The sequence below is a fragment of the Atopobium sp. ICM42b genome (genome assembly GCA_000564995.1).
In the GTDB taxonomy this organism is placed as follows: Bacteria; Actinomycetota; Coriobacteriia; order Coriobacteriales; family Atopobiaceae; genus Lancefieldella.
Map to the genome: position 1 here is coordinate 1 of JDFH01000023.1, position 57,671 is coordinate 57,671.

40 protein-coding genes and 2 pseudogenes (1 of these 42 running past the window's edge) are annotated in these 57,671 nt (G+C 48.5%); 24 read left to right on the forward strand and 18 right to left on the reverse strand.

Features of this window, described 5'->3' with window-relative positions; translation table 11 throughout:
- The first annotated feature begins 108 nt into the window (after window positions 1-108).
- The 8 genes and pseudogenes from HMPREF1493_RS05865 to HMPREF1493_RS05895 all read left to right on the forward strand — a co-directional run.
- Complete coding sequence (locus HMPREF1493_RS05865) at window positions 109-1,107, forward strand: IS30 family transposase (protein ID WP_035428600.1); 999 nt, start codon at window positions 109-111, stop codon at window positions 1,105-1,107.
- Between the two features lie 26 nt (window positions 1,108-1,133).
- Complete coding sequence (locus tag HMPREF1493_RS05870) at window positions 1,134-1,634, forward strand: hypothetical protein (protein ID WP_035428601.1); 501 nt, start codon at window positions 1,134-1,136, stop codon at window positions 1,632-1,634.
- A gap of 19 nt (window positions 1,635-1,653) precedes the next feature.
- On the forward strand, window positions 1,654-1,872 hold the full coding sequence (locus HMPREF1493_RS06980) for a helix-turn-helix domain-containing protein (protein ID WP_232215524.1): 219 nt from the start codon (window positions 1,654-1,656) through the stop codon (window positions 1,870-1,872).
- Between the two features lie 317 nt (window positions 1,873-2,189).
- Window positions 2,190-2,771, forward strand: a complete 582-nt coding sequence (locus HMPREF1493_RS05875; RefSeq protein WP_035428602.1) for a type IV toxin-antitoxin system AbiEi family antitoxin domain-containing protein — start codon at window positions 2,190-2,192, stop codon at window positions 2,769-2,771.
- Between the two features lie 147 nt (window positions 2,772-2,918).
- Window positions 2,919-3,173 (forward strand): DUF4160 domain-containing protein, encoded by a 255-nt coding sequence (locus HMPREF1493_RS05880; RefSeq protein ID WP_035428604.1) that lies wholly within the window; start codon window positions 2,919-2,921, stop codon window positions 3,171-3,173.
- 12 nt (window positions 3,174-3,185) lie between these two features.
- Complete coding sequence (locus HMPREF1493_RS05885) at window positions 3,186-3,620, forward strand: DUF2442 domain-containing protein (protein ID WP_035428606.1); 435 nt, start codon at window positions 3,186-3,188, stop codon at window positions 3,618-3,620.
- 418 nt (window positions 3,621-4,038) lie between these two features.
- Window positions 4,039-4,938 carry a Fic family protein gene (locus HMPREF1493_RS05890; protein WP_035428607.1) on the forward strand — a complete coding sequence of 300 codons (900 nt, stop codon included), beginning with the start codon at window positions 4,039-4,041 and terminating at the stop codon, window positions 4,936-4,938.
- 37 nt (window positions 4,939-4,975) lie between these two features.
- Window positions 4,976-5,257 (forward strand): annotated as a pseudogene (locus HMPREF1493_RS05895) (GMP synthase (glutamine-hydrolyzing)); the annotation flags it as partial.
- 205 nt (window positions 5,258-5,462) lie between these two features.
- On the opposite strand, the gene abc-f reads toward HMPREF1493_RS05895, so the two are convergent.
- Both abc-f and HMPREF1493_RS05905 read right to left on the reverse strand, forming a co-directional pair.
- Entirely contained in the window at window positions 5,463-6,932 is a 1,470-nt protein-coding gene (abc-f, locus tag HMPREF1493_RS05900) for a ribosomal protection-like ABC-F family protein (protein ID WP_005987409.1), read from the reverse strand.
- A 261-nt stretch (window positions 6,933-7,193) separates the two neighbouring features.
- Window positions 7,194-8,480: an MFS transporter gene (locus HMPREF1493_RS05905; RefSeq protein ID WP_005987410.1), complete on the reverse strand. Its 1,287-nt coding sequence runs from the start codon at window positions 8,478-8,480 to the stop codon at window positions 7,194-7,196.
- An 837-nt stretch (window positions 8,481-9,317) separates the two neighbouring features.
- Here HMPREF1493_RS05905 and HMPREF1493_RS07050 point away from each other — a divergent pair.
- Window positions 9,318-9,485: a hypothetical protein gene (locus HMPREF1493_RS07050; protein WP_157966984.1), complete on the forward strand. Its 168-nt coding sequence runs from the start codon at window positions 9,318-9,320 to the stop codon at window positions 9,483-9,485.
- Between the two features lie 1,038 nt (window positions 9,486-10,523).
- Here the strand turns inward: HMPREF1493_RS07050 and HMPREF1493_RS07175 are convergent.
- Window positions 10,524-10,850 (reverse strand): annotated as a pseudogene (locus HMPREF1493_RS07175) (transposase); the annotation flags it as partial.
- A gap of 126 nt (window positions 10,851-10,976) precedes the next feature.
- Between HMPREF1493_RS07175 and HMPREF1493_RS05915 the strand changes: the two are divergent.
- Entirely contained in the window at window positions 10,977-12,746 is a 1,770-nt protein-coding gene (locus HMPREF1493_RS05915; protein WP_035428611.1) for a GmrSD restriction endonuclease domain-containing protein, read from the forward strand.
- Between the two features lie 129 nt (window positions 12,747-12,875).
- On the opposite strand, the gene HMPREF1493_RS05920 is transcribed toward HMPREF1493_RS05915, so the two are convergent.
- From HMPREF1493_RS05920 to HMPREF1493_RS05950, 7 genes are all read right to left on the reverse strand, one after another.
- Complete coding sequence (locus HMPREF1493_RS05920) at window positions 12,876-14,207, reverse strand: FAD-dependent oxidoreductase (protein WP_035428612.1); 1,332 nt, start codon at window positions 14,205-14,207, stop codon at window positions 12,876-12,878.
- A gap of 421 nt (window positions 14,208-14,628) precedes the next feature.
- Window positions 14,629-16,380 (reverse strand): ABC transporter ATP-binding protein, encoded by a 1,752-nt coding sequence (locus HMPREF1493_RS05925; RefSeq protein WP_035428613.1) that lies wholly within the window; start codon window positions 16,378-16,380, stop codon window positions 14,629-14,631.
- A 4-nt stretch (window positions 16,381-16,384) separates the two neighbouring features.
- Window positions 16,385-18,145, reverse strand: a complete 1,761-nt coding sequence (locus HMPREF1493_RS05930; RefSeq protein WP_035428615.1) for an ABC transporter ATP-binding protein — start codon at window positions 18,143-18,145, stop codon at window positions 16,385-16,387.
- A 103-nt stretch (window positions 18,146-18,248) separates the two neighbouring features.
- Window positions 18,249-19,223 (reverse strand): helix-turn-helix transcriptional regulator, encoded by a 975-nt coding sequence (locus HMPREF1493_RS05935; RefSeq protein WP_035428617.1) that lies wholly within the window; start codon window positions 19,221-19,223, stop codon window positions 18,249-18,251.
- Window positions 19,210-20,715: an ABC transporter ATP-binding protein gene (locus tag HMPREF1493_RS05940; RefSeq protein WP_035428619.1), complete on the reverse strand. Its 1,506-nt coding sequence runs from the start codon at window positions 20,713-20,715 to the stop codon at window positions 19,210-19,212. Before HMPREF1493_RS05940 ends, HMPREF1493_RS05935 begins: the two co-directional genes overlap by 14 nt.
- 7 nt (window positions 20,716-20,722) lie before the next feature.
- A complete protein-coding gene (locus HMPREF1493_RS05945; protein ID WP_198013765.1) occupies window positions 20,723-21,412 on the reverse strand; it encodes an energy-coupling factor transporter transmembrane component T in 690 nt (229 codons plus the stop codon).
- A 44-nt stretch (window positions 21,413-21,456) separates the two neighbouring features.
- Window positions 21,457-22,059, reverse strand: a complete 603-nt coding sequence (locus tag HMPREF1493_RS05950; RefSeq protein WP_035428622.1) for an MptD family putative ECF transporter S component — start codon at window positions 22,057-22,059, stop codon at window positions 21,457-21,459.
- A 250-nt stretch (window positions 22,060-22,309) separates the two neighbouring features.
- Here HMPREF1493_RS05950 and glmS point away from each other — a divergent pair, with 250 nt between their 5' ends.
- From glmS to HMPREF1493_RS05975, 5 genes are all read left to right on the forward strand, one after another.
- Complete coding sequence (gene glmS, locus HMPREF1493_RS05955; RefSeq protein WP_035428624.1) at window positions 22,310-24,139, forward strand: glutamine--fructose-6-phosphate transaminase (isomerizing); 1,830 nt, start codon at window positions 22,310-22,312, stop codon at window positions 24,137-24,139.
- A 344-nt stretch (window positions 24,140-24,483) separates the two neighbouring features.
- The gene (locus HMPREF1493_RS05960) at window positions 24,484-25,971 is read left to right on the forward strand and encodes an ATP-binding cassette domain-containing protein (RefSeq protein WP_035428626.1); all 1,488 of its coding nucleotides are present in this window, start codon (window positions 24,484-24,486) and stop codon (window positions 25,969-25,971) included.
- 201 nt (window positions 25,972-26,172) lie between these two features.
- A complete protein-coding gene (locus HMPREF1493_RS05965; RefSeq protein WP_232215526.1) occupies window positions 26,173-27,735 on the forward strand; it encodes an efflux RND transporter periplasmic adaptor subunit in 1,563 nt (520 codons plus the stop codon).
- Between the two features lie 9 nt (window positions 27,736-27,744).
- Window positions 27,745-28,557 (forward strand): ABC transporter ATP-binding protein, encoded by an 813-nt coding sequence (locus tag HMPREF1493_RS05970; RefSeq protein WP_035428628.1) that lies wholly within the window; start codon window positions 27,745-27,747, stop codon window positions 28,555-28,557.
- A complete protein-coding gene (locus tag HMPREF1493_RS05975; protein WP_035428630.1) occupies window positions 28,554-29,762 on the forward strand; it encodes an ABC transporter permease in 1,209 nt (402 codons plus the stop codon). Before HMPREF1493_RS05970 ends, HMPREF1493_RS05975 begins: the two co-directional genes overlap by 4 nt.
- Window positions 29,763-29,912: 150 nt before the next feature.
- On the opposite strand, the gene HMPREF1493_RS05980 is transcribed toward HMPREF1493_RS05975, so the two are convergent.
- The gene (locus tag HMPREF1493_RS05980; RefSeq protein ID WP_035428632.1) at window positions 29,913-30,602 is read right to left on the reverse strand and encodes an SIMPL domain-containing protein; all 690 of its coding nucleotides are present in this window, start codon (window positions 30,600-30,602) and stop codon (window positions 29,913-29,915) included.
- Between the two features lie 287 nt (window positions 30,603-30,889).
- On the opposite strand from HMPREF1493_RS05980, the gene HMPREF1493_RS05985 reads away from it, so the two are divergent.
- Window positions 30,890-31,390, forward strand: coding sequence for a methyltransferase family protein (locus HMPREF1493_RS05985; RefSeq protein WP_035428635.1), 501 nt, complete (start codon window positions 30,890-30,892; stop codon window positions 31,388-31,390).
- Window positions 31,391-31,600: 210 nt separating this feature from the next.
- The gene (locus tag HMPREF1493_RS05990) at window positions 31,601-33,535 is read left to right on the forward strand and encodes a glycoside hydrolase family 2 protein (RefSeq protein ID WP_035428636.1); all 1,935 of its coding nucleotides are present in this window, start codon (window positions 31,601-31,603) and stop codon (window positions 33,533-33,535) included.
- A 506-nt stretch (window positions 33,536-34,041) separates the two neighbouring features.
- Here HMPREF1493_RS05990 and HMPREF1493_RS05995 read toward each other — a convergent pair.
- Genes HMPREF1493_RS05995 through HMPREF1493_RS06005 form a run of 3 tightly spaced genes read right to left on the reverse strand, consistent with a single transcriptional unit; the run spans window position 34,042 to window position 36,868 of the window.
- Window positions 34,042-35,259: an NAD(P)H-dependent oxidoreductase gene (locus HMPREF1493_RS05995; RefSeq protein WP_035428638.1), complete on the reverse strand. Its 1,218-nt coding sequence runs from the start codon at window positions 35,257-35,259 to the stop codon at window positions 34,042-34,044.
- Between the two features lie 20 nt (window positions 35,260-35,279).
- Window positions 35,280-35,888: an NADPH-dependent FMN reductase gene (locus HMPREF1493_RS06000; protein ID WP_035428640.1), complete on the reverse strand. Its 609-nt coding sequence runs from the start codon at window positions 35,886-35,888 to the stop codon at window positions 35,280-35,282.
- Between the two features lie 17 nt (window positions 35,889-35,905).
- Window positions 35,906-36,868: an FAD:protein FMN transferase gene (locus HMPREF1493_RS06005; RefSeq protein ID WP_198013766.1), complete on the reverse strand. Its 963-nt coding sequence runs from the start codon at window positions 36,866-36,868 to the stop codon at window positions 35,906-35,908.
- 604 nt (window positions 36,869-37,472) lie between these two features.
- On the opposite strand from HMPREF1493_RS06005, the gene HMPREF1493_RS06905 reads away from it, so the two are divergent.
- Together HMPREF1493_RS06905 and HMPREF1493_RS06015 are read left to right on the forward strand one after the other, a co-directional pair.
- Window positions 37,473-42,008: a Cna B-type domain-containing protein gene (locus HMPREF1493_RS06905; RefSeq protein WP_051485314.1), complete on the forward strand. Its 4,536-nt coding sequence runs from the start codon at window positions 37,473-37,475 to the stop codon at window positions 42,006-42,008.
- Between the two features lie 577 nt (window positions 42,009-42,585).
- Window positions 42,586-43,362: a hypothetical protein gene (locus HMPREF1493_RS06015; protein ID WP_035428643.1), complete on the forward strand. Its 777-nt coding sequence runs from the start codon at window positions 42,586-42,588 to the stop codon at window positions 43,360-43,362.
- Window positions 43,363-43,443: 81 nt separating this feature from the next.
- On the opposite strand, the gene HMPREF1493_RS06020 is transcribed toward HMPREF1493_RS06015, so the two are convergent.
- The 3 genes from HMPREF1493_RS06020 to HMPREF1493_RS06030 all read right to left on the reverse strand — a co-directional run bounded on the left by HMPREF1493_RS06020 (window position 43,444) and on the right by HMPREF1493_RS06030 (window position 52,829).
- Entirely contained in the window at window positions 43,444-44,193 is a 750-nt protein-coding gene (locus tag HMPREF1493_RS06020; protein WP_051485317.1) for an EcsC family protein, read from the reverse strand.
- Window positions 44,194-44,322: 129 nt separating this feature from the next.
- Window positions 44,323-48,756, reverse strand: coding sequence for a Spy0128 family protein (locus tag HMPREF1493_RS06025; RefSeq protein WP_051485319.1), 4,434 nt, complete (start codon window positions 48,754-48,756; stop codon window positions 44,323-44,325).
- A gap of 44 nt (window positions 48,757-48,800) precedes the next feature.
- Window positions 48,801-52,829 carry a beta strand repeat-containing protein gene (locus tag HMPREF1493_RS06030; RefSeq protein WP_035428645.1) on the reverse strand — a complete coding sequence of 1,343 codons (4,029 nt, stop codon included), beginning with the start codon at window positions 52,827-52,829 and terminating at the stop codon, window positions 48,801-48,803.
- A gap of 535 nt (window positions 52,830-53,364) precedes the next feature.
- Between HMPREF1493_RS06030 and HMPREF1493_RS06035 the strand changes: the two genes are divergently transcribed.
- From HMPREF1493_RS06035 to HMPREF1493_RS06045, 3 genes are all read left to right on the forward strand, one after another.
- Window positions 53,365-54,009 (forward strand): HD domain-containing protein, encoded by a 645-nt coding sequence (locus tag HMPREF1493_RS06035; RefSeq protein ID WP_035428647.1) that lies wholly within the window; start codon window positions 53,365-53,367, stop codon window positions 54,007-54,009.
- A gap of 101 nt (window positions 54,010-54,110) precedes the next feature.
- Window positions 54,111-55,238, forward strand: coding sequence for a 5-methyltetrahydropteroyltriglutamate--homocysteine S-methyltransferase (locus HMPREF1493_RS06040; RefSeq protein WP_035428650.1), 1,128 nt, complete (start codon window positions 54,111-54,113; stop codon window positions 55,236-55,238).
- A 131-nt stretch (window positions 55,239-55,369) separates the two neighbouring features.
- Window positions 55,370-56,365, forward strand: coding sequence for a helix-turn-helix transcriptional regulator (locus HMPREF1493_RS06045; RefSeq protein ID WP_035428652.1), 996 nt, complete (start codon window positions 55,370-55,372; stop codon window positions 56,363-56,365).
- Between the two features lie 69 nt (window positions 56,366-56,434).
- Here HMPREF1493_RS06045 and HMPREF1493_RS06050 read toward each other — a convergent pair whose 3' ends face one another.
- A complete protein-coding gene (locus HMPREF1493_RS06050; RefSeq protein ID WP_035428654.1) occupies window positions 56,435-56,758 on the reverse strand; it encodes an HIRAN domain-containing protein in 324 nt (107 codons plus the stop codon).
- A 118-nt stretch (window positions 56,759-56,876) separates the two neighbouring features.
- Between HMPREF1493_RS06050 and HMPREF1493_RS06055 the strand changes: the two genes are divergently transcribed.
- Window positions 56,877-57,425: a GNAT family N-acetyltransferase gene (locus HMPREF1493_RS06055; RefSeq protein WP_051485321.1), complete on the forward strand. Its 549-nt coding sequence runs from the start codon at window positions 56,877-56,879 to the stop codon at window positions 57,423-57,425.
- 145 nt (window positions 57,426-57,570) lie between these two features.
- On the forward strand, window positions 57,571-57,671 hold the beginning of the coding sequence (locus tag HMPREF1493_RS06060; protein ID WP_198013767.1) for an ABC transporter ATP-binding protein/permease. 1,636 nt of this gene lie beyond the right edge of the window; only the first 101 of its 1,737 coding nucleotides appear in the window; the start codon lies at window positions 57,571-57,573; its stop codon lies beyond the right edge, outside the window.

Sequence of the window (57,671 nt, forward strand, 5' to 3'; positions counted from 1 at the left end):
TTCTTTTTGCGGTCTTGAATTCTCATTGCTAGTGCAACAACAAAAGACAAGGTAGTGACCCATGGGTCTACAATGGCGCTTACGACAACGTTCATTGAAAGGATTTCCATGGGTCACTATAGCCATCTTAGCATTGAAGAGCGCGAAGACATTATGGTCTGCTGGAAAAATCATGAAAGTATAAGCCAGATTGCTCGTAAGCTCGGACGAAACAAATCAAGTATTTCGCGAGAGATTAAAAGAAACGGTTGGACAATCATTGGAGTGGCGCATCTTTGTTACAGAGCCTCGACTGCCCAGAGAAAAACCGATGTTCGACGCCAGGCTTGCAAGAAACGCACCCTACTCGATGATCCAAGCCTTCGTGCACGTATTGTCTTTCTTATCTGTAGTCGCCACTTCTCACCTGAGCAGATTGCAGGCAGACTACACTTAGAACTTTCCTACGCTCCTGTCAGCTGTAGCACTATATATAGAGCCATACACTCAGGGAAACTAGACTGTGAACTTCCAGGTGTACAGTCTGTACGTAGAAGACTTAGACACCGAGGTAAACGACGACATACAAAACACCTCATAGAGCGCAGAGGCAAAATACGAATAACTCATGAACTTGTCGAAAGACCAAAAGAGGTTGCAGATCGCCAACGTATTGGAGACTGGGAAGGAGATACCGTCATCGGTAAAGCTAAAGGGCCACGCCTGGTCACACAAGTTGACCGTATGAGCGGCTACCTTGTTGGTGGAAAAGCTGCATCAGGGTCTAGTGCCGATGTCAATGTAGCTATACAGCAAGCTTTGAGAGGTGAAGTAGTAAAAACTATAACGCTTGATCGTGAATCTGAGTTTGCCCGAGCAGCAGAGCTTCAAGAAGCTATTGGAGTAAGTATCTACTTCTGTCTTCCACATCATCCCTGGCAAAGAGGCACCAATGAAAATACCAACGGTCTCATCAGAGAGTATTTTCCAAAAGGCACAGACCTCTCATCGATTAGTGATAGAGAGATTGAGGCAGTATATAATGAACTCAATTTAAGGCCACGTAAGCGTCTGGGTTGGAAGTGTCCTTGGGAAGTCTACCATCACCAAACGTTGCACTTGCTTTGACAATTCAAGAAATTGGAGTTATGTAGATGACAATATTTAGAAATTTTGAGAACTACAAAAAAGAAATAAAACTAGCGTCCATTCAAAATGCTTGCGTTGAAATGGAATTATATTCTATAGTGGCAAGTTTAATTAGAGAATCAAAAAATAAGTGTAAATTATCAATACGTGATGTAACTAGTAGAAGAAAAACTAAAATTTCGAAAAAATATTATGGAGAATCAGGTTTTCCTGATTTTATTGTACTTGATCAAAAATTTGAAAAATCAGAAATTCTGGGATGTATTGAGATTAAAAGGCCTTATAAAGTAATAGATGAAAATGATAGTCAGATAATAGGACATTTAAAATCATTCAAAAGAGTAATATATACTAATGGAATTGTATGGCTTTTTAGAGGGTTTAACGATGATACTAGTAGGGATATTATTCTTGGGACAAAAACTAAAAATAATGAAATAGAATGGAAAGAACAAAAAAGTTGGGATGATTTACTTCGTAAAATTGACACATTAAAATGGTATTAAGCATAAGACAAATTCCAGTTTGTCCAAATCATTGAATAACTTTAATGTTGAACTATGCACCTGTAGTGTCATATCGTTTTCGGATGCTAGCGAGCTCTGGGGTTTAAGTGAGTCCGCTCTGCGTAAAGCTGTTGCATACGGCAAGATAGTTCCAGGTGTGGATGCCCGCAAGTATGGCAAGCAGTGGATTGTTGACCGTGATGCTATGTTGCGCGAGTACGGCAATCCCGTGTGCTAAAAGCTGCAAATACTCAATTTAAGATACTGTCCATTTCAGTGGACAGTATTTTTATGTCATTACATAGACTGGTATTTCTATAAAGTGTGATGTTTTAGTAGACCTCGTGAGATGGGAGTATCAATGGAAAAACAAAGTTCAGATAACCTTGTATGTCCTAAATGTAACAGTACAAATGTTTCTTTTTGAGACAAGCTGCGACCCTCTCATTAAAGTCCTTTCATGTAAGCCCATGGTTCAATCATGCAGAATTGTACATTCATGCTTAATATGAAATAATATTCAGCATAAATGTACAATTTGGAAAGAGGGCTGCCATGACCTTAATCGAGATTGCGAAAGGCCAGAATGGCTACGTATCTGCATCGCAGATCACTGCCGAGGGCATTCCCAGGAGAAAGCTTGCCGAAGCTGTCGATAAGGGAGAGCTTGTTAAGGTTGAGCGCGGTCTCTACGCTCTTCCGGAGACATGGGAGGACCCATACCTCGCCGCTCAGCACCGGTTTTCGCGCGGCGTATTCTCCGATGACACGGCACTGTTTCTGCACGGCATGACTGACCGCGCACCCTTTTCCCTCACCATGACGTTCCCTAGAGGCTACAATGCCACACCCGTCAGAAAGGCAGGGATAATCTGCCGTACCTGTGCCGATGAGGTGCTTGAGCTTGGACTGGTAGAGCTGACTACTCAGCACAGCAATATTGTTAGGGCATACGATCCAGAGAGAACACTTTGCGACTTGGTCAGGGGTAAGGGCACAGTTGACTCGCAGATTGTTATTCCGGCGACGCGGGCTTATGTTAAAAGTCCAAAGAGAAATGTAGAGAAACTAGTTGAGTACGCGCGTAGACTTGGCGTTGAGAAGAAAATCCGAAATTACCTGGAGGTGCTGCTATGAGGATGAAGAATGCTATGCAGCGCAAGGCACATGTGAATAACATAGCCAAGGAGGCAGGCATCTCTACACAATGCGAAGAGTTTTTAATAATGAATCATGGATGAAATCACGATATCGTGATATACTTGTTAAAAAGGAAGGATACAGATGCCTACACTTGCAAGGTTTTACGGGATAGTTATACGTATGTATTTCTTGGGATCAGAGCACAATCCACCGCACATCCATGCGATTTATGGTGAGGATACTGCAGCTTTTGACATTAATTCGGGTGAGGAGATTGATGGTAGTCTGCCGACTCGCGCTGCTTGTATGGTGCGCGAGTGGATAGAGATTCACCAAACTGAGCTTCTTGATATTTGGGAGACGCAAGAATTTAAGAAAATTGATCCGCTCGTCTAAAGGAAGCAGATTATGAAATTCCATAAGATAAAGGATGTCTCTGCCCTGACAGGCTTAAAGTTGAGTGTTCAGTTTACCAACGGCACCACAAAAATCTACGATGTAGCTCCACTCATGAGGCGTTTTTCTGCTTTTAAGCTTCTGAAAGATGAATCGCTGTTCAGAGACGTAGAGGTTGATCAGGGAGGTTACGGCATTATCTGGAACGATGACCTTGATCTCTCTTGTGACGAGTTGTGGGAGAACGGAATCGAGGTCGTGACGCCCTTTGATGGACTCATATCGTTCTCGGACGCTAGCGAGCTATGGGGTTTAAGTGAGTCTACTTTGCGTAAAGCTGTTGTATACGGCAAAATAGTTCCAGGAGTGGATGCTCGCAAGTATGGTAAGCAGTGGATTATTAACCGTGACGCTATGTTGCGTGAGTACGGCAATCCTGTTTGCTAGGGACTACAAATATACAACCTCAGATACTGTCCATTTCAGTGGACAGTATTTTTTATGTCATTACGTAGACTAGTATTTCCATAAAAGCGTGTCTTTTAGTAGAAATCGTGAGATGGGAGTACTAATGGAAAAGCAGAGTTCAGATAGTCCCGTATGTCCTAAATGTAATAGTACGAATGTCGCAAAATATCTTTGGGGTTTACGACTGCTGGACGATCAATTAGAGCGTGATCTTGAAGAAGGTCGTGTCATTTTAGGAGGCTGCGTTGTATGTGTAGATGCCCCCAAGTTCCATTGCAATGATTGCAAGTATGATTGGAACTAGCTGTATTTATGAATTTTGCCGGTATCGGCAATAAATGGCCTCCTTTGCTATAATAAGCTCACCAGTTTTTTGCCGATAGGGAGGTGAAGCTCGATGGGATTTCTTTCTGCAGTAGAGATTGCTGAGCTCTGGGGCATATCTGAGAGAAGTGTTCGCAATTACTGTTCAACAGGTCGCGTACCAGGCGCTTTTCTCGTGGGAAAAACTTGGAACATTCCAGCCGATGCAGTAAAACCTTCTCGAAAAAATGCCAAAACATCGTCAACAAGTCCGCTGCTTTCGCGCTTGATTGAAGAAAAGACCTCAAAAATAAAAGGTGGCATTTATCATAAGCTCCAGGTTGAGCTTACCTATAACTCTAATCATATTGAGGGCAGCAAGCTCTCCCTTGATCAGACGCGCATGATTTTTGAAACGGCTACTATCGGTGTTGAAGGAGATCCTGTTCGCATTGATGACATTGTAGAAACTCAGAACCACTTCCGCGCTATCGATTACGTGATTGACCATGCAAAAGACCCTCTTACAGAGGTCACCATCAAAGAACTCCATCGCATTCTAAAAACGGGAACTACAGATTCTGTACAGGACTGGTTTGCTGTTGGAGATTACAAACGCCTACCAAATGAGGTTGGTGGGCGAGAAACCACTCTTCCAGAAAATGTTGCTAAAGAGATAAAGTTGCTGTTAAAGGCTTATAACTCAAACAGCTCTCATTCCTTTGAAGACATCGTTGATTATCATGTTCGTTTTGAGCGCATTCACCCATTCCAAGACGGCAACGGGCGTGTCGGCAGGCTGATCATGTTTAAAGAATGCCTTGCTCATGACGTTGTTCCGTTTGTCATTTATGATGATATGAAGTCTTTCTACTATCGTGGGCTCTCTAAGTGGGATAAGGAGAATGGCTATCTTCTTGATACGTGCCTTACGGCTCAGGATAGATTCAAAGCAACGTTGGATTACTTCCGAATTCCGTACGGTGATAAGTAGGTTTAACTGCTTTTCTTGTTTTAACGTTACAGTGCTTAACGAGACAGGCAATCGTAACTCCGAGCACAGTGTTTGGCAGTACTTTGCCGTGCTACCCGACATTAAGTCCGTTGGTGTAATGGGTGATGAGCGCACGTATGCTCGTCCAGTTATCCTGCGCGCTGTTGAGTCCAGCGACGCTATGACCGCTGACTGGGCAAAGCTGCCGTATGAGCTGCTGACTCGCATTTCTTCTCGCATTGTTAGCGAAGTTGCTGGTGTTAACCGCGTAGCCTACGACATCACTCCAAAGCCACCTGCGACCATTGAGTGGGAGTAGGCCGATAGGGTTCTGACCTGCGATTTTGAGTGCCGCACTGTGCCGCTGAGTTTCGTTTCGTACGAGAGTCATGACAAAGCCACCAGCGACGGAGATGAGTAAAAGCGATTAAAGAGCCTCCGTTCCCTGCGTTGGGACGGAGGCTCTTTCTTTGCCGTTTTACTCCCTTGTCTCCGTTCGGGGATTATTTCTTGCTCATTTAGGGCTATTCGCGCTGAAAGATTTTGACTAGCTTGGTGTCCTTTATTTCGTAGACAATGTCTGCGACGTTCTCGACCAGCCTCTTATCGTGGGAGACGAACACTATCGTTCCGGCATAGGCGCTCATCATCTGCTCGAGGGCTTCGGCGCTCTTGATGTCCAGGTAATTTCCAGGCTCGTCCATGAGCAAGATGTTGTATCTGCCCAGCAGCATCTTCGCGAGTAGCAGCTTGATGACTTCGCCTCCCGAGAGAACGCCAACGTCCTTTGTCAGGTCGCGCGGTCCGATTCCCATAGAGGCGAGGATGCCTCGAATTTCGGTCATGCTGTACTCGCAACCATCCTGCATGAACGAGATCGCAGACTGACGGGCGTCGAACTTGTAGCCTGTTTGCTCGAAGTAACCGATCTCTGCCTTGGGAGAGATGTTGATACCGTCGGCGCGTCGAGCGATTGCCTTCAGCAGGCTGGTCTTTCCTGTACCGTTGCCACCGGTGATGGCCACTTTGGCACCGAGCGGTATCTCGAATTTCGCGTGGTCATAGAGCATGCAGTTGCCGAAGCTCAAGCTGAAATCGTCTGCCGAGATGGGAAATTTACTATGCAGTTCCAGGGCCTTGCTCTGGCGGAACCGCACGGCGCGAATGCTATCTGGGGCCTCAATCCCTTCGAGCGCTTCGAGGCGCTTCTCCATGTCCTTAGCCGCCTGGTACATCCTCTTCTGTTTGGTGCCGGTTGCTTTCTGATGCCCCAATCGACCTGCATACTCGTTGCTTTTTTTCGCAGCCTTCCGCTTGGCGTCGACCTGCCGTGCTTTTTTCCGTTGTTTTTCGATGGCGGCTTCGAGGCGATCGCGCTCGCGCATCGCCTCTTCGTATCGAGTCGCCTGAGCTTTGCGCTCTTCTTCTTTCTGTCGCAGATAGTCGGAGTAGTCACCCCAGAATTCGGAAATACCGCCGTCTTTGAGCTCCCAGATCTTGTCTACCACCTGGTCGAGAAAATGACGGTCATGGCTCACGATGAGCAGAGCCCCATCAAATGCCTTGAGTTGTCCGACGAGAAGGCGGATGCCGTCTTGGTCGAGGTGGCTCGTAGGCTCGTCGGCGAAGATCGCGCTTGCATGCTGGGAGAGTGCAGAGGCAATCTTGGCGCGTGTTTCCTCCCCGCCGCTCATCGTCTCCTGCGCCACTCCGGCGACGTTGAGACGGGAGAGCATCTCACCACTGTCCTGAGCCGCATCAAGGTCGAGTTCATCGAGTTGGCCGATGAGGGCAATGCTGCCGAAGCGCCTGACGTCGGCGTCCGCAATGGTAAGATTGCCGCTCAGAATTTTAAGCAGGCTGGTTTTGCCTGCGCCATTGTCTCCCACCAAGCCGATGCGATCGTAGGAGTAGATTTCCAACTCTTCGATATCTAGGATATCGCGGCCGGCATATTCCAAAAAGATGTCTTTAGCTTTGACTATGAGTTCCATAGGTTGAACCGCCTTTTGTGTATTAGCGTTTTACTGGAAGCGCAGCCATGCCAAAAAAGATTGCTCACGTCGATTTTTCGCCTTTGCCCAATTGCCGGCGCGAGCGTTTTGACCTTGCGCAAGCCGGCAAATCCGAAAATGATAGTTGGCGACGAATAAGGAGCGCGATGCGGAATGTCGGTGCAATACCTCGTCGTCGCAAGGGCTTGAAGGCTGACGCTTGAACCGATGGCTGCTGCCTCTTTTTTTCGAATACTTGGGCTATTGAATCTGCCCGGTATCTCTTTTCCCCGCGTTTCGGACGCTCGGAGCAAGCAGCATAGCCATCGCAAGCAGTACCATGGTCGCTCCAGAGCCGACGAACCATAACGGAGCTCCAAGCAGATCCGCAAAAACGGAGGGGGCTGCGAGGCCCATGGGCATGGCCCACGCCATGATGGTTCCGTAGAGGCCGAAAACGCGGCCTAGGTACTCAGGAGGTATCTGCTCCTGCATAAGGGCAGTCTGGGTTCCCGCGTACAACGGGGAGCATGCGCCCATAAGAAAGCTCACCGGCAGGAAAGCAGCGAACAATGACGGGCCGAGCGATCCGGATACGATTGCGGCAATGCCGAAGCCGGCAATCGCGGCGACCATGGTGAACGACCTATTGCGGAACCCTCCCGTGGCCGCCAAAATGCCGGACCCAGCCAGCATGCCTGCAGAAAAAAGGATTTCCACCAAAGCGGCATCCCCCGTGCTACCGCCAAAATGCCCCAAGGTCATTATTGGGAACAATGCCGCGAGCGGAGAGAACGCGAAAGCGAAGACGAACCCGCACCAAAGAAGGGCGAACAGCCCCCTGTACTCCCTAATCAGCTTGTAGCCGTCCGAAATCTCAGAGAAGAGCTCTCGAACCTTATTGGAAAAGGACAAGCTGCGGTCGGCTTCATCGAGGCCCCCTGCGTCTATCTGTGCGGCGAGGACGGCTAAAGAAGCGAAAAGCGCTCCCAGCACGTCGAGGACAATCATAGCGGTAATGCCCGCCACGGGATAAATCACTGCTGCAAGCGCGGCGCCAAGAATGTATCCGCCGGACTGAATCGCCTGAGTCACCCCCGATAGGCGAACGAGATGCTCTGGCGGGGCGAGATGGGGCGTGAGAGATTGGGAGGCTGGCGTGTAGAACGAAGTACCAACTGCACGGAGAAACAGGGCGATGAGAATTAGCCATGCAGGTAAGCTGCCGGCCAACGAGGCAATCGCCAAGGCGGCACCCACCGCGGCAATGAAGAGGTCGGCGCCGATGAGGACACGTTTCAAAGGCAGTCTGTCGACAACGGCGCCCGCAAGGATTCCGAACAAAGCAATCGGCAGAAAGCCTGCCAGCGATGCTAAGGAGAGGAGAGAAGACGACCCTGTCGTGAGGGCGAGATGCCAAATAAGACCCATTTGGAGAATCGAACTCGTCAATGTCGAAACGAGCTCCCCGCCCCATACGAAACAAAGCTTGAATTGCCATGAATGGCACAGCAGAACAGACCTGCCCCGAGAGGTTTCAAATATCATGGTTATGTCCAATCGTGAAATGGCGTGCAGAAAAACAGCGCGACGCCACAACAGCGCCGCTTTCTAGGCGCTCATCCACGTGCGGAAAAGACCAACCACGACACCCCTCCTTTGTTAATTCGGTCTGGCAAACCATGTAATATTAACGAGGCTTGAGTTTGCCTGTCAAGAATCGAGCATCGGTAAGGGCAATCCTCTCTGGCCATTCGATTCCTTTTGTATCTTTGGTTGCATAGGTGACCCGCCAGGGCTATTACGCGTGGAAGAGGCGCCTGCCGAGCTGGCCGATGAGGCGCTGAAGATGGCCCTGGTCAGGCGAAACGATCCCAAGGGATGCGTACATCATTCGGATAGTAAGAATGTTGCCAGCAGGTTTTGCGGCAACCGCAAAGGAGCCGTATCCTGCAGCTGGAATCACGTTGCAGCATCCTGACCCGCATTCCGATTGGCGGACGGCCCGCTTCGGCATCCTGACCAGCACAGCGATCGAGCCTTGTCATTCCTTGGATATGCCGGTTGCTCGGGGCGGTCCCGACGGAGGCCCTCGCCTCCCCGGTCCGTGACCCAAGAAGGGCAAGCATGCTGATCTGCATGGCTGGTTCCTCCTTTATGTAGACGACCATGCAAAGAAGGGACAACCGAGGAGGCAGGTTACTGATGCGGGCTCCCGCACGCCCATGACTACCCGACGGGCTGTTTTTCATCTCCGATGCCCGCATTGCAGCATGAACGAATGTGCCTCGACATCTCTGCTGGCATGGTACGACTGGGATCGCACCTCGACGCATCCTTGCGCATACTGCCTTCCAAGTTTCGAAACCGGGAAGGAAAGTGTATGTGAGCGACGATATCGGCGCCGATTCGACGCTCGAGAGGGAGATTGCGCCGATTCTATCCATCGGGGATGCATTCCCGAAGATTCTCATCACTCGCACGAGGCATGAGCCCCATACCCGGGAGGGCGTGCTCGTGCTGAATTTCGCGAGGTGGCTGCTTGGCGGGTAGGGTTCTGAACGTCGCATTGGGATATCGCGCGACAGGGCACGCAGGGCTGTTTGTGCCCGCACGGGAAACGCCGTCGCCATGCGGGCGGCCTGTCGTGTCCGATTAGCCTTTTGCTAAACAGGCTTACGCCAACTCATGGGCAAGCCACCTGAGACTATTCACTTTGCTTATCGTTGACAAAGACCTGTGGCCTGCGGTTTTGTGAACGGCTCGTAAGCCACCCGCGTCGACTCACTTACTGTTGAAGCTGGTGGTTTGCAGGCTCAAAGGCGGTTGAGTTTCAAAACGGGCGTTTTTCGGCGATATCGAGCCTCCAAAGGCGGCTCTCCGTGCCCCTTGGGACAAAAATAAAAACTCAATACTCTGAGTTTGAAAATGGTTTTTGAAGTTGTCCCAGCTTTTGTCCCCGAAGCCGATGAAACGCGACGTCGCGTCATTCAGCGGCACTCACTTCGAGATGCCGCCGAAAACTGGGTGCAACTGGAGTGACGAGACGGCAAAACTATAACCACCGAGTGGGAGTAGTTGAAATCTAGCGTTTTCGAGTCCCTGACCTGCACCAACGAGTCAGGAGCTTTTCGTTTGGCAACCTCTGGGCAACCCTTACGGCCACATGCCGTGACTCGCATCAGCCCCAATCAAAGCCCGCGATGCCTCTGCTTGCGCTGCCCGAGCGTGGAAATCCGGACGCACGAGCGTGGATTTTCGGACGTCTGATGAATGAGAGTAGATAATCTACCGTTTTGAGGGTAGTGTCGCGAATGTTGATGTAGGGCTCGGTTCTCGAGGGTGGCCGCAGGCTGCCCGAGGAACCGAGAATCACCTGGAATGCCGTCGTTCTAGCGCATGTCACGCCGCCTTCCCGCCGGCAACGGGGTTGTCGGCCACGACGGGCGCGATGATCTTGGCCGCGCGCTCGGCGGCGGTGCCCTCGCAGGCGTGCACGGGCGCGTTCGCCTCGGCGCCCTCCACGGCCCTGCCGATGGAGTCGTTGTTGAACCAGCGGCGCCCCGCCCAATCCTCGTCCGTCTCGGCGAACACGCCGTTGGCCACCATCCCGGACACGGCGGCGACCACGGCGCGGTCGACGCGCGAGCAGCGCTCGATCAGGTCCTCGGGGAAGCAGCTCCCCGCGCACAGCTTCGGGATCCTGGGGTTGATGGTGCCCGCGCTGGTGGTGAGCCTGCGCTCGCGGTATCCGTTCCCCTGGTTGCCGGCCTCGCAGGCCTCGTCGGCCCGGGCGTCCACGATCTCGTTGACCAGGGATTCGGCCATTATCCTCAACAGCTCGGAGAGGTTGACCATGCCGTCGTCGAATCTGGGCATCTCGGCCCCGTCGCTCGCGATCTCGTGTATATTGTCCATATGCGGTTATTGCCTTTCTACGAATCCTGACTTCAGCAATTAGAATTCTAGGCGATAATCGCTTCCTGCTTTCTGCAGCCAGGGAAGCGGTCCCTTACACCAACATTCGGCACGCGATCGGCAGTTATGGCAAATTCTATCTACAAACCAGTCTCATTAGAGGTTGGAAACATACTCAAAGACGTGCAGACAGGCAAGATCGGCTTGCCGGATCTGCAGCGTCCCTTTGTCTGGAAGAACGACAAGGTTCGCCAGCTCCTCGACTCCATGTTCCGAGGATACCCTATCGGCTACATCATGCTCTGGGAGTCCCCGGCTGACTACAGCGAGAAGAAGTCCTCTATCGGCACCAACACCAAGATCTATGAAGCCCCGAAGGAACTCGTCATCGACGGCCAACAGCGCCTCACTGCCCTGCTTAGCTCGCTCTATGGTGTGCGGGTTAAGGACAAGGACTTCAAGGAGCGCAACATTCGAATCGCATTCGATCCGATAACGCACGTTTTCGAGAATGCCGACGCAGCCACCGACAGGAATCCGAGATTCATCTCATCGGTCAGCGAGGTCTTTACCGCAAACAGAGAGAACAAGCTCAGAACCTTCAGGAAGTCCTTTATTCGTCAATTGAATGAAGGTAATGCAAAGAAAGGTGAACCCGAACTGACAGACGAGGAAGAAGATCTTATCGAGCAGGGCATAAACGCCCTCCTTGGATTGGAGCGCTACTTGCTCCCAACCCTTGAAATCACTTCTGATGCTGACGAGGAAATGGTTTCGGACATCTTCGTGCGCGTCAACTCCCAGGGTCAATCTCTCAAACAGGACGACTTCATCATGACCCTGCTCTCCGTCTATGAGCCCGAAATGCGCTCTCGCATCGAGAAGTTCTGCGCGGACAGCCATGTTCCCGCCGATGGCACCTCTTACAACCATCTCATAAAGACATCTGCAACTCACATCATCCGTGCAGCCGTCGGACTCGGGTTCAAGCGCGGGCGCCTTCGCTATGCGTATCAGATTCTTCGTGGCAAGGATCTCAAGACCGGTGAAACTTCCCCCGAGACGCGCGCAGAAAACTTCGAGAAGTTCGGCAAGGCCGTGGATTGCGTTCTTGATTTGAATAATTGGAAGGCATTCCTAAATACATTGGGTGAAGCCGGCTACATAAGTTCAAGTCAGATTACGTCTGAGAACGCGTTGATTTTCAACTATGCTTTCTATCTGATTGGCCGTTACGAATTCAAGATGGAGCCTCTGGCTATTAAGAAGCTCGTTAGACGTTGGTTCTACGCTTCCAACCTTACGGCCTTCTATGTTGGCTCATTCGAGTCCGACTTCGAGAAGCAGCTTAACGAGGTCTCTGAGCTCAAAACTGCTGAAGAGTTCATCGCCTACTTCGACAGAAGTATCGCCGCACTGATGACAGACGACTACTTTTCCCTCACCCTGCCAAACGACCTCAACGCCAACGAAGCTACCGGCCCAAGCTGGCAAGGCTTTGTGGCTGCACAAGTTGTCCTGGGATACAAAGCCCTTTTCAGCACCGTGCCGGTTTCGCAACTCATATCCGATGGAGCCTCTGGCACAAAGAAGGCAGTGGACAAGCACCACCTCTTCCCCGACAACTATTTGAAAGAAGCGGGCTATCTATCTAACCGTAGCAACCGTGCTAACTTCACGTATGCGGACTATGGGAACAACATCTACATTTCCGATGATGCCCCTTCCGTGTATGTCGCAAAATACCGCAACGAACTTGGCGAAGAAGCCTACATAGAAGCATGCAAGCAGCATGCATTACCTACAGGCTTCGAAAACATGGACTATGAGGAGTTCATAGCAGCGCGTAGAGGCTTAATGGCCCAACTAATCAAGAAGGGCTTTGAGAGGCTGTAAGGAGTCGAAATGAAAGTCTCATCGCTTGATGAACAGACATTCTCTATTTAACTTGTACACTTTTTATTCTAGGCCCATACAAAAAAACTGACTTACTCAAGTTATGAGATAAGTCAGTTTTTTTAGTTTTTAGAATTTGAATAAGTCATTAAGAGCTTCAGTCATAGTTGGGTGAGCGTAAATTTGGTCACGCAAGTCTTCAGCCTTTAAGTGGTGCTGCATTGCTAAAGTAATGACATTGATAGTTTCGTAAGCTTCTTCAGCGTAAATAGTAGCACCTAAGATTTCGTGAGTTTCTGGGTCAATCAAAGCCTTGTATGAGCCTCTTGGGTTGCCGATGACTTGGGCCTTTGGCACACCAGCTGCAGGCATTGTTAAGACCTTGTAAGCTTTACCTTGGGCCTTTAACTCGCTTTCAGTTAGTCCAGCTGAAGAAATTGCTGGCTTAATGAAGATTGAGTTAGCAAAAACTGGACGATTCTTCTTAGTTCTAGTCTTGTCACCAAAGAGTTGATTGTCCATAATCCGCCAGTCATCAAGCGAAATGTAGGTAAATTGCAAGCTACCGGCAACATCACCCATAGCGTAGATATTAGGAACACTGGTTTCAAGCTTATCGTTAACGACAATTTCGCCTCTTTGGCCAACTTCAAGACTGGTTTTTTCTAGGTGAAGGGCGGCAGTGGCTGGGTGGCGGCCAACTGACACAAGCATCACGTCTGCTTGCAAGTCCTTAACACCATCTTCGGTTTCAACAGTTAAGTTAAGACCAGCTTCAGTTTCTTCAACCTTGGTCAAAGAAGACTTAAGCATGAAGGTAACGCCATCTGCTTCCATATCAGCCTTAGCTGCCTGAGCAATTTCTGGTTCAAACCGGCCCAAGATACTTGGCATTGGTTCAATTACAGTTACTTTACTGCCAAAGCCAGCGTACATTGAAGCAAATTCAAGTCCGATTGGTCCACCACCTAAAATAACCAGATTCTTAGCAAGTTCTTTTTTAGCAAGCATTTCAGTTGAAGTAAATATCTTATCGTCAATCTTTAGGCCATCAATATTTGGTACATTACTTTCGGCACCAGTATTAATGAAAAGACGGTCGAATGTTAATTCTTCTGTACCTGATTCATCAGTTACCTTGATTGTCTTATCATCAATAAATTCAGCACTTGCATCAAGCACAGTTGCCAAGTCTTGGTCTGCTATCTTGTGGTAGTTCTTGTTGCGTAGTTTTGCTGTCATAGCTTCCTTAGTTTCGAAAGCTTCTTCATACTTAACTCCTCTTTGAGAGTTAATCACCAAGTTCTTAGTTGGCAAACATGCGATGTTGATACACGTTCCGCCGTACATCATTGGATCTTTTTCAATCAAAAGCACTTCTTCGCCATGACTTGTCAGGCTCCCTGCCAAAGTCTTACCAGCTTTGCCAAAGCCAATAATAATATTCTTAAAATGTCTCATACTTAGACTCCTAATCCAAATTATCGCTACTTATTTTTTGTCAGTAACATATTTTTTTACAAAATATCACGATAGATGTCAGCCGTCTACAATTTTGCTTATAAAAAGCTTCTAAAAGATGAATCATTGTTCAGAGATGTTGCGGTTGATCAAAATAGTTCCAAGAGTGAATGCTCGTAAGTATGGTAAGCAGTGGATTGTTAACCGTGACGCTATGTTGCGTGAGTATGGCAATCCTGTGTGCTAGGGGCTACAAATATACATCCTCAAATACTGTCCATCACATTAGACAGTATGATCAATAGACTTCAACCTGTTGAGAGCGTTCTCGAGAAAAACATAGAGTCACCCGCAGAGCAGGTGACTCTAATTGTTCATTCATCTGTGCTTATTTCCCAAAACTTCGCATATAGCATGCCTATTACTTAGAAATCTGCCAGCCTTCAATGCGCGATCGAGCTTCAACAAAGTCATGGTAGGGACCGCTGTGTGAGATAAGCTCCTCATGGGTGCCCTGTTCTGCAACACGTCCATCTCTAAGGAAGAAAATCTGGTCAGCTTCCTCAATTGTTGAGAGACGATGTGCAATTTCAAGCACCGTTTTTCCTTTACAGAGTTGGGCAAGGGCTGCTTGAATTTCTGCTTCGTTTTCTGGGTCAACACTTGCCGTTGCCTCATCAAGAACAACAAGAGGCGCATCTTTCAAAATTGCGCGAGCAATTGAGATTCGCTGTCTCTCGCCTCCAGATAGTCGTGCTCCACCTTCTCCAACTTTTGTCTTATAGCCTTCGGGCAGAGCTTTTATGAACTCATCGCAGCGTGCGGCTTTTGCTGCTTCTACAATCTCTTCAAACTGTGCATCTGGCCTGCTTAGGGCAATATTACGCTCAATCGTGTCATCCATAAGATAGACGTCTTGGAAAACCATGGAGAAGTCCTCAAGAATACTGTTACACGAAAGCTCGCGTACATCGTGGCCTCCTATGCGTACGGAGCCGCCTGTTGCATCATAGAAACGTGCAAACAGCTTGGCAACAGTTGTCTTACCTGAACCACTTCCTCCAACAAGAGCTGCAGTTGTTCCTTCGGGAATGGACAAAGACATTCCGTTGAGCACAAGAGGTCCATCTCCGTAAGCGAATGAGACGTCATGCATCTCAAGGTTGTGATGCTCAAGTTTCACAGCTTTGCAATTGTCATCGATTGCAGGTGCGGATTCGATAGCGTCAAGACGGTCGATAACTTCTCCGATGTGTCCAATTACGTAGGCAGCATCGCCACAAGCCTCAATTGATTGGAACAGCATAAAGGAGAACATCACCAGCGTGCAGAAGTTAAGAAGAGATATCGTGCCGTTCAGGAAAGAGATACATACAATAACAATGACGCCAACCGAAGCACCGCGTGTCACAAATAGAAGCAAGGCGTTGAGGGGTTGGAAAGCAAGCTCGGTTTTGAGATTTACATTTCTAGAACGTGCGTATGCGGAGCGTACTGCAGACACAGCAGCATCTACCTGCCGGTAACTCTTAACAACAGGCATACCGTGGATGTATTCCAACGTTGCCTGAGACATATCCTCGCGTGCGTCATTTTGTGCGGGCGACAAACGCGCGGAATTTTTGAACATCAGCTCCAGTACCACCGTTGCTACCGCAATCGCAGCCAATGCGAGGATGCAGGCCCGCAGATCCATGAAGGCGAGAAACGCCACCATTGCGGCTGCGGTTATGTATCCGTTGCCAAGCATATCTACCATGCGCATACCGTGGATTTCCACGAATGATAGCTCGGTTGTGAGTGCCGAGAGAATTTCTCCTGATGGGTGATTGTCAAAGTAACCAAGAGGGACGCGTTTCAACGCTTCTCCGATACGTACACGCACCTCGTTGGAACGTTCTGCAGCTACGGTTTCCTCGGCTCGTGCCCTCAACCACATAAGTGCTGCGCGTAGCGCAATCGAAGCAATAATGGCCAGTCCAGCCGTAAGTGCAATTTTAAGATCGGGTTTCTCGCCATTTGATAAACCGAGAAACCCGCACATGGCCCAAGCGGCAATAGCAATGGGTGCTGCAGAAACAAGTGAGATAAGAAAAGAGTATGCAAAGCCACAGAGAATTCGCGTTTTCTTATTGCCCGTCCAACGCACCACTTTCATAAGCGCACTAAACATTACGCTACCCCTTTCTCACTTCATGAGTTCCATTGGAGATATGTGCTTCCCACATGCGGTGATAGAGGTCACTTGAGCCGAGGAGGTCCGTATGTGTTCCCTCAGCGACGATGTTTCCGGAATCCATGACTACTATCTTGTCAAAATTACGTACCGTTGAGATTCTGTGTGCGATTACAATCAGCGTCTTTCCACGTGCAAGTTCTGAAAGCGCCTGTTGAATGAGCTCCTCACTCTCGGGGTCTATGAACGCAGTTGCCTCATCAAGCACAAGAATCGGCGCGTCTTTTAGATAGGCGCGCGCGATAGAGATGCGCTGGCGTTCTCCACCCGAAAGAGCTCCTCCGGCTTCTCCGGAAAGGGTTTCAAATCCATTTGCAAGCTTATCTGCCAACTCTTCACAGTGCGCAGCGGCAAGTGCGCGCTCTACCTCGGCGTCAGTTGCACCCTCACGTCCGAGCCTTACGTTCTCAAAGATTGTTCGATTAAAGAGGAAATTGTCTTGAGTCACAAAGCTTACAAGACCAGCTAGCTGATCAAGTGGTATATCGCGAACGTCAGTTTCCCCGATACGGATTGTTCCTGATCCTGCATCCCAGAATCGAGCAATGAGTTTGGCCATTGTTGACTTTCCAGAACCACTTGGTCCCACCAGAGCACACGAGGTACCTTCAGGCACTTCAAGAGAGATTCCGTGGAGCACTTCTTCGTTGGAATATGAGAATCGGACGTTCTTGAATGAGACATCGTGGGACGTGATGAGTGCGGGAGAGGAGACTTCGGGTAGGGGTTTCATCTCTAACAGCTTACTAACGCTGTCCATTACCTTCTCGATTTCCTTGAACATATTGGTGTACTGCGTAATTTTAGTGAGAGGACCAATGACGCCGATTGACAACATACATGCAAGAGCCATCTGAGCTACGTCGATACTGCCCGAAGCTACAAGAATGCATCCAACTGGTACAACACCCAGAAGAAGCGTTGGCAGTATTGCAAACATGGCGTTCATAGGGACACGAGCAGACCTATACCAGGCAAGTGTTAGTTTCTCAAATTCGGAGATGTCGTTACGAAAGCGAGCATACGAGGAGTCGGCTTGGTTGAAAGTCTTGATGACTTCGATTCCATCGATGTATTCGACGAGTGTTGAGTTAACGCGCTCACTTGCTGTCCAGTATGCTGCATAGTCTCGTTCAAAGTTTTTAAAAAGGAGCGAAAGAGGCACAATTGACAAGGCTGGCGCGATGAGCATAGAGAGAGCGAGCCGGATATCAATTGAGCACACGATTGCAAAACACAAGACGAGAAGAAGCACATTGCTGGTAAATTCCGGGATAACGTGGGCAATGGGCAGCTCCATTTGCTCAATATCGTCAATGATTATTTTCTTAAGTGCTCCAGAGGGCGCTGATTGAACATCGCCGAGGGAGCATGCAGCAAGCTGTTTGCAAGCGGCGTTTCGCAAGTTTTCAAGCGTATGGTAGGCAACGCTGTGTGATGTCGATGTTGAGGCTAGATAGCCTATTGTCTGAACTGCCACTCCGAGAAGGGCAATGAGCGTCCAGTGTCCAACTTCACTGATGGCAAGGGTGCCTGATAATGAGAGCGCAATCAACTTGTAGGCAGCAAAAAAGGGAACAATGCCTCCAACAACACCTACCACAGCACATAACAGCGAGGCTCCAAGTTTTAGACGCTGTCCGCGTGTAAATGAAGCAAGCTGCTGTATCCAACTGCTCTTTTTCTTTTTGCTAGGGTCCATGGGTCCTCCCAAACGACGAGTATGAGCAAATTGTATTCATGTCTCGTTGAATGAGAAAAGCCCGATTGTCGCGGCTAGCTCCAAGTGTATCTATGCGGGTGGATTATCTTTCTTGTCCAGCGCTTTCACGGTAATCGCCAGGTGCCATGCCAACGACATTGCGGAATGTGGAAGCAAATTTTGAGGCATTGGTATATCCGACTTCAAATGCCACCTCACCAATTGGCTTGGAGGTTGTCCGGAGGAGGGTTGCAGCTTGTGCCATGCGATAGCGTGTGAGGTATGCATGCACACTAGCGCCATAAACCTCTTTGAACCATCGCTGCATGCTGGCATAGGGAAACTCGAACTCTTGTGAGAGCTCTTTGAGTGTCTTGTGGGAAGAAAGATCAGAGGTTATAGCTCGTTCTATTTCCTTTACCTTATCAACCTGTGCGCGCGTGAGACCGTACTGTCCAATACGTCCGCCTTCAGGAATATTACTGCCGAGAAACAAGAGAAGCTCCATAATCTTGAGTTTTAGGTAAGCATCTCTAAAGCGGTCATGAGCGTTATATATCTCGCAGAAAATATGCTCGACCGACGGTCCGCTACGGAGCACACTTGGTTCATCGCTTGAACAGAACCTCTCGTAGAGCTGCTTAACACTTACAGGAAAGCCCTCGGGAAACATTGATTGCAGCGATTTATCTGCTATGTCGGGATCAAGACAGACGGTGACACCACGGTAGTGTCCAAACGGAAACCGAAAGAGACTTTCATGTCTTGCATGATCGTCAATGCCAAGATCACCTACGTCAAGGTACAGGCATGAGTCAGTCCCGGACTCCCACTCAATTCTTCCTTCTCGACAATAGTTCAGGCAGAGCATGTGTGATCCTGGGGTAAGTTTAAAGCCCGACTCAAGGTTCCATACGCTTGTGAAGTCATTGAACATGAGGGTAATTCCAGGCATGACATCGTGCATTGTCATGATGCCCTGTCCGTCAGTACCTTCCGCCCTCCATACAGAATGATCTGTATCGTGCGTCACGCGACGGACGTTGCCACCCATGTCAGCATAGTTAGCAATGTCCATCGTGTCTCCAATCCCCTTCGTTTCTCTGAAGAGTGTTCTCAAAAAATGACAGTACCTTTGACCAGCCCGCATCATCGAGCGCGCCTTGGTCTACAAACGATCCGTCTTCCATGCGGGCAAAGTCGGTGCAACATGCTCTGATGAACTCAGGATCATGTGTTACAACCACGACAGCTCGTCCTTCCGCTGCTGCTGCGGTAACGCTTGCAGCAACCTGTTCCATATGGGCAAGGTCAAGCCCACTGGTAGGTTCGTCAAGCACGAGTAAGTCACGACCTGATGCAAGTGCCGTAGCGAGGGCAACGCGTTGCATTTGGCCTCCTGAAAGCGACAGCGGATGGCGTTGTGCCAGTTCAGTTAAGTCCAACGATGCAAGTATAGTACGGGTAAGGTGCTCGTCAGCACGTCTCGTGGAGTCGAGTACCTCATCAAATACGCTCTCTCGGAAGAGCTGATGGCTCACGTCTTGCATAACCAAGTAGCTGTTCTTTGGTCTGCTTGAGAATGGGCTAGGACCTTCTCCAACATCTATGGTCCCTCTGCAACCGCTTACAAGACCGCAGATGCAGCGTGCGAAGGTAGACTTTCCGGCACCATTGCTTCCGATGATGGCAGTGACACCTCCTCGCCTAAAGGCGATGCGAGAAACGTTGATGCCGCGGCTCGATTGCGGGTAGTGGTAGTCCATATCCCTTATTTCAACAAACTCGTTCTTCTCGCATCGTGCGCAGCACTGTTCAGCAGCAATGGCCGCAAAGGTTGGTGCACGTAGACCAAGCGCTCGCGCCTCGGCAGCAGTGGATGCATAGAATTGCTTGGAGTCAATCTCGCGTTCCACGCTGCCTGAGCGCATCACAATAATGCGGTCGGCGATGCCCTCCAACCAATTGAGTCGATGCTCGGAGATGAGCACAGTGCGGCCCTCAGCTTTCCATTTTGCAACAATCTTTCGGAGAAGCCCTATGGAAGCGAAGTCAAGGTTGGAGGATGGTTCGTCAAGGACAAGAACATCTGGGTCAAGCATAGTGGCTGAGCCACAGGCAACGCGTTGTTTTTCTCCACCAGAAAGTGAGAGGCAGCTGCGGTCGATAAGATCTGTGAGCTCAAGCGCGTTGGCGACGTCCTTTAAGCGTGTGCGTATCTTGTCAGGCGTTATTCCTTGGTTCTCACATGCAAATGCAAGTTCACCGGTTGTATCTAAACAGAAAAATTGGGTCTTAGGATTCTGGAATACTGATCCGACCTTTGGCGCTAGTTCCCAAAGCTCGTGGTTGGATGGTGTAAGACCACAGACCTCAATCTTCCCTGAGAGTTTTCCCTCATAATAATGGGGGATGAGGCCATTGACGAGCCTTGTTAGGGTTGTCTTTCCAGATCCTGAGGCACCCGTCAGGCAGACTACTTCACCAGGGGCTACGTTAAGGTTGACCTCGGAGAGGCTGTTTTTCTCGCTTGCCTGATAGCAGTAGCATGCATTTTTTATCTCGATCATTTCAATCCTAGTAGTAGAACAATGGCGTGATTACCGCGCAGACAGTGGCTATGGCGAGAAAGGCGATTACTATCCAGTCTCGTACGCGCATACGCGCTTCATGTATGTTTGTGCGAGCTGTTGGTCCACCAAGCCCTCGTACCAACGCTGAGGCAGAGAGGTCTTCTCCGCCTCGCACTGCCGAGACAAGCAGCGGTACCAGGCAATTCTCGATGGCAGAGATAGGGTTTCTGGTTGTCTTGCTGCTGCGCATGCGTATAGCAGCAGCTATCTGTCGGTAGTCGTCGGCTATTGCTGGGAAGTATCGAAGCATTACGACAAGGGGAATTTCTACGGCCTGAGGCATGTGCATGCGGTCGCATGCTGCCATGAACTCACTCACTGACGTGGTTGTGACTAGCCAGGTTCCCATGGCAATACCAGGGGCGAACTGCCTTACGATTCCCGAGATGCCGAGCGTGGCAAAGAGAGCAACTCCAGTGAGGCATGATTCCGCGATTGCTGCCACAGCGCTTGCAGCCCCGTATAACGTGAGGTAGGTGATTGCTGAGCGGAAATGGTGAGAGAGGGCTAGCATGATGAAAGGTGTTGCAATAAGCAGCGGCTTAATTACAAGGAGAGGCCCCACGTTATAAGACCCAAGCATAATTGTTGAGACGACGAGTGTGGCAAGCACTTTAGTGCGGGGATCAAGCACGAGCCCTCGGTTATTGGCAGTTGAGAGGAACAGCCCGTTTTTCATTATGCGATGCCGGCTCGCTCAAAGTGCTTGTGGAGGAGTTTCTTGCCGATGACAGCTCCGATACACCCTGCGATACATGCAGCAAGAGCAAGAGGTAGAAGGCTCCAGTCAGGAATGTAGCTGGAGAGGGCGTTGGCATATTCCTGTCCGTAGCCAGAGGCGATACCTGCGAAGTAGCTCGCGCGATTCATGACGATGGGAATATAGTTGCCTATCAACCATACGCTCAGGACTCCGTGTGAAATTACGGCGCGCCCTGCGCTGTTATAGTTACCGCTTCTGAGGACAAGGTCGGCGAGAAGACCACATACTGGTCCGGTGATAAAGGCATATACGCCCATGCCACCGAGACCCATAAGGAGTCCGAGGATGGTTCCCATGATGAAAACCATTCCGAAATGCCTTACTTTTGTGATATAGAGCATGTACGGAATGCCTCCGATAAGCGGGCAGATGACGGAGAGCAATGGAATGAATATGGGAACGTATCCCAGCATTGCCACAGCCATGATGATTATGAAGTAGAGAGCAGTGAAGATACCGATGTTTATAAGGTCTTTTGGTTGCAGTCCTTTTTTCTTGACTGAGGGTGTTTCAGGCATAATGCGTCTCCTTTCGGTTAGCTTTATCTAACTTATAAAGGATAGACACACAGAAACTCAGTCAATAGCCCATTTGTATCATTATGTCCCGTTTGTATCGTATAGCTGCTATTCGCTTTCTGATAAGTATTTGCCAACTGCCTTTTTAATACCATACAAGTTCGCCTATATAACTCGCTAAAATAGAGTGGGTTGATTAAAACTAATCGTTTCTGTGACACTCCCAGAAGCACACGATTGGAGTTTATATATGTGCGGCATCGTTGGTTTTACCGGACACCAAAGTGCAAAAGATGTCCTCATTGAAGGTCTTAAACGTCTCGAATACCGTGGGTATGATTCTGCCGGTATTGCTTTGCAAAACACAACCAACGAAGAACTTACGGTCGTACATCGCGTAGGAAAAGTTGCGGGATTAGCTGAAGCGGTGGAGTACCTCAATAATGCAAGCCCCTGTGGCATCGGACATACCCGTTGGGCAACGCACGGCGCTCCAAGTGAGCGCAACGCCCACCCACATACCTCTTGTGACAATCAAATTGCCGTCGTACACAACGGCATCATCGAGAACTTTGCCGAACTCCGTGAGCAGCTTGAGGCTCGGGGGCACAAATTCCGCAGCGATACCGATACTGAAGTCGTTTCTCACCTTATTGAAGAAGCCTACAGAGGCAACCTTCGCGATGCTGTTGCCAAGGCATGCTCGCAAATTGTAGGAACCTATGGCCTTGCTGTTATATGCTCTCAGGAACCCGGTCGCATTGTAGTTACTCGCAAAGATTCTCCCATTGTCCTTGCACATGGCGAGAAGGGCAGCTACGTTGCATCTGACATCATTGCGGTTATCGAAGCCTCCCGAGATGTCACTGTTCTTGGTGACAACGAGTTTGCTGTTATGGAGCCCGATGGCATCAGCTATACCGATGCTGATGGAAATCCCATTCAACCTAAAGTCATGCATGTTGATTGGGATGTTGATGTTGTCGAGAAGGGCGGCTACCCCGATTTCATGCTCAAAGAAATCCATGAGCAGCCACGTGTTATCCGCGATACCCTTGCAGGACGTCTGACCAACGGCGTACTTTCCATTGATGAGCTGGGTATGTCCTTGGAACAGCTCCGTTTAATTGATCGCGTTTATATCATTGCCTGCGGAACTAGCTATCACGCTGGTCTTATCGCCCGTCAGCTTATTGAAGGCTGGGCCCGCATACCTGTCGAAGTTGAAGCTGCGAGTGAATTTCGTTATCGAAACCCCATTATTACTCCGTCAACGCTGGTAGTTGCTGTTTCTCAGTCCGGTGAGACCGCTGATACTCTTGCTGCCATCCGCGACGCCCGCATCAAAGGCGCTAAGGTTTTTGGTATCACCAACGTTATTGGTAGTCCCGTGGCCCGTGAGTCTGATGGTGTTATCTACACTAAGGCTAACAAGGAGATTGCCGTTGCCTCAACCAAATCTTTCCTTGGCCAAATTGTGAGCCTAACACTTCTTGCTATGGTTCTTGCGCAGGCAAAAGGAAAGCTCTCAATTGCTCAGATACGCTTGCTCTTTAAAGAACTTGCCGATACCGCCGAGCAGGTCGAAGAAGTCCTCAGCGATACAAAAGCTATCGACATTGCCGCGCAGGCCTGCAAAGATGCCAATGATGCTTTGTTCATTGGTCGTGGCATGGGAGCTGCTATTTGCTACGAAGGTGCCCTCAAACTCAAGGAAATTAGCTATCTTCATGCTGAGGCATATGCTGCAGGAGAAATGAAGCATGGCCCCATTGCACTTCTGTCCAAAGGCTATCCTGTCATTGCCGTGGCAACTAACTCTCCGGTATACGACAAGATGATTTCCAATATCCAAGAATCTCGAGCACGCGGCGCCATGATTATTGCTGTGGCGACCGAAGGTGATCAGGAAATCAAAAAGCATGCCGACTATGTCATCTACGTGCCTAAAGTCAGAGATGCCTTCTCGCCAATCATTGCTTCGGTACCTTTTCAACTTTTTGCGCGCTCCGTGGCTCTTGCACGTGGTTGTGACGTTGATAAGCCAAGAAACCTTGCAAAGTCAGTAACGGTCGAATAGTTGTGGCTGAAAGTCCAGCAAAGGTAATCAAAATGTTGGATAAAGAAAAGTTTGAGTTGAAGATTTAGGATAAAACTATTTTGCCTCAGTGATTCCTTCTTGTACTAGTGCGTTCTCAAAGCTATTATGGTTTTAATTGATTCACCAGGGCCTTTGGCAAGCGCTGGTGCGAGAAGGGATTAGGTGCATGAAGAACTAGCGATACTCATAAACCCGAATTCACGTAACGTCGCTGACGGTACTACCGCGGGTGTAGTATTGCTCACTCATGTTGTAATTCATAGCCATTTATCTTTGCATACTTGCATACTACTCCGCGTGGTCTTCGGCAGAACCGAGGTATCATGCAGCTTAATCTTTCAAATATTGAATATACCTATCCATCAGCGGTGGAGCCTACCTTACATGATGTGACCATTGTGCTTCCACAGGGATGGACCGGCTTTGTTGGTAATAACGGATCTGGTAAAACAACCCTCGCACGTATCGTATGTGGTCTCTTGCAACCTGACAGGGGAGTTATAAGCCCATCGTTTTTCTCGGCATATTGTGCTCAAAATGCAACGGAGACCCCACCGAATCTTTTTGATTTTGCTGTTGCCTACGATGATGCAGCAATTAAATTGAGGCGAGAGCTTGCTTTGGGGGATGATTGGCCTTGGCGTTTTGAAACGCTTTCGTGTGGCCAGCAGAAACGTCTCCAGGTAGCGTGCGCTTTATGGGCTTCACCTGACGTTCTGGTGGTAGACGAGCCCACTAATCATGTGGATGTGTCAACAAAACATGCTCTTTTTGCAGCTTTATCGCAGTTCAAGGGTATTGGGGTGCTTATTTCACATGATAGGGAGTTGCTGGATAAACTCTGTACTCAATGTTTATTTGTAGCTAACGGCACGGCAAATATGAGGACCGGCGGTTATTCTCAGGCGTCATCGCAGGTAGAGCTTGAACGCTCTAGCGCATTGCACGCAAAGGAAACAGCGCAAAAAGAGAAGGCTCGCATAGAGCGAGAAACCCAACGGCGCAGAGAAGAGGCTTCTAGAGTTCAGGCTCGTAAAAGTGGAAGAAACATTGATAAGCATGACAGTGATGCGCGTGCAAAAAAGCGGGGCTATATAGTTTCAGGTCAAGACGGTAAAGCTGGGAAGCTTGCTGCTCGCATGTTGGATAGACTTGAGAAGGCAACAGGTAAAGCCACAGGTATTCAGGTTGAGAAACAATACGATTCCAATATCTGGCTGGATAGTGAAGCAAGTAATAGAAAAGTTTTATTGAGGATGGAGCCCAACAGCATTCTCATAGGAGATTGCCATCTACAAACACCACCGCTATTTATTGGTAATACGGATCATATTGGCGTTGTTGGCGATAATGGCTGTGGTAAAACAACGCTGATAAAGAAAATTATTTCAAGTATTTCTGATGATGTACGGATGTTATATATTCCTCAGGAGCCAACTGAACTGCAGGAAAAGCAGACGATAAGAAAGATTAAAGGGTTATCAAACTCTCAGCGTGGAAGAGTGTTGTCTATTGTGGCACAACTTAATTCCGACCCTGATTATGTTCTTGCAGGTGAGTTGACCAGTCCAGGTGAAATGAGAAAGCTTATGCTTGCGCTGGGAATGCTCGAATTACCAGAGCTTATCGTAGTGGATGAGCCAACTAACTATTTGGACCTTGGTTCAACCGTAGCGCTTGAACGTTTATTGTCTGAATATCCAGGAGCTTTGTTGTTGGTCTCACATGATCTCTCGCTGGTTGATTCCGCTACATCGATAAAATGGAGCATTCAGCGATCAAATGACAACCTTGAGCTTGTGGTGCAATAGGGGCGAGAAATACGTTGGACAGTTACGGTGGTTGCGCGTTTGTGTTTGAGTAGCTCACTGACACAGACCGTTACTTTTATACCGCTCGCCGTAGTTGTTTAAGCAAACTAACTTCTGCTGAAAATTTTTATATAAACTGAAAGGTCAAACTGATTTCTTCTGGGATTTTTCGTGTTTTAAGCATGGATTTCGGAGGGACCTATGCTTCACTTCAACCACGGTTCAAAGCAAGAAGCTAACGAGGGAAATGCAAGTGCTGCTGGCAACGCAGGCACAGGCGCTGCGGGCGCGAGTTCCGCTGGCGCTGTGGATGCTGCTGGTGCGGGTGCCGGAGCCCCCAACATCCCCACACCTCCTGAGGGATATCAACAGGCAACCTTTGCATCTACGCTGCCAACGATTGCTGATCAGACGGCTAACTTAAGCTCGCAGATTGGCGTCATTTCTCCAGGTGAAAGTGAGGAAGACGCTGAGGCTCGTGAGGCGTACGAGAGTCTTGCGCGTCACCGCAAAGCTCGTCGTAAAAAGAAACTTATCAAGGCAGGAATAGCCGCTGGAGTCTTTGTTCTTCTCGTCACATTGTTTATTTTGCCTATGTGCCAGGGCGGACAGGGCCAGAACACTACCGTGATGCCAAGTACCACGTTTGTCACGCGCGGCGAGTTCAGCGATTCTGTTTCCGCGTCTGGATCCATCAAGCCTGTGTCGTCAACTGTGGTAACTCCCGAGGTAGATGGCATTATTCAGGATGTTCAGGTTTCCGAGGGTACGTACGTCCATAAGGGTGACAAGCTCTTTACCATTAAGAACGACGAGCTAGACAAAGCTGTGCGTAAGGCTGCCCAACAGGTAAAAGCTGCTGAGAATGAGGTTAGCAAAGCACGCTCGGCTCTGGTCTCCGCTCGCAATGGTGTCTCAGAGGCAGGCGCGGAGGGTCAGGAGGCAAACGCTGCGTCTGTTGCTGCGGCTGTGGAAGCGGCAGAGGCAAATCTGGAGAGCGCCCAGATTGCGCTTGAGGAGGCTCGCTCTGCTTACAACGACGCAATTGCCCAGGCAGATAAGCGTGTAGTCACCGCTCCATGTGACGGAACGGTTATTGTGATGAACGCGGTGAACGGCGCTTCGGTTGGCTCGTCTGCGCCAGGTGCTGGCAACGCCGGTCCTCTGATTACTATCGCGGACCTTTCCCAGATGAAGGTGAACGTCCAGATTAACGAGGTAGACATTTCTCGCATCGCCGTTGACCAGAAGGCGCAGGTCAGCTTTACAGCTCTGCGAGACCTGTATTGCGATGCAGTGGTTACTCACGTTTCTGCTGTTTCGTCCAACGGCGCCGACGCAGGTGCAAGTTACGATAACCCCGGTCGATCCATTGTTTCTTACACCGTTGACCTGCTTATTAGCAGTCCCGACGCCTCCATCAAGCCAGGTATGACTGCCAACGTGGACATCATGATTCAGTACATGGACAACGTGCTGACCGTACCCCTTGTTGCTGTCATGGACGATGGCGATGGCGCTTACGTCAATGTTGTTACTTCTCGTGACGAGAAGGGCTATCCTCAGGTAAAGCGCGTATCGGTGACCGTAAAGGCACAAAGTTCTACGACGGCCGTCATTGAAGGTACTGGCATTGAGGACGGCACTGAGGTGATGATTGGCGGTGGCGCTGGCGGTCCATCTCAGGGCGCGGCTATGGACGCTCCGGCAGGCGCAACGTCTGGCTCATCGACTGACACAACAGGCTCCAAAGATTCCAAGTAGGCGACGCGTATGTCCAAGGTAATTGAGGTACATAAGCTGCATCGCATTTACGAGACGGCTGCAGGTTTGACGCACGCTCTACGGGGTGTTTCCCTGACTGTGGAGAAGGGCGAGTTTCTTTGCATCATGGGTCCGTCAGGCTCGGGCAAATCAACCCTGATGAACATTTTGGGTTGCCTGGATACTCCTACTGCTGGTTCGTACAAGCTCGAGGGACTTGAGGTTGCAGATCTTTCCGATGACGATCTAGCGGAGATTCGCGCCACGCGTCTGGGCTTTGTCTTCCAGTCGTTTAACCTACTGCCGCGCACTACGGTGCTGCGAAACGTTATGCTGCCGCTCATCTACTCGGACATTCCCGCAAAAGAGCGAGAGTTGCGTGCTTGGAAGGCACTGCGTTCTGTTGGTCTGCCCGAGGAATACTACGAACATAAGTCCAACGAGCTTTCCGGTGGTCAGGTGCAGCGCGTAGCAATTGCTCGTGCGCTGGTAAACGACCCGGCGGTTATTTTTGCCGATGAGCCAACAGGCAACCTGGACTCCGCAACAAGTGAGATGGTACTCAACACGTTCAAGTCCATGCAGGAGCGCGGCAAAACAATCGTACTGATTACACACGACCCCGAGACTGCCTTTTGGGCTGACCGCGTGGTACACATTCGTGACGGCCGCCTGCTCACAGACGAGCAGGAAAAGGAGTTTGTGAAGCAACACGCTGCACAGTCCACGACGGGTGTGCAGCCCGCGACGGGCGCACGACCTGTGACGGGCGCACATGCTGCGACGGGCGCACGACCCGCGACAGGAGGTGCTGCGCTATGAGGCTGATGGATCTGCTGCGAGAAACCCTGTCTGCGCTCAACGCTAACCGCGGCCGCAGCTTGTTGACGGTGCTGGGCATTGTTATTGGCATCAGCGCAGTTATTGCGATGACGGCACTTATCGACGGCATCAAGTATTCGCTGGTCAGCTCGCTAGGCCTCAACCAGTCGCGCATGGTCATGATTTACGCGTGGCCAGACCGCGAGGTCACGCAGCAGGACCTGGAGATGCTGCAGCTCAGCGTACCAGGGTATGAGCTTGTCACCGGTATTGACTCCACCATGGCCCGCGTTAACTCGGCCGAGAAGCAGTTTGACGCGCGAATCATCGGCTGCACGCCCGACTACTTCACTGTCATGGGCCTCAAGGCATCTGCGGGTTCGCTCCTTACAAAGTCCGACGTAGATGACACATCTAAAAACGTTCTTCTCGACAAATTGTCTGCCGAGAAACTCTTTGGCAGTGCAGATGCTTCCATTGGACAGGTTGTTCGCATCAACAACGACAGCTACACCATTGCGGGCGTGGTTGACAGTGGTCCAAACGGCGGCGGGCAAGGCGATACGCTGCTGGCCTACATGCCGTACTCCACGTATTCCGCGCGTCTGACGGGCACTAAAACTATCAGCCAGGTTTTTGGTTACGCTCGCGAAAACGTTGACATGAAGGCGCTTGCGGATGAAACAAAGTCCTGGTTGCTGGACTGGTTTAACATTCCGTCCGCGCAGGCCGAAGATCGCGTGACGGTCATGACGCTTTCGTCCATTATTGAGCAGATGAACGCCACGCTTATGTCGTTCCAGGTCCTGGTTACCGCCACGGCGAGCATTTCGCTTCTGGTTGGCGGCATTGGCATCATGAACATGATGCTCACTAACGTGACGGAGCGCATTAGGGAGATTGGCCTGCGAAAGGCCCTGGGCGCTCGCGCGTCCGACATCACCAAGCAGTTCCTGTGCGAGTCCATTTTGATTTGCATTATGGGTGGCGTGATTGGCATTGCCCTGGGTTACGCCGGAGCGTGGGGCCTGGCTGGCTCGTTTAGCAGCATGATTACGCTTGAGACGGGAATAACACCTATCATCACGCCAAACATCGTGATGATTACCTCGGGAATCTGCATTGGCATCGGACTCATCTTTGGCTACTGGCCTGCTCGCCGCGCCTCGAAGCTCAATCCTGTGGAATCGCTCCGCTACCAGTAAATGGGGTGTGTGCGTAAACGGGGTACAACCGGTAGCAGCTTGCGCCCGAAACGGTCTGCATCCGTAAAAAACCTGCTAACGAAAATAGCCTGCTACTAGTAGGGTTTCTCGCCTGGTGAGAAACCCTTTGAAGTGCGGTGGATTGTGCAGCTACAGCAGATCATCTGGTGGTAGGAGCTCGATGTCCCATGTAGTGCCAACGTAGCAGCTGATTTTTATTTCTACAGGATTAAAAATCGGTGCATCATCTTTGACTCTAACGGTTTCACGTGCACAACGAGCGCCTAACGATTCTCCGTAGTCTTCGCGCTCGAATGTATAATGCGCATCTTTTAATCCAATAACCTTTACTCCAGCCGCTTTGGCAAGAATATCCGCCTTTTCACGGCAAGTAACTATAGCATCAGAAGAAAGTTTATCTTTAATAGCATGTTTGTTTGCAACCGAGTATTTCAATGTGAAAGTTACTTCTTCACCGCATGAACTTAGGGATTTCCAGATTTTTTCAAGAAGACCCTCACGGAGCGTTTGAGTAATAGAAAGACTTGCATGAAAATCATATCCTTCAATTTTTTTATGAGTACAATAGTATCGATCTGAATCTTCTTTCTGATACTCTCTGACTTCATGAGGAGATACCGAGTAACTCTTATTTTTTAGAATAGAAGATGGCAAACCGTTTTGTTCCAGCGCCTCTTTCATGGTCTTTAATATCACATTGTATTTAGCGGTGCAATTTTCACGAATGTCGCAAGTTCCAATAATATTGATTTCAAATTCAATAGTGTCAGGTGCAACTTGTGTGCTCAGGTTTGTTGATACGTCAATTGTTCGTTCCATGATGCGTTCCTTTCAGCGGTGTTAGAGAAAAATTAGCTGATCGAACAGGTAATTTATTTCTCATTGTTGAATAATCATAGGTCCAATAAGAAATTTGAGTGTCCAGCTTGATGGACACTTAGATAGGTATTTTTCAATACCTTGATAAGCGATTGATTTGAAAATTCGAAGAAACAAAATCAATGAAGTCAAATCAAAAATCCCATGTAAAAGTGTAGATTTAGGTGTAAACTTTATGGTGTTGTTAGCTATAGCTAACAAACTTCCAACTGAACGGAGTTTATCGAATGCCTGCTCAGAACGAGAAGAAGGATCATCTTCCGGTACTTGGTGTTGGTCCCGCTTACGTGATTGCCATCACAGCGCTGACAGTTGCGTGCATTACCTTGTCTAAACTGGGATTTCTTCCGTATCTTCGCATTCGAGCAACGGTTGGCGTAATGCATACCGTGGGTACAGCTTTTCTGATTGTGGGCATCTGGCTTTGGGTTTCCGCCGCCATCAAAGAAAAGCTTCGTGAGAAGATCATTGCAAATCAGCTGGTAACCACTGGTGTTTATGCGCTGGTAAGAAACCCTATCTACTCCGCATTTGCGTTTGTCATGTCGGGTGCGGCGCTACTCTCTAGTAACCTTTATCTGCTACCACTACCCCTTGTGTTTTGGGTGCTTTTAACTGTGATGATGCAGGCTACAGAGGAGAAGTGGCTTCTCGAGCAGTTTGGCGATGAGTACAAAGAGTACTGCAAACGAGTCAATCGCTGCATTCCATGGTTTCCCAGGCACTAGCGTTTAATGTGGACATTTGCTTTTAGCCAAGCCCTAGCTCCTATAGTTGAGCTGGGGTTTGTTCGGTTTTCTCGCTATATAAATTCTTTTACGAAGTGGCTATGATATACATACGTCACGCTAGGCATGTTTGTGATATGCCTGCTCTATATACGTTATGCTAGTTTGTTAATGCTTGTACCTGCTGCTTCATGAGAAATGAGAGATGCGATGCTGGATATTCGTCGTGTTTTGGCAAGTGCACCCAAAAAGCATACAGAGGAAACGCTGAATTCTCTGACGACTGTTTGGGGAGAGGCGCTTGACCCATCGAACGTATTGCCTGAGCATCCGCGTCCTCGCATGCAGCGCGAAGAGTATGCGATGTTGAATGGCGTGTGGGAGTATGCGATTACGCCGGTAGATGGCGAGGCGGATGCAAAGACCCTTGCGCAACAGGCAATTCCTTCCCGTTGGGATGGGCAGATTGTGGTGCCATTCTCGCCAGAAGCCCCACTATCTGGAGTTGGTCGAACGGTGCAGCCGAGCGAATTTTTGTGGTATAAGCACAAAATTGAACTACCTAAACTGGCTGATGACCAGCGACTTATTCTGTATTTTGAAGCGGTTGACTGGATGTGCGCGTGCTTTGTGAATGGCAAGCTTGCTGGTACGCATGCAGGCGGTTACCTGCCGTTTTCTTTTGATGTGACGAATTTACTTGGCTCATCTGAAACGGAAGAGAGTGCTGCGTCTGCTGCGAGGACAGAAAATGTGGTCACGGCAGACAGTGCGGACACGGCTGAGCTCGTGCTTTGTGTTTGGGATCCGAGCGATACTGGCTCTCAACTGCGTGGAAAGCAGCGGCTCTCGCGTGGCGACATTTGGTATACCGCTCAGAGTGGCGTTTGGCAGAGCGTTTGGTACGAGGTTGTTTTTGCAGCTCATCTTGAGTCGCTAACGCTAAAGGGTGATATGTTTGGCGCGCTTGAGGTTAGAGCGAACGTGCAGGTAAGCGGGTTGTACGGTGTACAAACGAGCGCGTGTGAGCTGGAGTTGGCGCTCAAAGACGAGCTTGGACAAGACGTTCTTCTCGCCACACTTCCAGTGGATGAGGCAGGGGAGATTCATGCTGAGTTGCACGTGGATGACCCGCAGCTTTGGTCGCCGGAGAGTCCGCACCTCTATGCCGTGGAGGCTACGCTGCGGCGAGATGGCGTGGTCGTCGATGCAGTTCACAGTTATTGCGCGTTTCGTACTGTTGAGGTAAAGAAAGACGTGGCGGGCGTGCCAAGGGTGCATTTGAATGGTGCGCCGTATTTTGTTCGTGGCGTGCTGGATCAGGGCTATTGGCCTGACGGATTGCTGACGGCTCCGTCCGACGATGCGCTGGTATATGACGTAGAGGCTATGAAATCGGCTGGTTTCAATACGCTGCGAAAGCATATCAAGATTGAAAGTGAGCGCTGGTATTACCACTGCGATCGTATTGGCATGCTGGTTTGGCAGGATTGTGTTTCGGGAGGTAGCGCGTATAGTCCCTGGCACACGAGTCAGAAGCCGACACTGTTCAGTTTTACCTGGGGTCGATTTGACGACACAACACCAAGTCATCACGAGGCTTTATCCGCAGGTGAAGATGGCTATCGCGAGGAGTGGACAGAAACTTGTCAGGAAATGGTCAAGCTCCTGGATGGACATCCTTCGATTGGATTTTGGACGCTCTTTAACGAGGGTTGGGGACAGTTTGATGCACGGGCTGCTACTGAGGCTGTTCGCGCCTTGGATGCAACACGACCAATTGATGCAACAAGCGGCTGGTACGACCAGGGATGCGGCGATTTCCTGAGCATTCATAATTACTTCAGGCCGTTACGTGCAGGTTGGCAGAGGAGGCAGCGTGGAAATCGAGCTGCAATAATTTCTGAGTTTGGCGGTCTTACTCAAATGATGCCAGGTCATACGTCGCTTGACCACTCGTATGGGTACGGTGATTTTTCCACGGTCGAGGATTGGCGAGCTGCTGTTAAAAAGTTGCTTGCAGAGGTGGAATCGCTGCAGGATGAGGGCCTTGCGGGATACGTTTACACGCAGGTATCTGATGTTGAGGAAGAGGTAAACGGCCTGCTTACTTACGATCGAAAGATCAACAAGTTCAACGGGTAGTGACTGTCGGATGACGCTGGGTAATGCTCAGAGATGCTCGGCAAATTAAGCGATGAGTAGTGGACTGAAAGATGCCCAGTTAATTGAGGTATGTCCAGTAATACCAATTGCTGATTCTATCCAAAGTGGTAAAAAATGCGTTTAGTTGGAGTTTCATTTTTCTGTATAACGAGTTTTCGCAGATAAAAAATTGCAACGGTGGTAAAAAATCGTCTTAGTTGGGGATAAAAATGACTTTTTAAAGATTTGATCTCCAACTAAACGGATTTTTTACCTTTTTAGCACTTTAAATTTCGGTCCAAAAATTGAGTGATACACAAAATTGAATATCTGCTCATAGATATTCATAGAAATGAATATATTTCTCGTTGAAGTAGAAATTTTGCAACTTAACACAAAAACTCGCCTCCCAGAGGTCTGTTTCTGGAAGGCGAGGGGAGATTGTATTTCTCTAAGTACGCGTTTCTGCACTACAAACGCGCGTCGCGGTCGCGCGTAGCTGCACGTTAAGCGCTTGCACCCGAGGTAGCATCTACGCCTGCACTTGGTGCGGGAGCACCAGCAGCAGGGGCGGGAGCGCCAGCTGGTGGAACAACTGCGCCGTTAGCACTTACAAGGCGTTGACCTGTGGTTTGAAGGTACCAATCCAACCATGGCTTGAAGTTGAAGACAATCTCGTTGATGCCTGCATACGAGCCATCGGGGTAGTACATTGCCTGGTAATTGTGGGTGTTGATGATGTCGGCTGGTGTACCTGGGACAATGGTGCGTACGTATTCTTTGTCGCCGTTGCGAAGCACGCCGATGACAAACTCAACGTTTTTCATGCGACCCTCGGGAAGAGAGCTGTGAACTGTGGAAAGACGGTCACCCGACTGCTCAGGAACACGTTTTGCCAGCATAGTATCTGGGTTGTCATGAGCGTTGTTGTAGTAGAGGAACTGGTTGTTGTCGTCCGCGTAAGTTAGCTCAAATGGCATTGCCTTCAGGAACATGTCAATCTGATTGACCGTCAAAATGCCGTGATCAAGCTTAACGTATGTGTCGCCCGAGACCGCGCCCACAAGCTCGGCGGCCTTCTCGACCCAATCAGGATCGTCGGGATCAATGCCCTGGATAGTGGTGGAAATTGAGTTGGTTACGTCCAGATCCTCTGGCGCGATTGGCTTTGGCTTCTTCAACTTGGAGACCACCTCTACGTATTTGACAAAGTTATCCAGGCAAAGGCCCAGGAAGCCGACGGTGCGCTCGTCGATAATGTTGCCGTCCTCGTCAAAAGCCTGCTTGGCCTTTCCAAGAAGGAACTCGTTACCAGGCAAAACGTACGCGTTTACGCCCGGAGCATCCATAATCTTGCGCAGATGTACCTGCGCGCGAGAAGTTCCTTGGTCGTAGTAAGAAGCTCCGACAATCATGACAGGCTTGTTCTCAAATGGATGTACGTCGTAGGAGAGCCATTCGATGACGCTCTTAAGCGCAGGTGAGATGGTATGGTTGTGTTCGGGCGTAGAAATAATGACGCCGTCAGCACGGGTAATCTTGTTGTACAGCAGGCGGAGCTGGAAGTTCTCGTCCCACTTGAGGTCCTGGTTGAACAGGGGAATGTTATCAATCTCAAGGATCTCAAGCTCAAACTGTTTGTAAAAGTGCTTTTTGATGAAGTGCAGAAGCTTTCGGTTATAGGAAATCTCCGCATTTGAACCGACGATTCCGACAAATTTCATAGTAGTAGTTCCTTCCAGGCCTACAGGTTTTCCCAGTCAAAGTTCTCGGCCTCTTTGCGGAGAAGTTCGCGCGATGCGGCCATTTTTTCGTTGAGTTTCACAAACAGACGAAAATCGTCAAAGAGCAGGTCAAGCTTCTTGACGGTAGCTTTATCCTTCAAGCTGCCCTTCTCGTCAAATGCCTGCTGGGCGCGGCCAAGAAGGAACTCGGAACCTGGCATGATTGCGGCCTTGAGCTCTGGAGCGTCCAGAATTTGGCGGAGCTGAAGCTGTGCGCGAGAAGATCCGAGGGTGCCCAGGGATGCGCCAACAATCATGACTGGCTTGTTGACCATAGGGAAGATGCCGTAGGACAGCCAAGCAAGCGCGTTTTGCAGGACCGCTGGAATGGAGTGGTCGTACTCTGGGGTTGCGATGATGACGCCGTCGGCAGCCTCAATTTTCTTTGCAAGCTCTGAGACAACCTCGGGGACCTTCATCTTTGCGGGCTTGTTGAACAGGGGAATGTTGTCGATTTCCACCAGCTCAATGGAGGCCTTGTCGGCAAAGTGCTTCTGCATAAACTGCAGGAGTCTTCGGTTATTTGACTCTTTTGAATTGGTGCCAATAAGGCCAACAAAGTTAAGCATCAAACTTCCTTTCTGAATTACGCAAGGAGCTCAGGCGAGATCCTCGACGAATAATATACGCGATTATCAGTGGTTACTATGAGCGCCTCGATGCCTTTTTCTTGTTCCACACGAGCAAGGAGCTGACGGGGTTTCTCGCCATAAAGGCGCGTGGTCCAAATTTCTCCGTCAAGCGAGTTGTCCGAGATAATCGTGATGCTCGCAAGTTGCGTGTCAACTGGATAGCCCGTGCTTCGGTCAAGAATGTGGTGATAGGTGTGCTCGTTTACCTGCAGTTTCCTTTCGTAGGTACCGGAGGTCACCACGGACTGGTTGCAAATAGGCAGCACAGCAAGGTTGGTGCCTCGCGGTTGTCGCGGATCCTGGATGCCAATCTGCCACGGCCTATCCGCAAGGGCATTGTTTCCAATTGTCTTAATGTTACCGCCAAGGTTGATAAGTGCGGACATGACGTGCTGACTTTTCAGATAATCTGCAATTTTGTCGGCGATGTAGCCTTTGGCCAGGCACCCCAGGTCCAGCTTCATGCCCTCTTTGGCGAGAAACACGGTGCAGCTCAGAGGATCCAATTCAATGAATTGTGGATCAGTAAGCGACAGCGCGTGCGTGACCTCGGCGTTATTTGGAATGCGAGCGTCAGAAAAGCCGATTCGCCAGGCTTGTACCAAAGGGCCAATAGCAATGTTTAAATGACTTGCAGGTAGAAGGCTTTGTTCTTTGCCAATCTGAATGAGCTCAAACAGCTCGGGGTCAACGGGGACAGGATGTTTGCCTGCTGCATGATTGACCTGCATAAGCTCGGAATTGGCGTCATTTGCGCTAAACCGCTGGTTATAGATGCTAAGGAGTTCAAAGACAGCGTCAAGTAGCTGTTCTGCAGTGCGCTCTTCCTGCGAATCATTGGAGGGTGGCAATAAAGAAATGGTGATAGTCGCGCCCATCAGGTGAGTTGATCTGGAAATGTAGGCTCGTTCTGGCACGACTCTCCTATAGTGTCTAACAGCAGTTTGTTTAATTTTATCTGTAGATTGCTTGGCAGTAACTCTATTTTACATTTGTTTATTACGCTCATTTGTTGTATCCACAACATTTTGGCGAGAAACCCTACGGTTTTGGCAGCTCGCTGAAGATCGCTCCCGGCCCCAAAAGTGAAGACCGCTCCCAGCCTCAAAAGTGAAGAAAACTGTGGAGTTAATTTGATTATTTATTCATAGGGATGTCTGTTTATTGTTGATATGTACTCATTCCAGTATCATTTTTTTGCAGAAAGAACTGATCGAAGAATTATTTTTGGCTGACGCGTATACGCCAGCCAATTTTTTTGAAGGAGTATGAAGGAAATGGAAAACAAGATGGTGTGGTGCACACGTTTTTCTCGCTAGCAGAAATGAAGTTAAATCTACGCACTTAGTAGCATTAATTGTGCGCAATTTAGTGAGTTTTCGAAGTCTTTGTCCAAGATTGAAATAAAAAAATTTATTTGAACATGATATTTCTTTAAATATTTTGTCAAAAACCATTAGTATGTTTAGTGGAGCTTTGTATAGCTCCAGGGGTACGTTCGATAGGAAAGATGGGGTTGATATGAGCAACTTTAAGAAGTCGTTTGCAACTATGTTTGCAGCAATAATGATGCTCACCGGTATCATTATTTTAGGTACAAGCACTGTTGCAAAGGCAGTGACCTATCCGTTGTCGCAGAACATTGATTTTGGCGCTGACGGAGAACTTACTGTTAACCTTAAGCCCACTTCACCCACAACCGTTAAGGACAATGCAAACATCTCTACAGGTATCGAGATTGACGCAACTGGCCTTCATAAGCCAATCGACGGTCTTTACCTGGAGATTGAGGTAAACACCAAGCAGTCCTCTGAAAACGTCAATAACACCAACAACATTACTCCTAACACCTACCTTGATAACTTTGCTACCCCAGCAGCAGCTACTCAGCCTATTATCAAGCGCGAGGAGACCATCGTTACCCCTGATGGCAGGACCATTAAGCGCCTGTACCTCAACACTATCGATACCACCGTTAAGCTGGAGCTCCCTTACGTTATGAGCTTCAGAGATATGGTTACCCCAGCAGATTTCCAGCTCAAGCCAGTTGTTCGTGTGTACAATGCAGACGGCACAGAGCTTGCTAACATGCCTGATCAGACCTATTCCATCACTTACGACAAACCTTGGCTCATGAAGCAGGTTGCAGGTGAAGAGACTAACGACCAGCTCCTGTATGGTGGCATTAACGCCCCAGGTGATTCGTCCGCGCTTTCCAACGATAAAACTTCAGACGTCATCTTTAATTTTAGGCTTTACCAGTATCATCGTGCTTATCGCTCCATCATCATTACTGATACCCTTCCTACATACGTAAACGCAGCAGGTCAGACCGTTACCGCTCACTTTGACCCAGCTAAGAACCCTAACTGGACGCTCAGCCCAGATGGACGTACCGTAACCCTCAAATTTGATATTCCTGCAGGAACCACCATTCTTAACGACTACATCAGAGATAACCTTCCTGCATATTCCCAGCTCAAGCTTTCCTTCCCGGGCGCTCGCTACCTCAACGGCACTAATCGCGTGATCTTCAACAACACTGCAACAGTTCAGGGCATCCCTTACAACCCAAGTGCAGCAGAAGAGACAGTTGGCCAAGTCCCAGGTAACGAGCACAACTTTGATGACGACTCTAAGCAGTTCCGCCTTGCTGGTAATGATTTCAGCGGTAACGGCATGCTTAGCAAGCGCGGTCCCGTTACCATCCAGTACGACAAGAACGGTCTTGCTGTTAAGAAGCTTGATTACACCATCAAGTTGGTCAACAAGCTGGACACCCCACTCACCGACATCGAGTTCATCGAGGATGTTGCCAACACCGACAACCGTCTCTTCATGACTGCATTGACCGGCAATCTTGTTGCAGTTGGCCAGCGAGTTGGACTCTCCATGGACCAGATTGAGGTCCGCGGCTACAAGGCTGACGGCAGCTATGACATCATTCCTACCAAGAAGAACGGTGCAAACTGGCTTTACCGTGCTGACATGAACTCGGCAAGCCAGCAGCAGCTGCAGTCCTATCTGGACCAGATCAACCAGGGTACGCTTGATCCATCCAATGCTTCCGCTGTGTCTCCTCAGTACAGGAAGATTGGTATTTACTTCAAGAACGTAACCCTGCAGCCAACCAGCAACATTGATTTCAACATCCAGATGATGTTCATGAATCCATTTGGCGAGGTTTACAGCGATAGGCCTATCACCAACATCATCAAGGTCAACGCCAACAAAGTTAATACCGACGGTACCAAGACCCCAATGAACTTCTCCGCAAATTGGGATACTCGCTTTACTCCATTTAGCGAGAAGGTCTGGCTGTCCAAGTCCTCTTGGTACCAGCGCGTTGGTATGCCAAACGAGCGCTTCAGTGCTCGCTTTGGCTTTGCACTGTCAGAGCTTTCACCTGCTCGTTATTTGAAGAATCCAACCTTCGTTGATCTTCTCCCTGCAGGCGTTTCTTATGACGCGAACACCTCGGTTTCACCAATTGCTGACTCGCTGCAGCCTGAGAAGGTTGAGTACATCAGGAACTACAACGAGACCGGTCGCAATGCAATCAAGATTACCCTTCCATCTGGATACGTGTATCAGTATGGAACCATGGGTTATGAGATTAGGAACCTGGTAATCAACGACGACATCATTCCTTCTAAGGCCGAGAATGACGTTCTGAACAACAATAATGACGTCTACTTCTACGCCACAAACTGGACTCACGGCACACCAGATGACTTCTCTGGTATGTATAACGCCAGTAACTTTGTTCGGGATAATCTTGACATCAATATGAATGGTGTCACTGACGAGACTATTCTGAAGGCAACTGCAAAGGTTCTTGGCAACAACGTTGAGAGTATCCAGTCTGATAAACACATCCGTAGTCTTGAGCCAAATATTGCTGGCGGCGGTACATTCTACGGTAGGGCATTTACCTCGGCTACTATCATGACTGACTTTGCTGGCGTCACTGATACCAGCGGACTCTTCCAGTATCGTCTGAGCATTCGTAACTACTACAACACGCCAATGAATAAGATTCTTATGTACGACGTGTTGCCATATGTGGGCGACGGCAGAAACTCTGCTTTCAGCAATACACTTCAGGGTCCTATTGATCTGAGGATTGGTTCAACTGATGTCAGCTCCCAGTACGAGATTTACTATCGCACCGATGAACACCCAGCTCAGAACGATATCAACGAGATTAACAGCCCAGAATGGACTAAGACTCCAGCTGACTACACCAAGGTAACGGCAATCAAGATTGTTGGTAAGGATGGCACTATTTTGCCTCCATACACCGTTCTTTCTGCGGTTCTTACCATGAAGGCACCACTGTATGATCCAAACCTCTCCGAGGCTCTTGCATACAACGACATGAGCGTTATCTACAACAATGAAGCTGCTATGCGTCGTACCGAGAAGGTCGCAAACCAGCTTGTTGACATCATGGATGTCAAGGTAGAGAAGAAGTGGCTTGACGCTGACGGCAACGCAATTGCTCAGCCAGATGCTACCTCCATTACCGTAAAGCTTCTTGCTGACGGCGTTGATACTGGTAAGACGCTTGACCTTACCGCAGCCAACAACTGGACTGCTTCGTTTACGCACCTTCGTAAGTACACCGTTGAAACTCACAACGATGGTACCAGCACAAAGACTCCTATCGTCTACACTCTTGAAGAGGTAGGCACAGACGCTAATGGCATGGTCACTTACAACGGTAAGAAGTACAAGGTAACCGCTACTTCTGGTCAGGCAGATGAAAATTCACCAAACGATTCCGTTGCACTGAGTGTTACCAACCAGCTGCAGCAGGAGAAGGTCTCCGTCTCTGGTAAGAAGCTCTGGGACGACTCTAACAACAACGACGGTAAGCGCCCAGCTTCCATTGTTGTCAGGCTTCTTGCAGATGGTGTTGAGGTTCAGCACAAGACTGTTACTGCTGCAGATAACTGGGAGTACACCTTCTCTGACCTGCCTAAGTTCAGTGGCAATGCAGAGATTACCTATACCGTTTCTGAGGATGCAGTACCTGACTACACCACAAGCATCAATGGCTTTGAGATTACAAACCAGCACGCTCCTGAGGCTTTGAGTATCCCAGTTAAGAAGGTCTGGGTTGACGACAATAATGCTCAGGGCTTGCGTCCTACTAGTGTTCACGTCAGGCTCTACGCAGACGGTACTCAGGTTGACGAGTTTGACCTGAACGCAGGTAATAACTGGTCTCACATCTTCAACGGCCTGCCACGTTACACTGCTGGTCACGAGATTGAGTACACCGTCAAGGAAGACCCAATTGCTCACTACACCACTTCCTACTCTGGTTCTTCAGCTACTGAGCTTACAGTTACCAACACCATTGAAGGTAAGGTTTCTGTTCCAGTAACAAAGAAGTGGATTGGTGCACCTGCTGATAGCGTAACTATTCACTTGCTTGCTGACGGCGTTGAGGTTCAGAGCGCAACTCTGACTGCTGCAGATAACTGGCAGCATACGTTCAGCAACCTTAACCAGTACAACAATGGTACGCTGATCAACTACACCATTACTGAGGATGCGGTTGACGGCTACATCACCCAGATTACTGGCGACGCTACTAACTATGTAGTAACCAACACCAACATGAAGACTCGCAACATTCCGGTCACCAAGGTTTGGGAGAACAAGGAAGGCGACTCCGCTGAGATTGTTCTGTATCGTGATGGTGTCGAGGTTGATAGGGTAACCATCACCAAGGCTGACGACTGGAAACACACCTTCAGCAACCTTGAGTTCTACGACAAGACTGATGGTCACGAGTACGCATACACCATCTCCGAGACTCCTATTTCTGGTTACACAACCCAGATCACAGGTAATCAGGACGACGGTTTCACAGTGACCAACACTGCTCCTGTTGTTCCTCCAACCACGCCACCTACTACTCCAGAGCCTAAGAAGCCAGGTCTTCCTTACACTGGAGACGCCTCAGGTATTGCTTCAATCGTTGGAGCTGCAGCTCTGTCTCTGAGTGGTCTTGGTATTGCTCTTAGAAGGAAGAACAGCTAATAGCTAGGCTTTTCGAACTCGCTGATAGCTGACTAAAAACAGGCTCCTGGTAAAACCAGGAGCCTGTTTTGCGTAGCGCACCAAAACCGCTAAAGCAACCAAGCTGTCAAGGTCACCGCATGTGCGGCGCAGAACTATCCCGTCGTATCGGTATCCTGGTGTTTTGTAGAGTTTTCGTTCCAACCCCAGCGCCAAGTGGTAAAAAATGCGTTTAGTTGGGGGTTACATTTTTCTGCATACGCGTTTGCCCAGGAAAAATTTTTAACTATGGTAAAAATTGCGTTTAGTTGGGCTTCAAATAAGATAATTTCAATTTTCATCCCCAACTAAACGGCTTTTTTACCTTTTTGGGCACTAAAATCAGTACTCTAAAATTGCGGTATTCACGATTATGAATAAACAGAGTCCATTATGCAGAAATCAAATTGCTCTAACGATTTTGACGGCTCTACCAACGCCAAGTTGTCTTCATCCGCCGAAAAATTAACGTGTACCAAAGAATTATCCAGCAACACGATATAATTTTAGGTAGTTCCTAGTTATTTCTTGTACTGCAAAACGTGGAGGTAAAAGGCACATGAGAAGCATTTTTGATGACCGTCAGGTATCTATTAAGTGCGACGATAAGTATTCTTATACCGTTACAAAAGATGGCCTAGCTTATGTTCCAGGTAATGGAAAGCCAGAGGTCAAGGTTTTGTTTTCAGAGGTCGGTTCAACCTTCTTACTGAATTATTGCAGTTCAAACGGTCCTTACGAGATTACCTTTAAGGATAACGACGGCCATAATCTCGTTAGCATTGACACAGACCTTAAGCTTCGTGGATTTGGACACAACATCCTAGATACAAAGACTATCATCCTCGCTTTTGCAGCCAATAAGCTAACTACTGAGTTCCCTAATAACCTTGATACGTTAAACACTAAGCTCGGGTTCAGCCTCAAAGAGAAAAAGATCACAATCGCAAACGGCGTGATTTCCGGCGCAAAGCATCAGGTCAAGCTTTCCGACATCCGTCGAGTTCAGTGTGTTGCTGGTGGCGCACTCAACAATCTCTTTGTCTTCACTAAAGAAAAAGGTGGCTTCTTTGATAGGGCAGACATCGTAGTTCCTGTCAACGAGCTCACAGTTCCTATTCTTGAGGCCGCAATGAGAAGAAATACTGGTCACGGTATCGATTTCAGTAGAGGCAATGGATTCGACCAGCCAAACAGCAACTTCATTATTATTCGTTATTTGGACTCTAGCTTCTTCGAGACCGCCCCTGGCGTCTTCAAAGAGGATTGGCAGAAGGACGCTTACGAGTTTGTTAAGTCCTTTGGCTATGACCTACAAACCATGCTAGGGGAGTAACTCCTGGCGAGAAAAACGTCTTATCCAAGAAAAACAGCCGCCCTCAATAAGAAGACGGCTGTTTTACTGTTAAATCAAATATTAAATCAATTCACTTTCATCAGTGATATCAATAGAGTCTATATCAGCAATTTCTTCATTAGACAATTCTGAGCCTTCTGGCATTACATTGTTAATAAACATATCAATTGCATTCTTAGCAATTATTTTAGTGGAAATTACATCAATACTTCCTCCAACAACGCCTCCAATAAGAGGAATTGCTTTTCCGAGATTAATAATTCCCTTTTCGCCAAATTTTGTAATTAAACGGTATCCAATACGCTGATTGATAGCAACTAATGCTTTGCCTGGAATTTTTTTAATAGCAGCTTGGAGTGTTTTCTCACCAAACTTAATTCCAACTTGTTTAACAACATCTTTTAATGCAGATCCCGTTAAGGCAAGATATACCATGGTTTGTACTTGATCCGATTTAATATCATAACCACCTAATTTTGCAATTCCGGCAACCATTCTTAATTGGACGTATAGAACACTACCTATATTTGCGGGAATTGCGACAGGCAGTGTAATAAGGCCACCGAGACCAGTAAGAAAACCTGATGTACCACATTTGAGAACTTGATTTTGCACGAGCATAAGAGCGGCATCTTTAGGTGTGTCGGCTTTACAAGCGTAGTCATTTACCATTTCTTCTACTGAACGACTTACTTTTGGAATTCCATCTAAAGCTTTCCCATAAATATCTGAAAGAATTTCTCCAGCATCAACTTCAGTTAGTTTTTTAAAGTCAATAGGCAAATGAAAATTGTTTTTCTCTTCGGGCATAGGAATTCCTTTTTCTAGAAATGAAATAACATCCGATAAGAGATATTTTAATAGATTATTTGAAAAGTCAATAAAAAATGACCTCGAATAAATCGAGGTCATTTTACGTACTAAGGAATGTTATAGATCTTACTTCTGCTTGCGAGCCCTTAGTGCAAAGCCGAGAGCGGTGATGCCAGAAGCAACCATGCCAACAGAAGCAATTACAAGCTCAGCGACATCGCCGGTGTCTGGCAGAACGCGCTTCTTCTTGGTCTTAGAAGGCTTGTGTGGATCAGGGCTAGGAGTTGGCTCAGGATCTGGTGTTGGCTGAGGCTCAGGCTCTGGATAGTCGTTTGTGAATACCAGAGGAGGCGTGCTTCTGCACTCGCACTGATCAATCTCTGTTACGGTTCCATCTTCAGCGGTCTTAGTAATGTGGTAGGTGAAATCAAGCTCACCATCATCATTCTTAAAGACGGTGTAGGTGAGGGTGTAGACGGACTTGTCGTAAGTAACCCTCTGGTTAGTGCCGGTAACCTCTTTGATGGTGTAAACATAGGTGCCAGGTTGCGTAAAGACTAGCTCACCGAAGTTATTATCGCCAGAAACATCAACAGAAGTCTCAACGCTATCTGTTGTTGCGTTGTTTGGCATTGGGTAGGAAGGATCGTTGCGGGTGAGCGTGAACTTGAAGACATCCTGAGTTGTTGCAGTGCGTGGGTTGCCGCCGTTGTCATCAGGGAGAACTGATGGATAGTCGGTTGGAGCATCTGGTGCGTTACCAGTAACAACCTTCTGGACAACTGGATAGTCCCTGGCTGGCAGTGGATCAGGATAGACATTAGTAAAGACAGCGCCTGTTGCATCGTTATACTCGCCAAGGTCAACGGTAGTAACGTTTCCGTCCTCGTCAGTCTTGGTCATAGTACGTGTTGCCTCAAGCTGGCCAGTACCGTCGTCAACAACGTTATAGGTAACGGTGTAGACGCTCTGATCGTACTGGATGTTCTGGGTGCCAGTAACCTCTTTGATGGTGTACACGTAGGTGCCAGGCTGAGTGAACGTAATGTTGCGGAATACAGCGTCGCCACCGAGAAGCCTGCGTGTACGAGCAGTATTGCCGGTAGATCCCTCAGGCATGGGGCTGGATGGATCAAGGCGTGTCATCTCAAAGATAAAGACGTTAGGAGCGTCGCCCTCGTCTTCAGAGCCGTTCGCCAGGAAGTTGTTGATCAGGCTCTCGGCAAAGCTGCCGCTTGCAGTGTCGTCGGCGCTTGTCGCGCTTGCAGTGCTTGTGGCGCCTGCTGCGCTAACGTTACTTGAGCTCAGGTAAGAATTAACCAGAGACGCAGGTGAAGGCCCTCCAGGTATAGGAACAACTGGGTAATCGCCTTCGACAATCTTGGTAACGGATGGCGTCACAATGGTAGGCCTGACATTGTAGACATTTACCAGCGACTGAGTGGTGGTGTACTGCTCAACGCCAGAAATACTACTTCTAGTTGAAACGTAGGAATTAGGAACGTTTTCGGTGATGGTGTACGAAACAGTATCAGCAGCAGTATTGTCTACGTACTTACGAAGGCCCTTGTAGACGATGGTGTAGGTGTTATCGCCATTATCGGTAACCTCAGGCGCAATGGTGTGGGTATCAAGGTGCTTATCGTTAGAGAGAACCAGATTGTTAGCACCAAAATCAGCTGTGGATGGGCGCTTACCAGCTGCATTGTTGTTATCGTCCCAGACCTTATTGATCTTGAGGTCAATGCCTGCATAGCTCAGAGCGTGAGTGGAGAGGGTACGAGTGGAGTGGTTACCAGCAATGTCGTAGTCAAGAACGCTGCTGAATACACTGCGATTACCGTCGTAGGAAGCATCTACGTTATCGGCAACCTTGTACGTGACGTCAACAAAGCCGCCGCTATTTGCAGCAAGTGCGTGCGTTGAAGTAAACAGCACCATGTCGGCCTCAGCAGGATTGGTGACTACGGTGTAGTCGCCAGGCTGTGGAGCATGGTTTGCAGTGTAGGTAACACCAGGGTTCAGCTTGATGTACTGGTAAGAGAAGTTGGAAGAAGAGCTTACGCCCTCAAGTGTCAGAGGAAGCTGGGTTGCACCTTCTGGATTGATGCCAGCGCCACGGTTTACAGACTTGGAAAGCAGTGGAACAAACAGCTGTGTGGTATTTGCGGTGTTACCCGTGTTATTGCGGACAGCAATGTGAACAGTTGCGGTGTCATCGCGCTGCATAACAGGGGTAGTTGCGCCTGGATTAGCGGAGTCGTACGTGTAATCAGTTACGGTTCCAGAGACGGCATCCTTTACAGAAAGGGTAGATGCAGCAGCAATGGCAGATGCCTGAGCAATGTTGATACCAGGGCGCTCGGAGAGAGAAACCATGGTCTCGCCAGAGTTGACGCTGTTGCCAAACAGGCTGGTGTACTGGGAAGTGTTCCAGTTGCTGCGGTCCCAGTGCTCAGACTTAATTTGAGCACCAATCTCCTTGAAGTCTTTGGTGGTAATGCCAACAAAATCGTTGATGTGGTAGATACCCTTGCCTGCAAGATCAGTGGTGTGGACATCCATGCTCAGAGTCATGTTCTTGCTGGTAAAGTCTGGCTGATACTGGCCGCGAGTCTCGTCGCCAACATCAATGGTGTACTTCCAAACCTTAACAGCCACGCCGTCCTTATCGTACGTTCCTACAAACTCTGGAGCGCTGAGCGTGCCGTTAGAAACGGTGAGGTTACTGTAGGTAAAGCCCTCAGGCATGATGACGTAGAGCACTGGCTCCTGAAGAGGGTTCCAGTCCCAGTTAGCGTCGTCAATGCGGCCAGAAATCTTGAAGGTCTCGCCGCCGTTAATCTGGGTCTTATCGATGCTACCAACACCGTTAAGAACCTTAGGTGCGCCGGACTTAGCGGTCAATGTAACGCCTGCGTCAGGAGTGGTACCGGTGTCGTAGAGCTTGACGTTAGTGACAACGTCGGCGTTAGTGCCCTTCTTCCAAGAGCCGTAAACGCCGTTGGAGATGTAGCTCCAGCCATAGTACTCGTCAGTGACATGCTTGTTGTTTGGATTCCATGTATCGAGAAGATCGCTCATTGGCCTAATGCCATCGTATCCGCCAAGAATTGGACCAAGGTCAACCTTGATGGAAGTGATGGAGGTATTGATATCAAGACCAAGAGCAGTGTTGGTGATGAGGGCAGAAACACCAGATTTGCGCAGAATGCTTGGATCAGCAGTTCCGCTCGTACCGTCCGATGCAGTCCAGTGGATTGGACCATAGGTCATACCTTCCTTGTAAGGGATGGTGACGCCGCGGATGATAGCGGTCTGGTTCTGATCGATGGTCATCTCGAGCGTCTTTGGAGCGGTGTCTGTAGAGAGCTCGTTCTTGATGAGGTAGGTACCAAGACGAACGTTGTAGGTATCGTTTTTCTTGTATGCCCAGTTAGGAGCTGTGTCGACAAGAGCGTGTGTGGTAAGACGCTCTGGGTTAAGGCCGTCAATTACGGTAACCGTAAGCGTAGAAGAAGCGTTTGCAGAGGTACGGTTGACGTTTGGAGTGTCATTCCAAACGGACATAGTGAGGTTCTTAATGGTGACGTTAAAGGTTGAGTTGTTAGGTCTGGTGCTTGATGCAGGAACCTTAATCTGTGGCTTAAAGGTTGGGGTACCTGCGTAAGAGCCTGGCTCGTTCCACTCAACCGTTGCGGTCTTGTTAGTGCCATCATCGGTGGTAGAAACAATGGTACCTGCGGTGTTGTAGAGGCTGGTCTCGTTGACACCAACTAGCTCCATATCGCTTGGGTAGACAACCTGAACCGTAGTCTTGCTGTTTGCCTCGGTGAGTACCTTAGAGCCTGTGGTAGAAACCTGCAGGGTAGAGGTGGTGCCACCTTTTGAGAGAACTTCGGTAGACTGATCAGCCCAGAAGCCGTAGGTCATGGCATCAGCTGCAGTAACAGATGAGGTATGTGGATCAATGTTTTGTGTTGCAGCGGTGCTCAAGCTAACACGAATTGCATTTGCAATAACCTGGCTTGCGCTCTGGTTCTCAACAGCGTCATCAAGCTTGAACTGAATTTCTCCCCTGGAAGAAACCTGGGTAAGGCCGTTATTGGTCATGTAGACCAAATCACCACTGCGGTTCTTCTCGGAACTTGCGCCAGGATAGCCGTAAGGAAGGGTTCCCGTTCCCGTAGGTGTGGTAACCAGGTCAGAGAAGCTGGTGTTTGAGATGCCACCAACGGTAAACGTTGCACCTGGAAGACCTGTGACATAGAGTCCGTCTCCAAACCTCACGTTGAGGTACGTTGGAGAGAACTGCAACGATGCAGGAATTGTGTAGCCAACATTCAAGGCGTAGGTGACTCCCGCCTTAAGAGCAGGAGTTTGACCTGCAAGAAGGTCAGCAACTTGGGCGTGAGTTGACGCATCTTCAATGCTTAGAGCATTGATTTGAAGACCTGTAGTGTCTTCTGCGTAAGCCACGCTAAGGTTGGGCAGCAATGCTGCGACGAATGCAACGGCAGCTAAAAGCAACCCCGCTACAATCCTTGCCTTACTTTTCATAGCACATCCTAACTAGAGCGATACAGAACCAATCACTTTCTTTCTTACTTATTCTTACGACGCTTAGTAATGCCAAGTGAAGTCATTACAGCGGTCATACCAGCGAGAAGTGCAGCAAGAGGTGCTGCAGCAGAAGCATCTCCGGTGTATGGAGTCTTCTGCTTCTTTTTCTTAGATGGCTTAGTTGGAGTAGAAGGAGTCTCTGGAGTCTCATCTTCTGCAACAGTAATGGTTAGCTGGATTGTGTCGTTATCAGTTGCAACGGCGTCCTTACCATCTGGCCACTGAACACCATTCCAGGTGAACGAGAAGACCTTGCGGTTGCCAGCTGCGGAATCAGCAATAGCGCTGAAGGAGCCGGTAACGGTGCCGACAGCGGTGAGCTGGGTGCCTGCAGCAACATTGGAGTCAATGGTGACGCCAGGAATGGTGAGCTTCATCCAGCCATCGTTTGCACTTGCCTCATCAACAATGCGCTCGAGGTCAGAGTACGTTCTAATGGAGGAAGGATCGCTGAGTTCAAAGGTGACGGTAACCGTACGACCGTTGACCTGAACATCGCTGACCTTAAAGCCGCTGCCAAAGTTGGAAGCCTGGATGGTGTTGGCATCAAGGTTGCTTGGAAGTGTCATTCCCTCAGGAACAGTCAGAGTTGCTGTGAACTTGAACTTCAGGTTGCTCAGCGTAATGGTGTCATGGTTGGTATTAGGGTAGGCGCGCTCAATGTTGTTCATCTGCTCCTGGATAGAGGAAGCAAGAATTGAACCGGTGAGGTTAAAGGTAGAACCTGCCTTCATAGTGATGACCTGGTCATGCTCGGTATTCTCGTCAGCAAGCATATCTGCAGGAAGGTTCATCTCAATTGGGTTGTTCACAATCAGAGTCTGCTGAATGCCGGTACCACGAGGGTCTCTGCTCGCAGCAATCTGAACGCCGTTCCAAGAAAGTTCGAACTTCTTGGTGACGTTGGTGACGGTGTTCTTTGCAAAAGACTCAAAGGTGCCAGTAAGAGTACCTGTAGCGGTGAGCTCCTGACCATTGGTAACCTGAGTTGGGTCAAGTGTGAGACCATCAACAGTTACAGTAAGAGGTCTTGCAATCTCTGTGGTAGCTGCGTCGTCTTTGCCAACTGTCTCGACAGCGTCTTTGAGCTGCTTGTAGTTGGTGTAAGTGCCCTTAAGCTTCAGGGTAACGGTAACTTCCTGACCGTTGACGGAAACGTTTGTAACCTCAAAGAGATCACCAAGGCCAGAAGTAGTTACTGTTGGATTAGCTGGGACAACAACGCCGGCAGGAAGCGTGAGCTTTGCAGTAAAGGTAGAAGTGGTGCCAGAAAGCGTAATCTTGGTTAGGTCGTCGAGGCCGCCAGCAATGCCGTTCTCAAAAGCGCTCATCTGATTAATGACGGAAGTAGCGTCAATAGCGCCTGTAAGACTGAAGCTCTTATCGTTAGAAACTTCCTTGATCTGAGTGGTGTTGCTCTGAGAGTCACTCCACATATCAGCAGGAAGATCGCTAGTAAGCTCTACTCTCTGGATGGAAGGATCTTCCTTCCACTTGAGGTAATAGGTGACATCATTGGTAAGCGTTGCGCCACCGTTGATGGTTGCAGGGGAGTTACCTGCAACGTCGGTGAACCAGTAGTGGTAGTTGTGACCAATAACAATGCCAAAGAAGGTCATTGGATCATCCGCGTTGTCCAGAATGTGGTTCTCAAAAGTTGCAATATTTGTGTAGGCAGTATTGGTGTTAGAGCTGGTAGGACTTGCAATTCCAGCAGTTGTAGCGCTTAGAGTGTTGCCGCTAAGGTTTTGAAGCAGTGCATTGATATTGGTCTGCTCAGCAACAGTTGGGTGAGTCTTGATAGTTGCAACTTCTCCGCCGTTTGCATCGGTGGTGATGTCAAAGACATTTGGATTCTGCTTAAAGACGCTGTTTGCCGAGAAAGTACCACCATTTGCCGAGAAGGACACGGTAAGGTGCTGCTCTTCCCACTCTACATACAGATCAACAGTATCAGTACCTGCAGGAACAGCAAGGCTGGAATTAGCCGCTACCTCATCGCCAGCGCCGTTTGCCTGAGTGGTCCAGCGCTTGAAGGTTTTACCTGCAATGTTGAAGTTGCTGTCGCGATTGTTAACGTCAGTGTTAGAAAGAACGTTAACGGTGCGACCAGCGTTTGTAGCAACGCGTTCAATAACGGTAACGCCGTTGCCGTTGTGATACCTGACATAGAGCCAAGCAGTGTTGGCCTTCCAATGTGGATAGACTGTCATGTCAGAGGTGACCTGGGTATCAGCGGTGAACTGGTGCTCGGTACCAGCAGCGTCGGTGTAGTACCAGCCGTCAAACTCCTGACCACTTGCATAAGGATCTGCAGGTAGGGTAGTGGAGCCTTCTGCTACAGAAGAAGCAGTTGCAAGAGAGTTACCGCGCATAGCAAGAGCAGTCTTGTTAGCAGTAGTGCCGTCAGCAAATGTTGGGTTGACGCCGGTAACACCTGGAGTATTGAGGTCAAAAGTAACGGTTGCAGCAGGTGCCCAAACGTGCTTCTGGCCATCGCTTGAAGCGTTAGCAACTGGGTAGGTATAGGTTGCTCCGTTAGCATTAATGAGGCTCAGAGAGTTAGTTGATGGGTCAGCAAGGGTAAAGAGCGAGAGAACCTCATTGCCGTTAGCTGCACCGTTTGTAGGGATAGTGCTACCAAAGCCACTGTTGTAACTTGGTGCGTATTTGAGCAAGTAAGAGCCGCCAACAACGTTGTAGTTCTGACGAGTCTGGCCAGCACCGTTATCAGAGTTCTTGGTAGCAGGGGTTTCTACCAGGCTGTTTCCGGTGAATTGGATGGAACCGTTGGTCTGGGCTCCAAAGAGGGCGCCAGAGTTACGACCATCTCCCTTAATCGTGGAGTTGTTAATGATGACGTCACCAGTGTTGACGTTAAGGCCGCCAGTTCCACCGTTAGTGAAGTTAAGGGTTGAGTTAGTAACGTTTACTGTTCCACCAGCTACACCAACAGAAATGCCAGAAGTTGAGCCAGCATTAGCATTAATGGTGGAGTTAACAATATTGGAAGTTCCCTGGATGGTCATGCCCGTAGCGCCGTACCATGAAGGGTTAATGGTTAGGGTGGAGTCATTCATGTTGAGCTGGTTGACGTAGAAAGTCTGACCAAAGCCTTCAACGGTAAGGTCTGTGTTCCTAAGGTTGAGGTTGCGAGCGTCATTCCAGGTACGAGCCTGTGAAGTTACTTTGATAGTAGCGTTTTCAAAGGTGACACCAGACTCAAAGAAGTTTGTATTGCTCTTATCGTCTGCGGTGATGGTAACGCTGTTCTTGTTGGTGCTGCCGCTAACGGTTCCGCCAAGAGAAATACCGCGCGAGCCGCTTGCACCTGCGTTGTTCCTGAAGACATAAGTACCATCGGTGATGGTAGACCCATCCTGTGCGGTTAGTGCTGTCTTGAAGCCAGACATGGTAAGGGTGCCCGTACCGGTCAGCGTTGAGCCAGGTGAAAGAACCAGACCGTCAATGCTGTTTCCAGTGCCAGTAAGCGTTGCGCCCTCAGATTCAATCTTGAGTGTAAGACCAGAAGGAATGGTAACCGTAGAGGTCAGATCAAGGTTGCCTTTAAGATGAATGGTGTAGATTGAAGAAGTTTCTCCCCACAGCTCCAGTGCTTTCTGAAGAGATTTAACAGGATCGGAGCTGGAGCCCTCGTTAGTATCGCTACCGTTGGTTCCGTCTACCCAGAGCTCAGTTGAGATGTAAGAAAGGCTTCTTGTAACACGGCGAGAAGATCTATCTGCAGGAGCAGTAGTCTGCTCAGAAGTCTGCTGGTTGGAAGTAGACTCTGCGGTAGTGGTAGCCTCAGTAGAGCTCTCTGCAGTTGCCTCCGAAGTTGAGGCAGTTGCATCACTTGTTTGAGTTGCTGCAACTTCTTGCGTCTGAGCTACTTCTTGAGTACTAGCAATTTCTGCTAACGCTGAAGAAGGGACCAAAGAGAGCGCGAGTACCAAAGACATAGCTGTCTTTGCCCCTTTGCTTGCAAAGTTCTTGTTTTTTCTTTCCATACCTACCCCTAACAAATAGTGAATACCCCAACAAAATTTGAAATTAAATCTTGCGCTGAAAGTGATGCATCACGATAAGCACGATAGAGATAAATGACACATATTCAGAGCATTTTTCGTATAGATAATTATCTATTATTTTGATAAAAATTGTTAGTTCAACCAGCGATTTTTATAGTTTGAACACATTTCAAAAAACGTCTTCATCTCATGTTATATAAATAATTTAATCAAAATATTTGGTACGCTGAAAAATGGCATTTAAATTGCTCTATTTTTAACGATTTTCTCGACATTTGTCATAAACGTGCAACGGATAAAAATTGCAATAGAAATGTATTAAATTTTAAGACAAATGTGAGTTATGCGAAAACTGAATAGTGGAAGCTGGATGGTTAACAATTTCATGAAATTTGAGCTTCAAAATTCTCAAGCAAGAGAGGCTGTGTACACTAAGAAAAAGACAGTTAAGAGGATGCACAATCTGCGCAAATAATGCGTGAGAGATACGTTTGAATGTGTTGAGCGGGGAGTTATGGACTCAAAAATTATCGATGACGCTTTGGACTTTGTAAAAGAGGTCTTCTCCACAGATTTTAGTGGCCACGATTACTTCCACACGTTGCGTGTGTACAAAATGGCTGTAAGAATTGCGCAGGAGGAAGGAGCAAATCAAGAGATTGTTGCCCTTGCTGCGCTTTTGCACGATGTTGATGACATCAAGCTTTCTCCAGAGACGCATGAGCATAAGGATAGGGCCGTTGGTTTTCTGCGCCAGCATGCTGTCGACGAGGCCACTATCCAGGCAATTTGTACCGCAATCGATGAGGTTTCTTTCTCGGGAACAGACTCGGTAGTTCCTTCAACGCTTGAGGGTATGTGTGTTCAAGATGCAGATCGCCTGGACGCGCTTGGTGCTGTTGGCATCGCACGTACCTTTGCCTATGGCGGAAGTCATGGCCGCGGTATGTATGACCCAGATGAACCACCAACTCTCAACATGGGCGGCGAGGAGTACCACTCACACAAATCAACGTCGCTCAACCACTTCTACGAGAAACTCTTTTTACTGACAGACATGATGAATACGCGCAGTGGCAAAGAGCTAGGAAAAGCTCGCGAGAAGTACATGCGTGAGTATGTTGACCAGTTCTTAGATGAGTGGAACGGCAAACGTTAAGATATAGGTTTTAGCTATATGAATTAGTTAAGTATTTGTATTTCACAAGTGAAGTGCTGATTATCATACTGGTTTCTCGTAAGCAGTTCTAAGGGGTCATTATGGCAATCAAAAATGATAAAACTACTCCACATCGCTTTGATGTTGTTGGTAGCTTTCTTCGTCCAGAGAATCTTAAGCAGGCTCGTATTCAGTTTGAAAAAGGTCAGATTGATGCATGCGAGCTCAAGCAAGTAGAGGACAAAGCTATTACAGAGCTTATCCAAAAGGAGAAACAGGCAGGCCTTAAAGTCATCACTGATGGTGAGTTTAGACGTGCAACCTGGCACCTCGATTTTATGTGGGCGTTTGAAGGTATTGGCCATGCGCCAACTAATACTGGACTGCCTTTCCACGATGAGACTGCAGAGATTGACGACACCTTCCTCGTAGGAAAAGTGGAGCTCACCAAAGAGCATCCCTTTATAGAGCACTTCCGCTTTGTTCAGCAGTTTGAGGACGAGACAACCGTTGCAAAGCTTACTATTCCTGCACCTGCACAGTTTATTGAGCAGTTCATTATGCCCATGAACCGCGAGCAGACTAACAAGTACTATGCCAACGACCAGAACCTTCTTGAAGACATTGTTGCTGGCTACGGTGCGTTTATTAAGCAGGTATATGCTGCAGGCTGTCGTAATCTTCAGCTTGATGACTGCTCATGGGGCGTGCTGGTTGACCCACGTGCAGAGCTTTTCTTTGGCGCTGACCAGGAGGGTCTTAAGAGGATCAAGGCACTGCTCTTGGAGATTAATAACCGCGTTCTTGATGCTGCTCCAGCTGACTTGACTATTAACACGCACGTTTGTCGTGGCAACTTCCATAGTACCTGGGCCTGCGAGGGTGGCTATGACGATGTGGCCGATGCTCTTCTTGCTCAAGAGCACGTAAACGCGTTCTTCTTAGAATTTGATGATCATCGCTCCGGTGGCTTTGAGCCCCTGGCTTCTGTTCCAGCTGGTAAAAAAGTTGTGCTTGGTCTGATCACCACCAAGCATGCCCAGCTGGAAGAGAAAGCCAAGGTTATTGAGCGTATTCATGAGGCAGCTCAGTACGTACCTCTGGAGAACCTCTGTCTTTCTCCTCAGTGTGGCTTTGCAAGCTGCGAGATTGGCAACAAGCTTACTGAAGATGAGCAGTGGGCAAAGATTGCGCTTGTAAAAGAAATTGCCGAAGAGGTTTGGGGCTAAACATCAGTTGGTAACGATTTATCTGCGACTTACATGCCGTTTACCGAAGAGTTTCTGACCATACGTTCTTCTCGACTCCTGTCCACTAAAATGGACAGGAGTTTTTATTGGAGCTAGACTTCGGAGGCAGTATGCCAAGCGAGAAGACCCGCTGCTTGCATCTTGTAAAAATTTTTGAGGAAGAAACTGACGATGACCATGGCTTAAGTACTCCTCAGCTTATTGAAAAGCTCGCAGAACGCGGGCTAAGCGTGGAACGTAAAACACTTTACGATGACATCAAATCGCTGCAGAATTTTGGCTACGACATCCAGTCTTATCAGCGCCATCCCGTTGAATACGGTCTGGCAACCAGGAAGTTTCAGGCTGAGGAGCTCATGTTAATGGCAGACGCTGTGCAGTCGTCAAAGTTTTTGACAGAGCGCAAAGCAAACAACCTGGTGAGCCTTATTGGAGAGCTGGGTGGGAAGTCTACCTCTGACACGCTGAAGAAGCGTATCCATGTTGAGGGTCGTATTAAGTCGCAAAATGAGTCTGTGTTTTATGCGCTTAATGCTATTCAAACGGCTCTTTTGCAGAAGAAAAAAGTCTCGTTTAAGTACCGCAAGAAAGGCTTTAAAGATAAGGTTATTGAAGAGCTTCCCGTAAGAGAAGAAACGCCTGTTCAGCTTACGTATATTGACGATTTCTACTATCTTATTGTGTGGAACGATAAGCATCAAAACTTTGTCAATTATCGCGTGGACCGCATGTTTAGACTTGAGGTCTCTGATGCTGACGCCACAGTTAACGAGCAGATTAAGCAGTTTGATATAGACAAGTATCAAGAGCGCGTCTTTGGCATGTATTCGGGTGAGGTTGTTGAGGTCACACTTCGTGTCAATGAACGTGTGATGTGCTCGGTGTACGACCGCTTTGGCAAGAACATCATATTGAACAATCCAAGTGCTGATGGAACTACAGCTGACGTGCATGTTTCTGTAATGGAAGCCCCAACGTTTTATGGTTGGCTTGCAACATTTGGAACAGATATAGAACTGGTAGCTCCAAAGAAGACCAGGCAGAAATACCAAGAGTACTTGAGCGGAATTCTTCAGAGCTACCAAACACAGAAAGGGACTAGCTAAACGGCGAAGACGGGCTAAAACGGACGGGCTAAAACGGACGGGCTAAACCGGACAGTTCACGAGTACCAATTAGCGAGCATCAATGACGTAAAGGCCTGCTTTAACGAGAAGATGACCATGGTGATCGCTGAGCTGTGTAATCTTGCAAGTAATAATGTTTTGATGTCCGTAGAAGAGCAAAGTACTCCAGAGAGAATTGCTTTCTCTAGGAACAAAGCCCAGCTTATGGTCATTAGAGTACAGAGCAAGAGCTTCTGGGTCGTAAGGGTTATCGCGTTCAGGAACAATGATCAAATCTGAGCCAAGTTTAAGCTGATCAAAGATAAGAGGAGCGTCGTAGTAGGGAAGACCGGAAATAACAAAGGAATCAACAAGCTTTGTAGGACTGTACATAAGAGCCTCCTTAGAAGATGTTGAGAATAGAATATGGATTTGTTAAAGAATGAGTGTCCAACAGATTGGACAGTATAAGAAAGCTGTAGGGTAGTAAAAAGCTTTAAAGGGAGCTTGTATGATTACAACTAAGAGATTGTTTCTTATTCCATGGCATGCATCCGATGCCAATGAGCTCTATGAACTGGCAAAAGACTCAGAGATTGGTCCACTTTGTGGATGGGAACCTCACAAAACTTTAGAAGATTCCAAGCAGGTTCTTGCAAACGTGCTGTCCGATAAGTCCTGTTATGCCGTAAAAGACATGAGGACCGGTCATCTAATTGGTTCAATGTCGTTGGATTTTGAAGAAATTCTTGATTCAAAGGATTCCTCAAAGCAGCTGCATCAGGCAGAAATTGGCTATTGGATTGGTCGTCCTTATTGGGGGCAAGGGTTTGCATCTGAGGGTGCTCAAGCTCTTACCGCATATGCATTTGAAGAGCATGGTGTTGACCAGGTAATTATTAGATATCTTGAGCGCAATAAAAAGTCTGCTTCAGTGGCTCAAAAGTGTGGCTTCACAGAAGTAGAAATCTTTACAGACTTGAATAAATATACAGGCAAAGAAGAGCAGTTTGGTATCTCAGTACTCACAAAAGAGGACTGGGAACGTGTTCAAAAATAGCAGTTGTTTTCGCTATTTTGTGTGTTGTCTTTAAATGTTGCATAAGGCAAACTCGTATATGCAACGACAAAACTACATGTAAAGTAAGTAAAACAGTTAGTGGATTAAAGATTCTGCTTGTAAGAAAAGCGAAAGAAGTCTGCATATGATGATTAATAAACGCCTCATTGCCCTCATTGAGGAGAGTAAAAAATATATTGGCTTGACCGTGCTTTACCAGTGGATTGCTCTGCTTGCCAATATTGT

What these genes read in the sequence shown, in the direction of transcription:
- HMPREF1493_RS05865 (WP_035428600.1), top strand. Translation starts at nt 109, where the DNA reads ATGGGTCACTATAGCCATCTTAGCATTGAAGAGCGCGAAGACATTATG.
- HMPREF1493_RS05870 (WP_035428601.1), top strand. Translation starts at nt 1,134, where the DNA reads ATGACAATATTTAGAAATTTTGAGAACTACAAAAAAGAAATAAAACTA.
- HMPREF1493_RS05875 (WP_035428602.1), top strand. Translation starts at nt 2,190, where the DNA reads ATGACCTTAATCGAGATTGCGAAAGGCCAGAATGGCTACGTATCTGCA.
- HMPREF1493_RS05880 (WP_035428604.1), top strand. Translation starts at nt 2,919, where the DNA reads ATGCCTACACTTGCAAGGTTTTACGGGATAGTTATACGTATGTATTTC.
- HMPREF1493_RS05885 (WP_035428606.1), top strand. Translation starts at nt 3,186, where the DNA reads ATGAAATTCCATAAGATAAAGGATGTCTCTGCCCTGACAGGCTTAAAG.
- HMPREF1493_RS05890 (WP_035428607.1), top strand. Translation starts at nt 4,039, where the DNA reads ATGGGATTTCTTTCTGCAGTAGAGATTGCTGAGCTCTGGGGCATATCT.
- abc-f (WP_005987409.1), bottom strand. Translation starts at nt 6,932, where the DNA reads ATGGAACTCATAGTCAAAGCTAAAGACATCTTTTTGGAATATGCCGGC.
- HMPREF1493_RS05905 (WP_005987410.1), bottom strand. Translation starts at nt 8,480, where the DNA reads ATGATATTTGAAACCTCTCGGGGCAGGTCTGTTCTGCTGTGCCATTCA.
- HMPREF1493_RS05915 (WP_035428611.1), top strand. Translation starts at nt 10,977, where the DNA reads ATGGCAAATTCTATCTACAAACCAGTCTCATTAGAGGTTGGAAACATA.
- HMPREF1493_RS05920 (WP_035428612.1), bottom strand. Translation starts at nt 14,207, where the DNA reads ATGAGACATTTTAAGAATATTATTATTGGCTTTGGCAAAGCTGGTAAG.
- HMPREF1493_RS05925 (WP_035428613.1), bottom strand. Translation starts at nt 16,380, where the DNA reads ATGTTTAGTGCGCTTATGAAAGTGGTGCGTTGGACGGGCAATAAGAAA.
- HMPREF1493_RS05930 (WP_035428615.1), bottom strand. Translation starts at nt 18,145, where the DNA reads ATGGACCCTAGCAAAAAGAAAAAGAGCAGTTGGATACAGCAGCTTGCT.
- HMPREF1493_RS05935 (WP_035428617.1), bottom strand. Translation starts at nt 19,223, where the DNA reads ATGGACATTGCTAACTATGCTGACATGGGTGGCAACGTCCGTCGCGTG.
- HMPREF1493_RS05940 (WP_035428619.1), bottom strand. Translation starts at nt 20,715, where the DNA reads ATGATCGAGATAAAAAATGCATGCTACTGCTATCAGGCAAGCGAGAAA.
- HMPREF1493_RS05950 (WP_035428622.1), bottom strand. Translation starts at nt 22,059, where the DNA reads ATGCCTGAAACACCCTCAGTCAAGAAAAAAGGACTGCAACCAAAAGAC.
- glmS (WP_035428624.1), top strand. Translation starts at nt 22,310, where the DNA reads ATGTGCGGCATCGTTGGTTTTACCGGACACCAAAGTGCAAAAGATGTC.
- HMPREF1493_RS05960 (WP_035428626.1), top strand. Translation starts at nt 24,484, where the DNA reads ATGCAGCTTAATCTTTCAAATATTGAATATACCTATCCATCAGCGGTG.
- HMPREF1493_RS05965 (WP_232215526.1), top strand. Translation starts at nt 26,173, where the DNA reads ATGCTTCACTTCAACCACGGTTCAAAGCAAGAAGCTAACGAGGGAAAT.
- HMPREF1493_RS05970 (WP_035428628.1), top strand. Translation starts at nt 27,745, where the DNA reads ATGTCCAAGGTAATTGAGGTACATAAGCTGCATCGCATTTACGAGACG.
- HMPREF1493_RS05975 (WP_035428630.1), top strand. Translation starts at nt 28,554, where the DNA reads ATGAGGCTGATGGATCTGCTGCGAGAAACCCTGTCTGCGCTCAACGCT.
- HMPREF1493_RS05980 (WP_035428632.1), bottom strand. Translation starts at nt 30,602, where the DNA reads ATGGAACGAACAATTGACGTATCAACAAACCTGAGCACACAAGTTGCA.
- HMPREF1493_RS05985 (WP_035428635.1), top strand. Translation starts at nt 30,890, where the DNA reads ATGCCTGCTCAGAACGAGAAGAAGGATCATCTTCCGGTACTTGGTGTT.
- HMPREF1493_RS05990 (WP_035428636.1), top strand. Translation starts at nt 31,601, where the DNA reads ATGCTGGATATTCGTCGTGTTTTGGCAAGTGCACCCAAAAAGCATACA.
- HMPREF1493_RS05995 (WP_035428638.1), bottom strand. Translation starts at nt 35,259, where the DNA reads ATGAAATTTGTCGGAATCGTCGGTTCAAATGCGGAGATTTCCTATAAC.
- HMPREF1493_RS06000 (WP_035428640.1), bottom strand. Translation starts at nt 35,888, where the DNA reads ATGCTTAACTTTGTTGGCCTTATTGGCACCAATTCAAAAGAGTCAAAT.
- HMPREF1493_RS06905 (WP_051485314.1), top strand. Translation starts at nt 37,473, where the DNA reads ATGAGCAACTTTAAGAAGTCGTTTGCAACTATGTTTGCAGCAATAATG.
- HMPREF1493_RS06015 (WP_035428643.1), top strand. Translation starts at nt 42,586, where the DNA reads ATGAGAAGCATTTTTGATGACCGTCAGGTATCTATTAAGTGCGACGAT.
- HMPREF1493_RS06020 (WP_051485317.1), bottom strand. Translation starts at nt 44,193, where the DNA reads ATGCCCGAAGAGAAAAACAATTTTCATTTGCCTATTGACTTTAAAAAA.
- HMPREF1493_RS06025 (WP_051485319.1), bottom strand. Translation starts at nt 48,756, where the DNA reads ATGAAAAGTAAGGCAAGGATTGTAGCGGGGTTGCTTTTAGCTGCCGTT.
- HMPREF1493_RS06030 (WP_035428645.1), bottom strand. Translation starts at nt 52,829, where the DNA reads ATGGAAAGAAAAAACAAGAACTTTGCAAGCAAAGGGGCAAAGACAGCT.
- HMPREF1493_RS06035 (WP_035428647.1), top strand. Translation starts at nt 53,365, where the DNA reads ATGGACTCAAAAATTATCGATGACGCTTTGGACTTTGTAAAAGAGGTC.
- HMPREF1493_RS06040 (WP_035428650.1), top strand. Translation starts at nt 54,111, where the DNA reads ATGGCAATCAAAAATGATAAAACTACTCCACATCGCTTTGATGTTGTT.
- HMPREF1493_RS06045 (WP_035428652.1), top strand. Translation starts at nt 55,370, where the DNA reads ATGCCAAGCGAGAAGACCCGCTGCTTGCATCTTGTAAAAATTTTTGAG.
- HMPREF1493_RS06050 (WP_035428654.1), bottom strand. Translation starts at nt 56,758, where the DNA reads ATGTACAGTCCTACAAAGCTTGTTGATTCCTTTGTTATTTCCGGTCTT.
- HMPREF1493_RS06055 (WP_051485321.1), top strand. Translation starts at nt 56,877, where the DNA reads ATGATTACAACTAAGAGATTGTTTCTTATTCCATGGCATGCATCCGAT.